A 50,659-nucleotide genomic window follows, 5' to 3' on the forward strand; every position below is an offset into this window, starting at 1 on the left:
GTCGCTCGGCGCCCCCTGGTCGGTCTACGACGAATCCTCGGTGGGCGGCTGGATCGGCGGCGAACTCGCCCTGCTGCGCGAGGCCCACCGGCTCGGCATACCCGTCCTGGGCGTCTGCTTCGGCGCCCAGGCGCTCGCCACGGCCCTCGGCGGCTCGGTGGCCGCCGCCGGCCGTCCCGAGATCGGCTGGGTGGAGGTCGACACGGACGACGCCTCCCTGGTGCCGGCCGGCCCGTGGTTCCAGTGGCACTTCGACCACTGCCTGCTGCCCGACGGCGCCGAGGAGCTGGCCCGTACCGACGTGTGCGTGCAGGCCTTCCGGGTGGGGCGCTCGCTCGGCGTGCAGTTCCACCCGGAGATCACCACGTCGATGGTGCGCGGCTGGATCGACCTCGGCGGACGGGAGCAGTGCCTGCGGGAGGGCGTCGACCCGGACGAACTGTTCACCCGCAGCCAGGCCATGCAGGAGCAGGCGCGCGTGAACGCCCGTCGGCTCGTCGACGCCTTCCTGGACCGGGTGGCGGGCGCCGAACGCTGACGACGGCGCCCCCCGGCGCATCCGGAAGCGCGTCCGGATGCGCAGGGGGGGCGCCGGGGACGGCCCGGTGGCGGGAGGGACACCACTGCCCCGGTGCGGCCGGGGTAGCCGGGCCGTACCGGGGCAGTGCGGGCGGGGGTGCCGGTCAGCTCTCCGCCACCGAGGTCTGCCGTCCGTCCCGCCGCACGCGGGCGGTGACGACGCCGGCCAGCAGGACCACCGGCACGGCCGCCTCCAGCCAGTGGGCGGTGGTCGCGTCACCGCCGATGAGCGTCGCGAAGTTGGCGATGATGAGCCAGATCGCGCCGGCGATGCCGAGCGCGCCCAGGGAGGGGGCGATCAGCGTGTTCCACGGCCGGGTGTCGGCGCCCGAGCGGCGGAAGAAGACGACCACGGAGACCGAGGTCAGGAAGTAGAGCAGCATCATCCCCAGCACGGCGACACCGCTGAACCAGGAGAAGAGGGTCAGCACCGGGTCCTTGCCCATCAGGGCGAACGGCATGACCAGGAGCAGCGCCAGCACGGTCTGGGTGATGCCGGCGGCCCAGGGCGAGTGGCGGGTGTTGAGCGCGGTCAGCCCGCGGGGCAGCAGGCCTTCGCGGCCGAGGGAGAACAGGTACCGGTTCGCGGAGTTGTGGAACGCCAGGATGCCCGCGAAGAGCGAGGTGGCCAGCAGGACCGGCAGGACGTCGGAGGTCCAGCCGCCGAACAGGGCCGTGATGGGCGCGAAGACGAACGTGGTGGCGTCCCCGGAGGCCAGCGCCTTGCCCGCCGCGTCCGTGGCCGTCGAGGCTCCGTGCGCGGAGATCAGCATCCACGAGGTGAAGGCGAAGAAGCCGGTGACCACCGCGACCGAGAGGTACGTGGCCCGGGGGACGGTACGACGCGGCTCGCGCGCCTCCTCGCCGTAGATCGCGGTGGCCTCGAAGCCGAACATCGACGCGATGGCGAACATGACCGCCACACCCGGCGCCCCCTGGAGCGCCGCCGAGGGGGAGAAGCTGTCGGTGAGGCCGAGCCCCTCGGGGCCGCCGCCCTTGAAGAAGGTCACGAGGGCGAAGGCGATCAGGATGCTGAACTCGGCGAGCACGAAGACCGCCAGGACCTTGGCGCCCATCTCGATCCCGGCGGCGCCGAGGATCTGGACGACGACCATGGTGATCAGGGTCCAGACCCACCAGGCCACCTGGACGCCGGTGTAGTGCTCGACCAGGCCGCTCACCGTCGCTCCGTACAGCCCGTACATGGCGGCCTGGATGGCGCAGTAGGCGAAGAGCGCGACCCCCGCGCTCCCGGAGCCGGTCAGGCGACCCAGCCCCTTGCCGATGTACGTGTAGAAGGCGCCTGTGTCCACGACGTGCCGCCCCATGGCGACGAAGCCGACGGAGAACAGCAGGATCACGGCGCCGGCGCCGAGGTACGCGGCGGGGGTGCCGGCCCCGTTTCCGATGCCGACGGCGATGGGCACGGCGCCGGCGATGCCGGTCAGTGGCGCCTGGGCCGAGAGAACGAAGAAAACGATGCCCAACACACCGAGGGAGTTGGGCTTGAGGCCGCCGGCCTTGGTGGGCTCCTGTGCGGTCCGCGCCTCGACCGCTGCTTGACTGTCCACGCGAAATCACCTACTGGGGAACGGGAAGGGGTGTTTCGTTTCAGGCCAAACGAGTTGCCTCATCCTGGGCTGGAACCCTCCGCTTGGCAAGAGTTCCGGCGACGTTTTTCAGGCTGACGAGGGCTCCTTGCGGATCTGTGACCTGGTGCGGACGCCGGCCGCAGGGGCACCGCCTCGCGAGGCCGGCGGCCGTGCTCATGGCGAAGGGCCCCGGACACAGGTCCGGAGCCCCTCCACGCGGTGATGACCCCGCCGGGCAGTCGGTGAGCCGGCCGGTCGGTCAGCCGGTCATGCGTCCGTCGCATTCGTGACGTCCGTGCCGTGTGCCCCCGCGAGCAGCCTCAGCAGCGCCCGCAGTTCCTCCAGGGCCGCGTCGGTGACCTCCCGCTCGCCGAGGACGAGCTGGTGCAGCACGAGGCCGTCCAGGGCGGCGAAGACCAGCCGGGACAGCGCCGGGCCGGCATCGTCGGGGAGTATCCGGTCGAGTTCGCGTCGGGTCGCGCGGAAGTACTCGTCGTACAGGGTGCGGATCTGCGGCAGCAGTTCCGGCCTGCGCCGGGCCTCCAGCAGCAGTTCGTACTGGAACGCCTGGATGCCGGGGTCCGCCTCGACCATGTCGGACAGTTCGGCGGAGAAATCGGCGATCCTGCCGGTCCCGGGCTCCAGGGCGCTGGTGTTCAGGGAGGTGCGGATGGTGTGGGCGAGCGTCTCCTCGATGAGCGCGTCGCGGGAGCCGAAGTGGTGCACCACCAGACCGTGGGTGACTCCGGCCTCCTCGGCGACCGCCCGGTAGGTGAGTTTGCGCAGTCCGCCCTCGGCCACCACGCGCACGGCGGCGTTCAGCAGCGCCGTACGCCCCTCGCCGTAGTGCAGGCGCTTGCGCGGCCTGCGGGCGGGGGAGTCAGCGGAGTCGGTCATGGTCGTGACCCTATCGGCCGGATTCGAACGGGAGCGTCGCAGATAGGAACGCCGCACCGGGGTGCTACTCCTCTCCCCGGTGCGGCGCTGTCCACGGGCAGCGGTCAGTCCCTGCGGGGCGCCCGGACGCCGCGGAACTCCCAGTCGCCGCCGAGCGCGGTCGACAGCACTTCCTCGGACTCGGTGGGCTGGGCGCCGACGTCGGTGCGGATGGCGGTCGGGCCGGTGACGATGTGGTTGGTGAGGCGGCCGAGGCCCTCCACCTCGACCTCGACGACGTCACCCGGCTGGACCGGACGGGAGTTGGCGGGCGTGCCGGACAGCAGCACGTCACCCGGGTGGAGGGTGATGGTGCGGGCGATGTCGGCGACGAGGTAGTGCATGTCCCACTGCATCTCGTCCGTGGTGCCGTCCTGGACGACCTCGCCGTTGACGTAGGTGCGCAGGCTCTTGCCGTGGAAGTCCCAGTCGGTGACCAGGCCCGGGCCGAGCGGGCAGAGGGTGTCGGAGCCCTTCACCCGGAGCATGGAGCCCGCGTCGGTGTCCCGGAAGTCGTGCAGGCCGTAGTCGTTGGCGACCGTGTAGCCCGCGATGTACTCCCCGGCCTCCTCGGGGGAGATGTTGCGCGCGGTCCTGCCGATGACGATGGCGACCTCGCCCTCGTAGTTGAGCCACTTGCAGCCCTCGGGACGCACGATGGCGCCCTTGTGGGAGTTGAGCGCCGAGGTCGGCTTGTGGAAGTAGGTGGGCGTGTCGGGGAGGGTGATCCCGAACTCGTCCACGCGGCTGCGGTGGTTGAGGTGGACGGCGATCACCTTGGACGGGACCACCGGAGGCAGGTGCTGGGCCTCCTCGATCTTGACGCGGCGGCCGTCGCCGGCGACGAGTTCGTCGCCCTCGACGGTGACCTGGACGGCGGCGCCGTCGAGGAGGATGCGGCGGTACTCGGGCATGTCGTGGCTCCTAGCGGCTGTGGGGGGTGCGCGGTGCGCGGGGGGCGGGCAGGCCGGCGCCGGTCCAGCCGTCGGCCGGGCGGTCGAACCAGAGGTGGACCTGGCCGGTGCCGATGGAGTTCTCGTACTCGCCGTACTGGCGGGCCTTGGCGGTGCAGGCCTGCTCGCCGAGGGCGCCGGCCATCATCAGGTAGTGGAAGAACCTCGCCTCGGGCTTGTACTTCCAGAACTCGTCCATGGTGTCGAGGACCTTGTCGTGGCGGCCCTCCTTGAACCAGGCGATGCGCTCCAGGTCGGCGGCGCGGGCCTCGGGGGTGAAGATGTGCGCCGGGTCGCTGGACTCGTGCTCGCGCAGCTGGCGCAGCGGCCAGAACGTGTGCGACAGGGCGCCGGAGGCGATCAGCAGGACGCGGCGGCCGGGCGTGGCGGCGATGCCGTCGGCCAGGGCGCGGCCCAGGCGCAGATGGTCCTCCATGTCGCCGGTCTGGCAGACGCCGATGGTCACCCAGCGCTTGTCCGGAAGGCCCTCGCCGAGGAACTTCCAGAGGTTGATCGTGGCGTAGTAGACCGGCAGGTAGTCGTCCTCGATCGCGGTGATCCAGGTGCCGTGCTTGTCGGCGAACCGCGCGATGTTGTGGGCGAGTTCGGGGTCGCCGGGGTAGTCATACGGCATCCGGCACATGCCGCGCGGCAGTTCCTCGGAGGTGAACAGGCCGGCCCGGCGGTGCTGTGCCGTGGCGACGAACTCGACGGTGGTGGCCCAGTGCGAGTCGAGGACGACGACGGTGTCGTAGTCGTCGCGCTCGAACACCTCCTTGCGGAGCTGGTTCAGGCCGGTGACGAGGGTGATCTCCTTGCCCTCGTTCAGCTCCAGCCGGGTCTCCTCGGGGAGCACGATGGTGGGGACATGGGCCAGCAGACCCGCCCCGACGATCTCACCCATGGTCCTGCCATCCCTTCGGCGCGGTGACGGTGTTCTTGACGTCGCAGTAGAAGTCGAAGCTCCAGGTGCCGCCCTCGCGGCCGACACCGGAGTGGCGGGAGCCGCCGAAGGGCGCCTGGAGGTCCCGTACGAAGAAGCAGTTGACCCAGACGGTGCCGGCCACCAGCCGGGCCGTGACGCGCTCGGCGCGCGCGGGGTCGCCGGTGGCGAGGGTGGCGGCGAGACCGAAGCGGGTGTCGTTGGCGAGGCGGACGGCCTCGTCCTCGTCGGCGAAGGTCTGGAGGGTCAGGACCGGGCCGAAGACCTCCTCCTGGACGATCTCCGAGTCCTGGGCCACGTCGGTGAGCAGGGTCGGCGCGTAGTACTGGCCCTCGCCCCGGTGGCCGCCGATGACGGCGCGGGCCCCGGCGGCGAGCGCCCGCTGGACGAACCCGTCGATCTTCTCCAGCTGACGCGGGTGGATGTTGGGCCCGATGTCGGTGGCCTCGTCGCGCGGGTCGCCCTGGACCAGCCGGCCCGCCTTCTCGACGAAGCGGCGGGTGAACTCCGCCGCGACCGTCTCCTCGACCAGGAAGCGGGTGGCGGCCAGGCAGACCTGTCCGGCGTTGTCGTACTGCTCGACCGCCAGGTCGACTGCGAGGTCCAGGTCGGCGTCGGCGAAGACCAGCAGCGGGGACTTGCCGCCGAGTTCGAGGCTGAGCGGGGTGAGCTGAGCGGCCGCCGACTGCGAGATCCGCTTGGCGGTCGGGACCGAGCCGGTGAAGCTGATGCGGCGCACGTCCGGGTGCGAGGTGAGGGCGTCGCCGATCTCGGAGCCGTAGCCCTGCACGACGTTGAACACACCGGCGGGCAGACCGGCCTCGGCGGCGATGTCGGCCAGCAGGGAGGCGGTCAGCGGGGTCCACTCGGCGGGCTTGAGGACGACCGTGTTGCCGGCCGCGAGCGCCGGGGCGATCTTCCAGGTGGCCAGCATCAGCGGCGCGTTCCACGGGGTGATCAGCACCGAGGGCCCGGCCGGGTCCCAGGAGACGTGGTTGGTGTGGCCGCGGGTCTCGAAGTCCGCGTGCTCCAGCTTCAGCAGCCAGTCGGCGAAGAAGCGGAAGTTGTGGGCGACGCGCGGCATCACACCGCGGCGGTGCGAACGCAGCAGGGCGCCGTTGTCATGGGTCTCGACGATCGCCAGCTCTTCGATGCGCTTCTCCACGCCGTCGGCGACGGCGTGCAGCAGCCGGGCGCGCTCGGCGCGGGGCGTGGCGGCCCAGCCGGGGAAGGCGGCCTTGGCGGCGGCCACCGCGGCTTCGGCCTCGGCGGCGGTGCCCCGGGAGATCTCGCCGAGGACGCTGCCGTCGATCGGTGAGACGTCGGTGAAGGTGGCGGGGGAGGCGACGCGTTCGCCGCCGATCCAGTGCCGGGTGTCGACGGCGACGCCGGCCACGGTGATGGTGTGCTCGGTCATGTCCGGTCTCCAGGTCGTGTGCTGATGCGTGCGGGGGTTATTCGGCGCCGGAGGTGCCGGACTCCAGCAGCCGGCCGCCGTCCCAGACCACGCCGACCTGCCGGTAGTACGCGGCGATGGGCTCGTGGATCTCCAGCCGGGCCAGTTCCTCGGTGGGCGCCTCGAAGAGCTCCAGCTCGGCGTCGCCGGTCCAGGCCTGCCCGGCCTCGAAGGAGGCGGCGCCGGTCTCGATCAGCTCGTCGAGCGCGAGACCCTTGCCCTTCTCGACGGACGGCAGCCAGCGGTGGTGGGCCATGGGGTGGGCGTTGACGAAGCCGTTGGTCTCGGACGGTTCGCGCAGCGTCACCACCGTCTGGGCCAGGCGCCGGTCCGCGGCGGCGAGCGTGGCGCCGAAGCGGGCGCCGGCCTCGATGCGCGGGGCGGGGCCGTAGGGGTGCGGGCGGGTCTGGTGGATCGAGCCGAGCTTCTTCGGGTAGCCCTGGTGCAGGCCCCGGGCGATCGCGAAGTCCTTGTCGACCCAGATGTACACGCAGCGGGAGTACGTCCTGCCCTGGTACCGGCAGCGCACGACCGCGAACGCCTCCTTGTACTGGGAGAGCACCGGGTCCAGCAGCTCGTCGCCGGACGCCGAGCAGGACTGCCAGTCGGCCCAGATCAGCGCGACCGCGCCCGGGTCCTCGTCGGCGAGCTCCAGCGGCTCGGGCAGCAGCTCCCGTACGCGCGCGGGGTCCGTGCGGTACTCGACGGTGAGCAGGTCGCCGGAGTAGCGCCACGGCGGGTTCGGGATCAGCGACGAGGCGCCGCTCGTGGTCTTGGGGTGGAAGAAACCACGGACTGGGGACATGGCGGGGATTCCTTAGGCGGTGGGGACGGGCTGCTTCAGGCGGTGGGGACGGGCTGCTTCATGAGCTGGGTGCGGTAGCGGGCGGCGCCCATGGCGGCCTTGTGACCGCCGAGCGCGACGACACCGACCAGTCGGTCGTCGGCGTGGTAGCCGGCCAGGACGTCGCCGTCCGGGTCGCCCTCCAGCACCCGTACGTCGTCCTTGCCGAGGGCGGGGGCCCCGAAGGACTGGAGCCGGAACTCGTGCTGGTCGCTCCAGAAGGTGGGCAGCGGGGAGAACGGGGCGGCCCCGGCGTCGGCGCCGGCCAGCTGGGCCACCAGGGTGCGCGCCGCGTGCTTCGCGGTGTCCGTGGGGATGGACCAGTGCTCGACGCGGCGCGGTACGCCGTCGTAGCGGGCGTTGGGGAAGCGGGCCACGTCGCCGACCGCGACCACCTCGGGCCGGCCGCCGACGCGCAGCTGCTCGTCGGTGAGGACGCCGTCGGAGAGGTCGAGGCCGTTGCCGTCCAGCCACTCGACGTTGGCGACGGAGCCGACCGACTCCACGACCACGTCCGCGGGCAGGACCGTCCCGTCGGCGAGCACGACACCGGTCACCCGCTCGTCGCCCTCGAACCCGGCGACCTGGGCGCCGAGCGCGAAGCGCACCCCGCGGGCCTCGTGCCGGGCGAGCAGGGCGCGGGCCAGCAGCTCGCCCAGCGGTCCGACCATGGGCAGCGGCAGCGGGTCGACGACGGTCACCTCGGTGACCCCGAGGCCGACCGCGGTGGCGGCCACCTCGCAGCCGATGAACCCGGCGCCGACCACGACCACCCGGGCGCCCGGCCTGGTCAGATCGGAGCGCAGCGCCTGGGCGTCGTCGATCGTACGGACGGTGTGCCGTCCGGCGAGCGGGCCGGGGCAGCGCAGCCGCCGCGGCCGCATGCCGGTGGCGACGACCAGCCCGTCGTAGGCGAGGGTGGAACCGTCGTCGAGCGTGACGGTCCGCTCGTCGAGGCGGGCGGCGACGGCCTTGGTGCCCAGTCGCCATTCCACGTCGGCCGCGGCGGCCTTCGGGGTGAAGGCCAGGGACTCGAACGGAGCCTTCCCGGCCAGGACCTCCTTGGAGAGCGGAGGCCGGTTGTAGGGCATGTGGGGCTCGTCGCCCACCACGGTGACGGTCCCGGTCCAGCCGGCGGCGCGCAGCTGTTCGGCGGCCCGCAGGCCGCTCATCGAGGCCCCCACGACGACTATGCGTCCGCTCATGTGGATCAGTCCTCGATCCGGATGGCCTGGAGCGGGCAGACGTCCGCGGCTTCCTCGACCTCGTCGCGCAGCGCGTCGTCGGGGTCGGAGACGAACAGCAGGCGGCCGTCGTCGTCCATCGAGAAGACGTCGGGGGCGGCGAAGACGCACTGGCCGTGGTCCTGGCACTTGTTCATGTCGACGACGACCTTCATGGCCGGTCCTCCAGTGGGTGGGGGCGTCGGGGGAAGAGGAGAGTGAAGGGGGTGTGAGGGGTCCGGCCGTGACCGGCCGGACCCCTCGGCCAAAGGGCCGCGGCGGAACCGCGTCCCCTACTCGTTTGGCTTCAAACAACATAGAAAGCCGACCGTCGCCGGTCAATAGCTGTCCAGGTGGATAATTTTTTGCGAACCCCCTCTTGCGGGGGCCCCGTTCTCCTCCCTACCGTTCGGACTCAAACGAGCTGTCCCGGGGCGGCCGGCGCCTCTCGCCCTCCCGCCCGGTGACCGCCCTCATCCGCCGTCCATCCGCATACGCCAGGAGATTTCGGTGAGCGCCCAAGACACTCCAGACATCCGTCGGCACCTGGACCGACTCACTGCCGAGGGCATCGACGTGGTCCGGGTCAGCTACCCCGACCTGATCGGCACCGACCGCGCCCGCGACGTGCTGGTGGACCACCTGGCCTCGGCCTGCGAGCACGGTCTCGCCTTCTGCCGCGCCGTCTACCACACCACCCCCCAGGGCGACGTGGTGCCGGTCGCCGGCGGCCTCGACGCCGGTCTGCCGGACGTGTCCGTACGCCCCGACCTGTCCACCCTGACCGCGCTGCCCTGGGAGCCCGGGGTCGCCTCCTGTCTCGGTGAGGTGCGCGACCCCGCCACCTCGGCACCCGTCCCCGAATCACCCCGCGATCTGCTCCGCACGGTCCTGGACCGGTGTGCCGAGCACGGACTGCGGCCCGTCGTCGGCCCCGAACTGGAGTACTTCCTGCTGGAGCCGGACCCCGCCGCCCCCACCGGCTGGCGCAGGTCCCCGCAGACCACCGGAGCCGTCTACACCGCCGGACTGCGCGCCGACCCCGGCAACCACCTGCTGCGCACCCTGCGCCAGCTGCGCGACCTGGGTATCGGCGTCGTCACCGGCAACCACGAGTTCGACGGCGGCCAGTACGAGATCAACCTGACCCACTCCGAAGCCCTGGACGCCGCCGACCGCGCCTTCCGCTTCAAGTCGGCCGTGAAGGAACTGGCTCGCAAGGAAGGCAACATGGCCACCTTCATGGCCAAGCCCTTCGGCGACGCCGGCGGTTCGGGCTTCCACCTCCACCTCTCCTGCGAGGACGGCGAGGGGCGCAACGCCTTCGACGACCCGGCGGGCGCCCACGGCCTCTCCGCCACCGCCCGGCACGCGATCGCCGGAATCCTCGCCCACGCCCCCGCGCTCGCCGCGCTGGCCAACCCGACGGTGAACTCGTACAAGCGCTTCGGCCCGGACACCCTCGCTCCCTGGCTGATCGACTGGGGCCTGGACAACCGCAGCGCCATGCTCCGTGTCCCGCCGGAGCGCGGCTCCGGCGCCCGGCTCGAACTCCGGCTCGGCGACGCCAGCGCCAACCCCTACCTGCTGATCGCGGGCACCGTCGCCGCCGCGTTGCTCGGCGTCCAGGCGGGCGAGGAGCCGCCGCCCCCGCTGGAGGGCTACGGCTACGACACCGCCCGCTCCGCCACCCTGCCGATGAGCCTGCCCGCCGCGCTCGACGCGCTGGAGGCGGACACCGCCCTCACCGACGTCCTCGGCAAGGACTTCACCGCGTCCTTCCTCTCCTACAAGCGCGACGAGGTCGAGCGCTTCGGCCGGCACGTCACCGACTGGGAGTTCGCCGAGTACGCCTACCACCTCTAAGCCCCCCACGCCCTCGCCCAGGAGATCCGCCATCATGACCAGCCCCGCCGTCCCCGCCGTCCCCACCACGCGCGAAGAACTGCGCGCCGCCCTCGACGAGCCCCTCCCGCTCGACCGGGTGAACCTCGCCGACCTGGACAACTTCGCCGACGGCATCACGCCCTGGCGCATGTTCCACACCCTGCGCCACGAGGAGCCGGTGCACTGGCAGCCCGAGGAGGCCCCCAACTCCGGCTTCTGGTCCGTGACCCGGCACGCGGACATCGCCCGCGTCGACCGCGACTCCGACACCTTCACCTCGACCCGGTTCGTCAACCTCGAAGAGGTCGACGACGACCAGATCAAGAAGCGCGCCTCCATCCTGGAGATGGACGGAGTCCGCCACCGCGCGCTGCGCAGCGTCATCCAGCGGCAGTTCGGCGCGAGCGTCATCAACAGCTACGCCGACTTCCTGCGCGGCCTGACCGCCACCACCCTCGACAAGGCGCTCGCCAAGGGCACCTTCGACTTCGTCGAGGACGTCTCCGCCGACTTCCCGATCAACGTCCTGGCCCGGCTGCTCGACGTGCCGTCGGAGGACAACCAGCAGCTCATCGACTGGGGCAACCGGATCATCGGCAACACCGACCCGGACTACGCCGACGTCCTGCTGCACAGCGCGGAGAGCGAGAAGTACCGCGACCTGCCCTTCCGTTCCCCCGCCTCGATCGAGGTCTTCGAGTACGGCCGCGAACTGGCCCGGCAGCGGCGCGGCGGCGACGGCACCGACCTGATCTCCAAGCTGGTCAACACCGTCCCGCGCGACGGAGTGCCGCTGTCCGCGCAGGACTTCGACAACTACTTCCTGCTCCTGGTGGTGGCCGGCAACGAGACCACCCGCCACACCATCAGCCACTCCATGCTCGCCCTGCTCCAGCACCCCGAGCAGCTCGCCCGCCTCAAGGACGACCCCTCGCTGATCCCGACGGCCGTCGAGGAGTTCCTGCGCTGGGCCTCTCCCGTCTACCACTTCCGCCGCACCGCCACCCGCGACACCGAACTCGGCGGCAAGCAGGTCAAGGAGGGCGACAAGGTCGTCATGTGGTTCGCCTCCGGCAACCGCGACGAGGATGTCTTCGGCAACCCCTACGACTTCGACGTCGCCCGGCAGAACAACGACCACGTCACCTTCGGCAAGGGCAGCCCCCACCTGTGCCTGGGCAACCTGCTCGCCCGCACCGAGATCCGCATCATGTTCGAGGAGCTGATCCCGCGCCTCGCCGACATCAAGCTGGCCGGGGACGTGCCGCGGGTGCGCTCCAACTTCGTCAACGGCATCAAGCACCTTCCGGTCCGGGTCACCCTCGCCTGACCCGGACCCGCTCCGGGCGAGCCGCCGCCCCGGACCCCGCCCCCACGGGCACCACCTGCTCTCCCTCGGACCTTCCGGGGGAGAGCGGATGCGTTCTCGGGGACGGGCCGCCGGGCCGGCAGGCTGCCGCGCCCACCCGCCTGCCCGGCGGTCAGAGCGTGCGCAGGAACTCCTCGACGACGGCGGTGAACTCCTCGGGCTTCTCCATGTTCGGATAGTGCGCAGTGCCCTCGACGAGCACGGAACGTCCGTGCCGGACGGTGTCGGCCAGCCGCTGCGCCGCGGCGAGGACATCGGGGGTGTCGAGAGCACCGTTCAGGGTGAGCACCGGGACGCCGACCTGCGGCATCCGGGCCCAGGTGTCGGTGACCGGCACATGCGGGTTCGCCTCGCCGGGGGTGTGCTTGGCGAGCGTGTGCAGGGCCATCTCGCGCAGCCGGCGCAGGACGGCCGGGTCGACATCGTCCAGGGCGCGGTGCGGTCCGGGGACGTACGCGAGGAACGCCTTCAGCCAGCTCTCGATGTCACCGGCGGCCAGCGCACGGGCGGTCTCGGCCTGGATCGCCCGGTGCCAGGGGTCGGAGTCCTCGAACTCGCCGGTCGAGGCTCCGGCCACGACGGCTGCGCGGACCAGCCCGGGGTGTTCGAGCAGCATGTCGGTGACGACGATGCCGCCCATGGACACGCCCACGAGCACCGCGGGGCCCGCGTCGAGGTGGTGCAGCAGGTCCGCCAGATCGTCCGCCCAGCGGAACGGCTTCGAGGCGTTGGCGGAGGCGCCGTGCCCGCGGATGTCCGCGGCGACGACCCGGTGGGCGGTCGCGAGGGCCGGGAGCACCGCGTCGAACACCCGGTGGTCGACGAAACCCGAGTGGAGCAGCACCACGAGATCCCCGGTGCCCGCCTCGCGGTAGGCGAGCTCCCCGTCGGCAGAGGCGAAGTGGTTCATGGCCGGGTACTTCAGTTCCGAAGCAACAGTCATGACAACCAAGGTGTCATCTTGACTCGGATTTGGCAACCAAGGTGTCATGATGGCGGGGTGAACGACACCGGCAGCCCGCTCCCGCCCGACGAACTCGGCCACCGTCTCGTCGAGGTCTTCGACCTCGTCGGCCCGCTCTACCGGCGCGCCCTGCGCAAGGTGGAACAGGGCGAGGCGATCGAGGGCGCCTCGGTCGGCGTGCGCTCCGTACTGGACCTGCTGCGCAGGCAGGGCGACATGACGGTGCCCCAGCTGAGCCGCATCCAGGCGCTGAGCCGGCAGTTCGTGCAGCGGATGGTCAACGACGCGGCGGCGCGCGGGTGGGTGCAGATCGTCCCCAACCCGGCGCACCAGCGCTCGTCGCTGATCCGCCTCACCGAGGAGGGCTGGGCGCTCATCACCGCGGTGCTCGACCGCGAGCACACCCTGAACCGCCAGGTCGGCGGCGACCTCACCGACGCCGAGGTACGGGCCTGCGTACGGGTGCTGCGCGAGATGCTGAGGACCTTCGACCACGTCGACGTGGAGGACTAGCCACGGTCGGGCGATGAATTCGGGGCCGCCCTCGGGTCTTCCTGTCGACCGGTACGAACCGATGCGTCAGGAGCCGACCATGGGCCTCATCCACATCGAGCTGTTCACCACCCTCGACCTCGTCGGGCAGGCGCCCGGCGGCCCCGACGAGGACCCGGTGGGGTTCCCGTTCGGCGGCTGGCAGGCGCCCCTGCTGGACGAGGTCACCGGGGCCCAGATCGGTGCCGCGTACGAGGGCACGGACGCCCTCCTGCTCGGCCGGCGGACGTACGACATCTTCGCCGCCTACTGGCCCCACCAGAAGGGCGGCGAGGACGGGGAGATCGCCACGCTCTTCAACAGCGTCCCGAAGTACGTGGCCTCCCGCGGCAGGCCCGACCTCTCGTGGGACGGGTCCACGCAGCTCGGCCCCGATCTGGCCGGCGCGGTGCGCGAGATCCGGGAGCGGCACGAGCACATCAAGGTCGTCGGCAGCCTCGACCTGGTGCAGACCCTCCTGCGCGAGAAGCTCTTCGACCGTCTCGACCTCTGGGTGCACCCGATCGTGCTGGGCGTCGGCAAGAAGGTGTTCGACGGCGGCGCGGTGCCCACGAACCTCACCCTCCTCCAGCCGCCGGCGGTCGGCCGGACGGGCGTGGTGTACCTGCGTTACGGGCTCGCCGACGGCACACCCGGGACCGGCGACATGAGCGCACCCGATCGCGGTATGGGCCGCGACGACTGAAGCGGCCCCGCGCCAAGGGGGTTGCGCGACGCACGCGGGTCCGGCGGAATCCCCGCCCCGGGCCTGCGCCCCGGGCGTGACTTGCATCAGGGGCATACGATGTTGCACATGACGCAAGAAGCCGGCGAGCTGGACAGCCTGGTCCGCAAACGGATTCGCGCCCTGCGGGTGGCGCAGGGCTGGTCGCTGGAGGAGCTGGCCGCCCGCGCCAGGGTCAGCCAGTCCACGCTCAGCCGTATCGAGAACGGTCAGCGCCGCCTGGCTCTGGACCAGCTGGTCACCCTGGCGCGGGCGCTGGACACCTCCCTCGACCAGCTGGTCGAGACGGCCACGGACGACGTCGTCTCCAGCCCGGTGATCGACGTGGCTCATTCGCAGATGCGCTGGCCCGTGAAGGCCGATCCGGGCATGACCGTCGTACGCCGGCGCATGACGGAGCCCCCGCCGGACAATCCCGCGCGGATGCGCGCACACCCGGGCCGGGAATGGCTCGTGGTCCTGTCCGGCACCGCAACCCTGCTGCTGGGCAACCGCCGTTTCCGGGTGGAGACCAACCAGGCCGCCGAGTTCCCCACCATGCTGCCGCACGCCATCGGCGCCGAGGGGGGACCGTGCGAGATCCTCGGCATCTTCGACCGGGACGCCCGGCGGGGCCATCAACGCGACGAGGACGGCACCGGACCCGACCGTCCTGCCCGGTGACCGGCCCTGTCGTCCGCGTCGGGGGCCGCTTCGGGGAGGGCGTTTGCGCTTTCGGCAGCGGAACGGGGAACCTTCTTGCGTTCGGCGAAACAGAAGGGGCCGCAGGCCCTTGTCCCGCCTAGCGTGAGACGTATGACCCACCCCATGCCGCACTCCGGCGCCCACTCCGCACACCCCGCCCACCCGCACGGACAGCAGACCCGGCACGAGCATCGGCACGAGCACGACGCCGACCAGTCGGAAGTCCTCGACCTGGATGCCGAAGTACTCGCCGAGCACCTCGCCTTCCTCACCCGATGGCTGCCGGTCCGGGAGGCTCCACGCCGTATCGTCGACCTCGGGGCCGGGACCGGCGCCGGCACCTTCGCCCTTCTCGAGTGCTTCCCCGAGGCCCGCGTCACCGCCGTCGACTCCTCGGCCGCACACCTGGACCGGCTGCACGCGAAGGCCCGCGCGCAGGGGGTCGGCGACCGGGTGCGGACCGTCCGGGCCGACCTCGACACCGAGTGGCCCGACCTCGGCACGCCCGAACTCGTGTGGGCCTCCGCCTCCGTGCACCATATGGCCGACCCCGCACGCACCCTGCGCCAGGTCCACGGCACACTCGCCCCCGGCGGACTGTTCGCCGTCGTCGAGCTGGCGGGCTTCCCCCGCTTCCTGCCGGTGGACGCCCCGGAGGACGCCCCCGGCCTGCTGGAGCGCTGTCATGCCGCCGCCGAGCGCCCCCACGCGGCGCATGTGCCGCACCGCGGCACCGACTGGGGCCCCGTGCTCGCCGACGCCGGATTCACCGTCGAAGCCGAACGCACGGTCACCGTGAACGTCGACAGCACCCGCTCCCCGGCGGTGGGCCGCTACGCCCTGGCGGGTCTGCGGCGCCTGCGCGCATCGGTCGGCGACGAGCTCTCGCCCGCCGACCTCGCCGCGCTCGACCGGCTGCTCGACCCGGTCGGCCCGCAGGGCATCCTGCGTCGCGACGATCTCGCGGTACGCACCGAACGCACCGTGTGGGCCGCCCGCCGGTGACGGCTCGCCCGACGCCCTGGCCTGCGTCGACGCGGCAGACCTGAACGGCTGTCAGGACCCGGCGTGGCGTGGCGGGTGGGGGAAATCCTGGTTCCGGCGGCAGTGCAACCATTCGGACCCCCCACATGTCTGTCAGTGTGAAATCGTCTGTCCCCTTCACCAGGAGCATCTGGGGGCGTCATGTACCACCACCCATCCCGTGCGGCCGTCGCCGCAGGCGTCCTTCTCACTGCCGTAGGCGCCACGGTCCCCGCTTCAGCGGCCACACGGCCGCAGGAAGCGGCCAAGAGTTCCCCGCCCGCCCGCGTCGTGAACGCCCGGTGGGCCGGGCACTGCACCTACGACCGGCTCGTCATCGACCTCGGCGGCACCACCGCCACCGTCGGTGTCAAGGCGGTCAAGCAGCTTCGCTACGACCCTTCCGGGAAGAAGGTCCCCCTCCCGGGGAAGTACTTCCTGGAGATCAGGCTCTCACCCGCGGTCGCCCACGACAGCGCCGGCCGGTCGGTCTACCGGGGACCCCGGCTGGCGAAGATCCAGTTGTCCAAGCTGAAGGGGCTCGCCCTGACCGGCGACTTCGAAGGAGTGGTCACCTTCGGAACCGCCTTCCAGACCAAACCCGCGTACAAGGCCTTCAAGCTGCACAGCCCCGAGCGTGTGGTCCTGGACTTCAACCACGCCAACCGGTGCGGTTGAGCGCGACGGCCCTGGCGGGCGGAGTACCGCCCGCCAGGGCCGCCGGGTGCCGTGCTCAGCCCTCCGTGCGGGCGGGCAGGCGCCATCCCGGGCGGGGGAAGTGGCAGGTGTAGCCGTCGGGGTAGCGCTCCAGGTAGTCCTGGTGCTCGGGCTCGGCCTCCCAGAAGGGGCCGACCGGTTCCACCTCGGTGACCACCTTGCCCGGCCACAGTCCGGAGGCGTCGACGTCGGCGATCGTGTCCTCGGCGACGCGCTTCTGCTCGTCGTCCACGTAGTAGATCGCCGAGCGATAGCTCAGACCGATGTCGTTGCCCTGGCGGTTCTTGGTGCTCGGGTCGTGGATCTGGAAGAAGAGCTCCAGGATCGCGCGGTAGTCGGTCACCTCGGGGTCGAAGAGGATCTCGATGGCCTCGGCGTGGGTCCCGTGGTTACGGTACGTCGCGTTCGGCACGTCGCCGCCGGTGTAGCCCACCCGGGTCGCCGTCACGCCCGGGAACCGGCGGATCAGGTCCTGCATCCCCCAGAAACATCCGCCCGCCAGCACGGCCCTCTGCGTCTGCGCTGCCATCTCAGCCCCTTCGATCTCTGTCGCGCCGGCCGGCCGGGCCGCTCTGCTCACGGGCCGCCGGCACACCGCACTCTCCGGATCCCTCAGCGTCCGCGGCCCGAAAACAATTCCCTGGCGCCCGGTCACCTCGCGTGCGGACGTATGGTCATACCGCGGTCTGGAAAGCTCCGCCGTATGCGCTAGACTTGATCTTGAGCTGGTCGCCGCAACCGCGGACGGCTGGTGTCGCGTTGGTGGTCCAAGGAAAGACGCCCCGCTTCCTGCGGGGAAATGCAGGTGCAAGGCCTGCCCGGCGCTCCATCACAGGGCCCGTCCCGCACTCGGTGCGGGACGGGCCCTGTGCGTTCTCGGCACTACGTCGTTCTGGCGCTCCGCCGTCGCGCCGTAGCGGACTTCTCGGTTGAAAACGGGTTAATTATTCATTCGTCGCCCAAGGTGACGATTCAGGTGAAATGGCATTAGGCTTTCTAAGTGAAAGCCGCGACGCGCGGTACGCCCGTCGAGGAGGCTTCGCTGTCACAGCGGAGCTGGCCGCAGTGTCCGTACGCGGCATCTCAGGTCCAGGCCTGAGAGTGTCGTCGGTCGGGGCGTGCCCTAGGACACGGCGTGGTGAGCCAAGAGACCGCCGCAATCCTCTGCCATGTGCGGCGGCCATCCACCTTGCGTCTTCCCTGTGGGGGCGCGAGAGACGATGAGAGGTATTTTCCCATGCGATCACAACGCGTGAGGCGCGTCCTCGTGATGTCCGTTGCCGGTCTGCTCATGGCTGGTGGCGCGGCGGTAGGCGCAGCGGGGACCGCTTCGGCGAGTCCGACGCAGGTCTCCAGCTACAGCAGCCACCACGGCCACGGGGGTGGCTGGGGCTGGGACAACGACTACGGATACGGCGGCTGGGGCGGCGGCTGGCGTGGCGGCTGGGGTCATGGCTATGGCGGTTACGGCGGCTATGGCGGTTACGGCGGCTATGGCGGCTACGGCGGTTACGGCGGCTATGGCGGCTACGGCGGTTACGGCGGCTGGGGCTGGTGACACTCGGACCTGCGGCTGATCCCCGTCAGGGGTGACACAGAAGGTGTGCGGCTCCCGGCTGTGCCGGCGAGCCGCACACCGTTGCCGGCAGGCCGGGCCTACGCGGTGTCAGGTCCGTAGAGCGCGGCGATGTCCTGCGAACCGGCCCACCGGCTGTAGGTGGGTGACTGCGGCCAGCCGTCGGGCGAGTCCTGCCACTCCTCCTGCCGTCCGTAGGGCAGCAGGTCGATGAGTGCGAAGGTGTGGCTGAGCTGCTCGGTGCCACGGCCGTCGGTGTGCCAGGTGCGGTAGACGGTGTCGCCGTCGCGCAGGAACACGTTGACGGCGAAGCCTCCGGCGGGAGGTGCGCCCACGTCGGTGCCGAACGTGCTGTTCGCGGTGGAGTACCAGGGCATCCTGTTCCCGATCCGCCGCTTGTAGGCGAGCGCCTCCTCGATCGGACCCTGGGTCACGATGACGAAGCGGGCGTCGTAGTCGTCCAGGAACTCCAGCCGGGTGAACTGTGCGGTGAACCCCGTACAGCCCGAGCACTGCCACTGCTTGTCGGCGAACCACATGTGGTTGTAGACGATCAGCTGGCTCCTGCCGTCGAACACGTCGGCCAGCCGTACCGGCCCGTCCGCGCCGTCCAGGGTGTAGTCGGGCATCCGCACCATGGGCAGCCGACGACGCTGGGCGGCGATCGCGTCCAGTTCCCGGGTCGCGGCCTTCTCCCGGGCACGCAGTGAATCGAGTTCGTGCTGCCAGGTGTCGGCGTCGACGACGGGCGGCAGTGCGTGGGTTCGTGCGCTGGTCTCCATGATTCCTCACTGGTCGTGCGCGCTGTGGGTGGTGTGCAGAGGCAGACCCCGTCGGCGCCGTGAACTCATCGGTCCGTGCGCTCGGGCCGGGCCGGCGGCGGTCGGGGGTACGTCGTGGGTGGCCCGGACGCGTGCACGGTCGCGGCGGGAGGTGCCGGGCGGCCGGGGGTGCGTGATCCTGTAGGGGTGTGTGGTGCCCGTGCCGGGCGGCGCCCGGCGGCCTATGCCGCCTCGGGCCGCCGGGCGATACGCCTGACCCTCGTCGCCGCGGCCGGCTTCTACCTCTTCCGCTACGGCCTCGACCGTCCCGTCGCGGCCACCTACGCCCTGTTCTCCGCCGTGGCGCTGGGCGGGCTGGCCAGGATCCCCGGTACCGGGCGGCAGCGGGCCGCGGTGGTCGTGGCCCTGCTGCCCGTGTGCTGGCTGCTGGTAGTCATCGGCACCTGCCTCTCGGTACGGACCTGGAGTGCCGTCGTCGGCATGCTGGTGGTCGGCTTCGCACTGGCGTTCGCCGCCGTGGGAGGACCGCGCCCGGCCGGTGCGGCGCCGGGCCTGCAACTGCTCTACATCCTGCCGTCCTTCCCCCCGTACGACCCCGGCTCACTCGGCGATCGGCTGATCGGGACGACGACGGGGCTGGTCCTGTTCGCCGTCGCCGAGTCGCTGATCCTGCCCGGCCCCGCCCCGCCGCCGTACCGGGAGCGGGCCGCCCGGGCGGCCGACACCGCCGCGCGCTGCGCGGCACTTCTCGCGGCTGCGCCGTACACCCTGACCGCTGCGGATGTCCGGGCGGCCGGTGAGGCCGGCCAGACCCTGCGGGCCGTGACGGTGCCGGAGGCGGAACGCCCGGCCGGGCCGGGCCTGCACGACCGGGCCCTCGCCCACACCGGTCTGGCGACCCGCGCGCTGCTCAACCGGCTGGCGCAGTTGCCCGCCGCGCCGGGCGGCGTCCCGGGACCCGAGGACTCGGCCGTGCTGAGCGCGGCGGGGCGGCTGGCCACACAGAGCGCGGGCTGCCTGCGCGCGGGACCGTCGCCCGTGACGGCGTACGAGGAACTGGCCGCGGCCCGCGCCCGGCTGTCGGCCTCGTCCGCGGGCCCCGCCGGTGACGCTGCTGGTGCTGGTGCTGGTGCTGGTGCTGGTGGTGCGGCCTGCGGTGCGGGCGCCGCTGGTGCGGGCGGCTGCGGGCCTGCCGGCGGGGCCGGTCCAGGGCCGGCCTTCCCGCCCGCCGTACTGCGCCGGCATGCGGCCGTGCTGGAGGTCGCCGACGCCGCGCTGGCCATGAGCACGGCGGCCGATCTCGCGGCCCACGGGCGCCGGGCCTCGGTGAAGGTGGCGCCGGGGCGCTTCTGGTACGCCGGGACCTGGCTCCCGCTGCTGTGGTGGCACCGGCTCCGCGGCCACGCCGGACGCCGGTCGGTGCTCTTCCAGAACTCCTGGCGCATCGCCCTGGCGCTGACCGCGGCCCGGTTCGTGGCCGGCGTCGACACCCTGCCCCACGGCTTCTGGGCCATGCTGGCGACGCTCACCCTCACCCGGACCACCCTGGACGAGACCTGGCACACCATCCGCCGGGCTCTCGCCGGCACCCTCGCCGGGGCGCTGGTGGCCGCGGCCCTGCTCACCCTGGCCGGAGCCGACACGGCGGTGTACGTCGCGGTGCTGCCGGTGTGGATGCTGTTCGGCTTCACCGTGGGGCCGGTCAAAGGGGTCGGCTGGGCCCAGGGCCTGTTCACCGTGCTCGTGGCCCTGATCTTCGCCCAGCTGGCACCGGCGACGTGGCAGCTGGCGGAGGTCCGGGTGCTGGACGTCCTGGTGGGCAGCGCGATCGGCGTCGTCTTCGGTCTGCTCGCCTGGCCCCGCGGGGCCCACGACGAGCTGCGGTTCGCGGCGGCGAGTCTCCTGCGCAGGGCGGCGGAGATCGTGGTGGCGACCAGTGCCTCGGTGGCGCAGGGCGGGGCCGCCGGGGCCCCGCCGGGGGCGCCCGGCCACGGCTCGCTGCGGCATGCCCTCGTCCTCGCGGAGTCCGCCTACGCGCAGTTCCAGAGCGAGCCGACACCGTTCGGCGGCGGGCGGCGCGCGGTGGCGATGCCCGAGGTCGACTGGCAGGCGACGCTGATGGCCGGGCACCACACGCTGTGGGGGTCCGAGCGGCTGTCACGGGTGTCGCACCCCCGGCTCGGCGCGGCGGCGGCCGGGTCGCTCGACGGCCTGGGCGACCGGGTGGCCGGGCGGATGCTCCAGGTCTCGGCGGCACTGGATCCCGGCGGTGACACCCCGACGGCCCCCCTGCCGTTCATCGACCCGGCTTCCCCCGCGTTCGCCGCGGAGCCGCCCGGCGCGCCGAGGCTCTACTACGCCACCGTGTCGTGGCTGGAGTCGCTGACCCGCGATCTGGCCCGGATCGCGCACAGCGACCCCGAGGCGGCCCACGACAGGCCGGACGCGGGGAAGCAGGACTAGGTCCGCAGCACCAGGTCAGGGGCGGTTCAGACCCCACGTCTGGAGGACGAAGGGCCGCCCCTTCTCCTCCCCCTTGATCAACGGCACGTCGAGCAGTCCGAAGCCCGTTCTCGTGGCCACGGCGACGCTGGCGGTGTTCTCCGCCTCCACCTCCAGGATCACCTGCTGCGCGCCCAGCTGTTCGAAGGCGTACGCGGCCATCACCCGTACCGCTCGCGCGGCCAGCCCCTGGCCCCGGTGGGCCGGGCCGACCGCGTAGCCGATCTCCATGCCCTCCGGGGCGCGCCGCAGCATCACCTCGCCGAGCGGCGCGCCGCCGTCGAGCGTGATGGCGAGCAGTATGACCGAGCCCTCCGCCCGCATCTGCCGGTCCCGGTCCAGCCGTGCGCGAGCCGCCGCCTCGTCGAAGGGGGAGACGAGCGGCGTCCAGTACGCGATGTCCGGGTGGTCGAACAGAGCGGGCATCGCGGCCACGTCCGCCTCCGTCCAGTCGCGCAGGACGAGACCCTCTCCGGTGAGTTCCATCCGGGTGGGAAAGGGTGACGTGGAGCTGCTCATGGCGGGGGGACCTTTCTGGCCTGGTGAGGACGAGGCAGGATATCCGGCGACGGTCATCGGACGATCCGATTTTCGTGCGGGCCCTGTCCTGCGAGGTCACGACGACGACCTCGCGGGGGCCGTCACCGAGAAGGCCTCCGATGACGGGTGAGGACGGCGGCGCCGATCTGCTCCGCGGCCAGGCACCGCAGTTCCGTGTGCGGGGTCCCGTCCGGGAACAGGCGGTGGCCGGTTCCCAGGACGGTCGGGAAGGTCAGCAGCCGGTACTCGTCGACGAGGTCCTCGGCCATCAGCTGCCGTACGACGCCCAGGCTGCCGGTGACGACCACGTCGCGCCGCTCGCGCTTGACGGCGTCCAGGAGGTCGCCGGTGAGGACGTGCGAGCCGGCCCAGGCCGACACGTCGGTCAGGGTGCGGGTGGCGACCAGCTTCGGTACGGCGTTCATGCGCCGGGAGAACGGGTCGTCGCGGTTCGGCCACAGCCGGGAGAACAGCTGCCAGGTCCTGCGTCCGAGCAGCAGGACCCCGTCGTCCAGGGTGCTCCCGAGCCGGAACTTGTCCCCGGCGACCGCTTCCGGACCGTGCCGGAAGGCCCAGCCGCCCAGCGGTGTGCCGGCCGACCCGTCCGGGTCGGAGACGATCCCGTCCAGGGTGATGAACTCGATGACGACGACGCTCATGACGAGGTTCCCTTCGGTTGAGTGCTCACCGGTACATACCGGCGGCACCGCCCCGACTCATCGCTCCCGGCGGGACGTGTCGACGGAGATCCCGGACGGCAGGCCGAAGGCGGCGAGGACGCGCGGATCGGCGAACACGACGTTGTGCGCGACGCGCCCGCCGGTGACGGTGAAGACCTGGATCGTGTGCAGCAGGTGGCCGCCGCCGGGCCGCGGCGCGTACGCGGCGAGCGCGGGCTGTCCGTTGGCGGTGAGTTCCCGCGTGCGCCAGCCCGGTCCGCGCATCCGGAACACGCGGTCCATGAACAGGCCGTACGCCTGGCTGCCGCGGTACCACAGCGAGACCGGCGGCATCTCCAGGACGACGTCGTCGGCCAGCAGCCGCACCAGCGCGGGCACGTCGGCCGCCTCGAAGGCCTGCATGTACTTCCGGACCGCCGCGCGTGCCGCGCCGTCGCCGGGCTCGGGCAGCCCGCCGGGATCGACCGCGTCGGCGAGGGTGGCGCGGGCACGCTGCAGCGCGCTGTTGACCGCCGCGACCGTGGTCCCCAGCTGTCCGGCGACCTCGGCGGCCGAGAACTCCAGCACCTCGCGCAGCACGAGCACGGCGCGCTGCCGCGCGGGCAGGCACTGCACGGCCGCCACCCAGGCGAGCCGCAGGTCGGCCCGTACGTCCACGTCGAACCGCGGGTCGGGGAACGGCTCCAGCCAGGGCACCTCGGGCGCCGGCGCCAGCGGTGCCCCCGGATCGTCGCTCGGCGCCCCCAGCCCGGACGGCAGCGGGCGCCGCCCGCGTCCCTTCAGTGCGGTCAGGCACACGTTGGTCGCGATCCGGTACAGCCAGGTCCGGGCCGAGGCACGTGCCGGGTCGTACCGGTCGCGGGCCTTCCAGGCGCGCAGCAGGGTCTCCTGCACCAGGTCCTCGGCCTCGTGGAACGAACCGAGCATGCGGTAGCAGAACGTCAGCAACTCGCCCCGGTACGGCTCGTAGTCCATCCGGGCATCATGCCGCACAGGGGCGGCGGGGGAGAGGGACCGGGCGCCCGGTCGCGACGGACGCGTCCGTCACGCTTTTCCCGGGCACCCGGTCCCCGGACGCCGTACTACTTGCCGGACAGCATGAAGTCGGCCGGGGCGAGGGCGCGGTCGACGATGCGGGTGTCCCCGATCCAGCCGTAGAAGCCCTGGCCGAACGCCTCGGCGAACTGGGTGCCGCCGATGACGAAGGGCTTGCCCAGCGTCTCGATGCCCGTGGCCGGCTGGGACGGGTTACGGGCGATCCTGGAGCCGTCCACGTACATGACGGTGCGGCGGCCGTCGTTCACCACGGCGATATGGGTCCACCGCCCGACGGGGATGGCGTGGCTCCACGTGGTCGGGTCGGCGTCCTGGACGTCCGGGTAGAGCACGAACTGGAGGAACCTCTCCGGTGTGACGTTGAGGCTGCACGTCGGTTCCTCGGTGGACCAGCCGGTGGTCTTGCCCGCGTCCCCGTTGCGGCCCTCCCAGCTGAGGATGCCCATCCAGGCGTGGTCGCCCTCGTACGGGTCGGGGAGCTTGACGAAGGTCTCGATCGTGAATCCCGCGTGGAACTTCAGGCTGTTGAGCGGTGCGCCGGCTCTTGTGCTGAGGATCGCGCCGCGGTCGGGGTTCTTCCCTCCGCCGAAGCGCAGGCTGGCGTGGGCGGGCTGCTGGGTGTGATGGTCGGCGGACCAGGTCAGCACGTCGGCCGCGCTGTCGTGCAGCAGGCTCACCGCCAGGTCGTTGCCGTTGCCGGTGAGGTCACGGGCCGCGGTCCCCGCGGGCAGCGTCGCACCGGGACGGCCGGCGGCGGGCAGGCCGTCGGGGTCGAAGCGCCAGTAGGCGACCGTCCCGCGGGGCATGACGCGCTGCGCGGGACGGGGCTTCGGCGGGGTGACCGGAGCGAATCCCGCGAAGCGGCTCGCGAAGTCGATGTCGAGGGTGAACCGGTCCACCGGGCCGGTCAGTTCGATGGTCTCCTGCTCCAGCGGTGTCCGGTCCTGCGGTGCCTTGCCGAGGAACCAGGGAGAGAACGTCTGCACGTCGACGACGTTGCGCACCGTGTCGAAGCCGTAGAGCCGGATCATGCCGCCGCCACCGTAGTAGCGGTCCTGGTAGTTGGTGATGTGGACGTGCACGTCCCGGCCGGCGTCGTTGGTGAGCACCGTGCGCCCCGGAGGCCAGTAGTGGCCGCCCAGCGCGAGGAAGATCTGGTCGTTGCCGCGGATGATCCTGTCCCACAGCCGCTGTCCGTTGTCGGACAGGTGCGCCCGGCCGTCGTCCTCGGCCCAGGCGATGTCGTGCGTGGTCAGGACGGCGGGCAGGGTGGGGTGCTTGTCCAGGACACCCTGCGCCCACGCCAGCCCCTTGTCCGAGGCGCGCCAGTCGAGGGCCAGGACCAGCCAGTCGCGGCCCGCCGCCCGAAGGACGTGGTAGCTGTTGTAGCCGTCGGGGGAGGCGCCGCCGAAGGTCGGCATGCCCGCGAATCTGCGGGGACCGAAGGCCTGCAGATAGGCCGTGTCACCGCGCTGGTCGTCCGTGCCCGACGAGATGTCGTGGTTGCCCGCCAGCACGCTGTAGGGCACCTTCCCGTGGATGGTCCGGAAGGTGTCGGCGGCGAGGTCGATCTCCTCCTTGGTGCCGTGTTCGGTGACGTCCCCGAGGTGGGTCATGAACGCTATGTTCGCCTCGGCGCGCTCGGACGCCAGGTAGTGGAACGTCGCCCTCAGGGGCTGCGGGTCGGCGCTGTCGGCGTCGAAGAGGTACTGGGTGTCGGGCAGCACCGCCAGGGCGAAGCGGGGACTCTCCTCGTCGAAGCGGTGCTTGCGGGACGCGGGTGCCGATGCCGTCGCGCCGGCCGCCTCGGTGCCGAGCAGCGACGTGGCGGCCCCGACCGCGGGTACGGCGACCGCCGCCCGCAGCATCGTACGGCGCCCTGGTCCTGAGTCGGTGGGCTTGCTCACTGCGATCTCCTTGCGCTCGATACGCTCCTGCGTCGGCGTTGATCGTGCGCGGTGGCGGCAAGCATTCGGCGACGTCGGTCTGAATGCGCGACACATGGAACAGGTCTGAACCACTACCCGGGGTCGTGGACCGCCGGTGTGCGGCTCTGCCGGCCGTACGCCGGCGCGTGGCGAGGTGTCGGACGGCGTCGTCGGAGACCGGGACCGGTCGGCTCGTGCGTCGCGCGCATACGGCCGGCCGCGTCCGGGCGGTCCGCAGCGGTCAACGGGTCACAGACTCGCGAGGAGGTCGTCGAGCGGGGCCGGTACCTGTCCGGGGGCGAGGGCCTCGACCAGCAGACGGCCGTAGCGGATCTTGCGCCCCTTCTTCGTGCCGAGGAAACGCCGCAACTGCCCGTGCGGGGGCCGCCCGTGGTGCGCGGGCTGGTGCCGGAAGGTCTGCCAGGCCCGCAGGTCGCCCTCGGCGCGGACGATCTCCTCGACCCGCGCGGTGCCCAGCGCGCGGATCAGCTCGTCCTCCAGGTCGCTCACGCACACGAAGAAGGCCGCGTGCGGTGCCCCCGCCCGCTCCAGGCCGCGCTGGTAGAAGCGCTGCTCGCCCTCGTCGCACAGCCCGGTCAGCCGCAGGCCGAGGCCGGGCGGTCCGAGGAGAGCCGCATAGCGGCCGACGTTCATCGCCCCGCCCATCGGCACGGCGCACACCCCCTCGGCGGGCAGGTCGCGACCGCGCCGGGCGGCCAGTGCCTCCACGGCCGCGAGGTCGCTCGCCCCCTCCAGCAGCACCGCCGTCCGTATCCCCAGGCGCACCGCCAGATCGGTCGCCGGACCGCCGGGGCCGCCGGTCGCCCAGCCGCCGACCGCGTTCCGGAACGCCACCATCTCCGCCATGGTGGGAGTCTGCACCTCCGGCGGCCGTACGGCACAGGATTATCCGGCGGCCCGCCGTGCGGCCCGGGCGGCTCAGCCCGGCTGTTTCGCCCCGGTGAGCGTCGCGTAGACCACGACGTTGCGCTGGTACCCGGCGCCCCTGACGTATCCGGCGCAGGTGATCAGGCGCAGCTCGGGGCGCCCGGAGCGGCCGTAGACCTTCTTGCGGGGGAATCTGTCCTTGTCGTAGACCTCGACGGCGTCGACGGTGAAGACGGCCGTGCGGTGGTCACTGCGGCTGACCTCGATCGTCTCGCCCTTGGTGAGGGCGCCGAGCTCGTAGAAGACGCCGAGGGCGCCGCCGGGCATGTCCACATGACCCACGGTCAGGGCGGTGCCCCGGGACCCCGGTGCCGTGCCCTCGCTGTACCAGCCGACGAGGTCGGCGTTGTCGGCGGGCGGCGGCCGCAGCGTCCCGGCCTTGTCGAGGTGCAGCTTGGTCATGGGGGCGTCCACATGGATGGCGGGGACGCGGATCCGGACGGGCTGCGCGCGGGGCAGCGGCGGCACGGCGGGGGCTGCCGGCGAGGCGGTACCGCCTGCCTCGGGCGGGGCGAAGGCCTGCGCGGGGGAAGGCTCCGGCTGCTGCTGCCTGTGGTTCAGGGCGCCGAAGACCAGCACACTGCCTGTGACCAATGCCAGGGCCAGATACTTGGCCGGGGGGACGAACGGGCGCGGGCGAGCGCAGGTCCTGCGCCGGGGTGCCGCCCCCGTTCGGTGTTCCGACTGCGGCCGGATGGGGTTCATTCCCGTGGTCCTCGGGGATGCGGTGCCGGGGCGATGCGGCGGGAGCGGGGCGGTCAGGCGCTGGCGCCGTGCGTACGGCGGCGCATCCTGACCACGTACCCGGCGCCGGCCGCGGCGATCAGCGCACCGCCCATGGCCAGCTGCGCACGGGTGTCCTGGACGTCTCCGAAGCCGGCCGCGACGGCGCCGTTCGGCTCCTCGCCGCCGATCTCGTACGTATCCGTGATCATGGTCCGTGGCGGGCACTTCACGGTGACGGTGTCGGCGCCGAGGTCCTGTCCGTCGGGGATCGTGAACTCGCCGGTGAGTTCGCCCGCGTGGTCGCCCTCGAAGAGCTGGAACGGTCCGGCCGCTGACGACTCGCCCTTGGCGAAGGTCTCGCCCGGCGCGCAGCCCGTGGCGGTGACGGTGACGGTGGAACCCGGGGAGGCGTCGCCCGGGTCGATGCGGAGATGGGAGTTGCCCGTGTCGGCGAAGGCCGGGCTCGTCAGCGCCAGGACACCGAAGAGCAGACCGATACCGATGCCAACGGGGTTGTTTCGCATGAGAATCCTCCAGAAATGCAAGGGTCGGCCTGTTCGTGCGGCGCCCCTGTGGGGCTCTACGGACGAGGAAATCGACACCCCGTCAGCCCCGCAACAGCAGTCGTCGGCGGGCGCGTCGCCCGGACAGGCGAAGCAGCGGCGCTCGTTGATCCGTTTACGCAGGTCGCCGGAGCGCGGTCGGGCGCGGCACGGGTTCGCCCGCAGTGTGGCGGATGGGCTAACGGCCTGCGTCGCCGTCCGGACCCCGGCGCACGGCTGCGGGTGTGCGTCCTCGTCCCGCGCCCCACGACGCTTGCCGCCGTACCGGGCACGCTGCCGGGGTCGGCGTTGACGCGTCGGAGATTTCCGACGTAACGTTGTGGCATGCCGACCGACGTGTTCGCCGTCCTGGCCAATCCGGTGCGCCGCAGGCTGCTCGAAAGGCTGCGTGAAGGGCCGTGCTCCGCGAGTGAGCTGGCCGGGATGTTCGAGCTCGGAAGGCCCGCGGTCTCCGAGCACCTCGCGGTGCTGCGTGGCGCCGGACTGGTGCGCGAGGAGCCGCGCGGCCGGCACCGCTTCTACCACCTCCAGGCGGACCGGCTGGCCGAGGTGGGCGAGTGGCTGCACCCGTTTGAACAGTATTGGCGGCAGCGCCTGGAGGCGCTTGCCGATCTTCTGGACGAGGAAGACGACACATGACCGAGAACGACACGATCACCTGCGAGAAGTTCCTGCCCCACCCCCCGGCGAAGGTGTGGAGAGCCCTGACCGATCCCGAGCTGCACGCCCGCTGGTGGGCGGCCGGCGACGTCAAGCCCGTCGTCGGGCATCGCTTCACCCTCGACATGGGCAACTTCGGTCTCCAGCCCTGCGAGGTGACCGAGGTCGACGAGCAGCGGCTGCTGGCCTACCGGTTCGCCGAAGGCGTGCTCGACACCACCGTCACCTGGGAGCTGCGGCCGGAAGGCGAGGGCACCCGGCTGGTCCTCACCCATGCGGGCTTCGACCTCGACTCCCCGATGGGCCGGCAGGCGTACGAGGGCATGGGCAAGGGCTGGCCTCACGTCCTGACCCGCCTCGACGCCGTTCTGGGCGAGACCGTCTGACGCGGGGTCCCGCCGGGCGCCGCCGGGTGCGTGACGTCCATCGGCCGACGGCCGTCCGGGCGTGTCCGGGGCGATGGCGGGCCCGGCACCGCTAGCTTGGTGGTCCGGGCCCTGCCGAACCGTGTACCTGACCAGCGCGGTGCGGGAGGGCCTGCTTCTGTCTGCCTGCTGCCCACTGCCTGCCGTTCCCCGTTCGTTCGCCGGGGTGGTGCCCCTTCTGTGGTGATGTGGGTCACAGGGGCCTGGCCGCCCTTGCCCGCGGACTGTGATGGGCATTTACTTGGAAGTCCTAGTAGTTATACGTACGGTGATTCTTGGCCTACTCGTGTGTCCGTGTGCCCGCGCGGTCCCGGGACGCCGCACCCAGGCGTTGCAGTTTCCTCAGGAGGGCATATGTCCATAGCCGAGCCGGTCCGGCCCGAGCTGTACCGGGCCAAGCACCCCGTCCGCTTCGTCACCGCGTCGGCGCTGTTCGACGGCCATGACGCGGCCATCAACATCATGCGGCGGATCCTCCAGGCCCAGGGTGCCGAGGTGATCCACCTGGGGCACAACCGGTCCGTGCAGGAAGTGGTGGACGCGGCTCTGGAGGAGGACGCCCACGGCGTGGCCGTCTCCTCCTATCAGGGCGGCCACATCGAGTACTTCGAGTATCTGGTGAAGCTGCTGGGCGAGGCGGGCGCGGGCCATGTGCGCGTGTTCGGCGGCGGCGGAGGCGTCATCGTCCCCGAGGAGATCGCCCGGCTGGCCCGGTCCGGGGTCCGGATCTTCTCCCCGGAGGACGGGCAGCGCCTCGGACTCGCCGGGATGATCAACTCGATCATCGAGGAATGCGACACCGCGCTGTGGCGCCAGGCGCCGAGCGAGCTGTCCGCCGTGCTCGCCGGTGACCGCCACGCGCTGGCCCGCCTGATCAGCGGCCTGGAGGCCGGATACGTCCCGGAGGCGGACCTGGCGGTGCTGCGCGAGACCGCGGCGGCGCGCAGCGTTCCGGTCCTGGGCATCACCGGTACCGGCGGCTCGGGCAAGTCGTCGCTGACCGACGAACTGGTCCGCAGGCTGCGCACCGACCAGCACGACCGGCTCCGGGTGGCGGTGCTGGCGGTGGACCCGACCCGCCGGCGCGGCGGCGGAGCCCTGCTGGGCGACCGGATCCGGATGAACAGCCTGGACGGCGACCGGATCTACTTCCGGTCCCTGGCCACCCGCGGTGTCCGCGAGGTCCCGGAGGCGCTGTCGGACGTCATCGGCGCGTGCAAGGCGGCCGGGTACGACCTGGTGATCGTGGAGACGCCGGGCATCGGACAGGGCGACGCGGCGATCGTTCCGTACGTCGACGTCCCGCTGTACGTCATGACGCCCGAGTTCGGTGCCGCCTCCCAGCTCGAGAAGATCGACATGCTGGACTTCGCCGACGTGGTCGCGATCAACAAGTTCGAGCGGCGCGGCGCGGCCGACGCCCTGCGTGACGTCGGCCGTCAACTGGTGCGCAACCGTGAGGCGTTCGGGTCCCGCCCCGAGGACATGCCGGTCTTCGGCACCAGCGCCGCCACGTTCAACGACGACGGTGTGACCGCTCTCTACCAGCGGCTCCGGGACCTGCTGGCCGACCGCGGCCTGGCGACGGTCGAAGGCGCGCTGCCCGCGGTGACGGTACGTCACTCCAGCGGGGCGGCGCAGATCGTACCGGCGAGCCGCGTGCGCTACCTGGCCGAGACGGCCGAGACCGTGCGCCGCTATCACGCCGAGACGCAGAGCTGGGCAGAGCAGGCGCGTCGCATCCAGCAACTCGACTCGGTGTGCGCGCAGTTGAGCGAGGCCGGGCTGCCGGTGGCGGACGTGCAGGGGCTGCTGGAGCAGGCCCGGCACCGGCTGGCGCCTGAGGCGCGGACGCTGCTGGAGCAGTGGCCGGCGACCAAGGAGGCGTACTCCGGCGACGAACTGGTGGTCAGCGTGCGCGGCCGCGAGCTGCGCACCGAGCTGACCCGCGAGTCGCTGTCCGGGAGCCGGGTCCGCCGGGTGGCGCTGCCGCGCTACTCCGACGACGGGGACCTGCTGGGCTTCCTGCGCCGGGAGAACCTGCCCGGGTACTTCCCGTTCACCGCCGGTGTCTTCCCGTTCAAGCGCGAGGGCGAGGACCCGGCCCGGATGTTCGCGGGCGAGGGCGACCCGCAGCGCACCAACCGGCGCTTCCACTACCTCTCCAAGGACAGCCGGGCGACCCGGCTGTCCACCGCCTTCGACTCGGTGACGCTGTACGGCCGGGACCCCGGCGAGCGGCCCGACGTCTACGGCAAGGTCGGCACCTCCGGGGTGTCGGTGGCCACGCTGGAGGACATGAAGGCGCTCTACGCGGGCTTCGACCTGGTCGCGCCCACCACCTCGGTGTCCATGACCATCAACGGTCCGGCCCCGACCATCCTGGCCTTCTTCCTCAACACCGCGATCGACCAGCAATTGGACGCGTTCCGCGCCGAACAGGGCCGCGAGCCGTCCGAGCAGGAGGCGTCCGAGGTCAGGGCGCGCACCCTGGCGACCGTGCGCGGGACGGTCCAGGCGGACATCCTCAAGGAGGACCAGGGCCAGAACACCTGTCTGTTCTCCACCGAGTTCAGCCTGCGGATGATGGCCGACATCCAGGAGTGGTTCATCCAGAACCAGGTCCGCAACTTCTACTCGGTGTCCATCTCCGGCTATCACATCGCCGAGGCCGGGGCGAACCCCATCAGCCAGCTGGCCTTCACCCTGGCCAACGGCTTCACCTACGTCGAGTCCTACCTGGCCCGGGGCATGGACATCGACGACTTCGCCCCCAACCTGTCCTTCTTCTTCTCCAACGGCATGGACCCGGAGTACTCGGTCCTGGGCCGGGTGGCACGCCGGATCTGGGCGGTCGCGATGCGCGAGCGCTACGGCGCGAACGAGCGCAGCCAGAAGCTCAAGTACCACGTCCAGACCTCGGGCCGCTCGCTGCACGCCCAGGAGATGGACTTCAACGACATCCGCACCACGCTCCAGGCGCTCATCGCCATCTACGACAACTGCAACAGCCTGCACACCAACGCCTACGACGAGGCGGTGACCACCCCGTCCGAGGACTCCGTCCGGCGCGCGCTGGCCATCCAGCTCATCATCAACCGGGAGTGGGGGCTCGCCATGAACGAGAACCCGCTCCAGGGCTCGTTCGTCATCGACGAGCTCACCGACCTGGTCGAGGCGGCGGTCCTCGCCGAGTTCGAGCGGATCAGCGAACGCGGCGGCGTGCTCGGCGCGATGGAGACCGGCTACCAGCGCGGCCGCATCCAGGACGAGTCCATGCTCTACGAGCAGCGCAAGCACGACGGCACGCTGCCCGTCATCGGCGTCAACACCTTCCGCAACCCGCGCGCCGCCGACGAGAGCGCCACCACGGTCGAACTCGCCAGGGCCACGGAGGCTGAGAAGCAGTCCCAGCTCGAGCGCGTCGTCGACTTCCAGGACCGGCACCGCGACCCGGCGCAGGCCGCCATCGCCGCGCTCAAGGAGGCGGCCACCAGCGGGCGCAACGTGTTCGAGGTCCTCATGGACGCCGCCCGCGTGTGCTCGCTCCAGCAGGTCACCGAGGCCTTCTTCGAGGTCGGCGGCCAGTACCGGCGCAACGTCTGACCCACTGCCGCCGACGGCCGCCCCGCACCGTGCGGGGCGGCCGTCGGCGCTGTGCTGTCGTGCGGGGCGCGCGTGGGTGTCGTGCCCGGGACCGGCCGTCAGCCCGCCGCGGCGGTGAGCGCCGTGAGAGCGCCGGCCTGGGTGCGCCAGTCGGTCTGGTTGGGGGGAGCACCGGCCCAGCGTTCACCGAGTGCGTTGAGGGCACTGCGGTCCTGGGCCCACAGCGTGTCCGCCTGCTTCTGGACGTAACTCCGGTAGGCGGCGGAGCCGGTGGCCCGCGCGAGGTCGGCGAGGTTGCGCATGAAGACGCCCTTGAACTGCTTCTGGTTGTCGTCGCAGGACGCCGTGCCGAGGTCGCAGGACTCGGTCAGCACCCCGTCGCGGGTCAGCGCCGGGCTGCTCAGGGCGGCGTCGGCCAGGGTTCGCGCGGTGGTCAGCAGCGAATCGTCCCCGGTCGTCCGCCACAGCTCGGTGAACGCGCCGATGGCCAGTCCCTGGTTGTAACTCCACACGGTGCCACCGTTGTTGGCGCAGGACGCGGTCAGTCCGTCGTTCACCAGCCCCGAGGAACCGATCAGCCCGCTGGACCGGTACCAGGCGGCGGCGGTCCTGGCCCGCTGGAGCCATACCGTGTCGCCGGGGAGGCGCTGGTGCAGCGCGGTGGTCAGCCAGAGGTACTGGCCGTTCGTCACCGCGTTCTTGTAGGTGCGTTCCCGGTCCCACCACACACCGCCGCCGCACGTGCCGGGGTCCCAGTACTGCTGGACGTAGCCGGCGATGGTGACGGCCTCGTCGAGGTAGCGGGAGTCGCCGGTGTAGTCGTACGCGTCGATCCAGGCGATGGCCCACCAGGCCGAGTCGTCGACGGAACGGCTGATGAAGTGGCCCTCGATCGCGTCCGAACTGCGCACTCCGGCGGCGAAGACGCCCTTGTTCTGCGCGTAGGTGCGCGCCACGACCCAGTCGTAGTCGTGGGTGCCGGTGGTCCTGGCGAAGTCGACGAGGGCGGTGAGGGTGGCGGCGGAGTTCCACCAACTGCTCGGCCACCAGCCGTTGTAGGGGTCGTACGCGGACATCAGCGCGTCGGCGGCGGCGCGGGGCCTGGTCGGCGCGGGCCTGGCCCACGTGGTGCAGCTGCCCTCCTGGTGACCGGCCGCACGGCCGCAGGCGCGTACCGCGCCGCCGTACAGCAGGCCGCGCGGGTCGCGGGTGGCGTACATGACCGTACGGGTGCCGGTGGCACCGCCCGGGACGGCGGTGCGGCCGAGGGAGGAGCCGTCCGGCCAGGTCGAACCGCCGTCCCAGGAACGGTCCAGCCAGATCTCGTCGCCGCCGGCCCCTGATTCGAGGCTCGCCCAGGCCATGGCGTTCTTCTGGTCGAAGTGCAGCCGGATGGTGCGGCCGTAGAGCGTGGTGGACGGCACCGGCTGGTCGTCGCCCGCCGCCCGGGCGGCGTCGGTACGGTCGCAGAGCACGTCGCAGACCGTGGGGTAGACCCAGTCGGTGCAGCCGACGGCGGCGGCGTCGCCGCAGGCCCGGACCAGCCCGCGGCGGTGGCCGCGCGGGTCGGTGAGGTTGTACATCAGGGTTCTGGTGCCGGACCAGGTCCCCGGTATCGAGGCCTTGCCGAGCAGCCCTTCCCAGGTGGCGCCGCCGTCCCAGGAGCGGTCCAGCCACACCGAGTCGCCGGTCACCCCGTCGTCGATGCTGGCCCACGCCATGTCGTCCGCGTCGGAGACGTGCAGTTCCAGGCGGCGGCCGTTGAGGTTCTTGTCCGGCACCGGAAAGCTCTCCTGCCGGGCCTGCGAGGGGTCCAGCGTGTCGCAGGCCAGGACGCACACCTGGGTGGCGGCTTCCGCGGGCGCCGCCGCCGGGACGAGCGCCGCGCACGCTAGGACGGCCGCCACCAGGAAGTCGAGGAACCGTGAGCCGACAACGATGTCGGCGCTGCGCAAGGACACCGGGACTCGCCTCGATTCGACGCTGGGGGATGCCGGTCGGCGGGCGCGACCGACGGCCCGCGACGAGCCGGGCGGGGGCCGAACCTGGTCCGTACCTGCCTTCCTGGCAGTGAACCGACGTGGCGGGTCCCTGTCAATCATCTCAACAGGTCTCTGCGGCACGGCAGTTCAGGGTGGCAGTCGCGGCAGTCCGGGGGTGCCGGCCCGGCGGCCGCCGTCGGTGTCGGTGGCCCCCCGTACGGTGTGCGCATGGCTGATCGAGACATTCCGGTGGACTCGCCGAACGACTTCGCCATCTGGGCGCCCGTGCTGCGGTTGCTGCGCGACAACCACGCCGACGGGCAGGCCGCCGGCACCGGCCGCGTGGCGGGAAGCATCGGCAGGGACGGCTGGAGTCTGCCGCTGCGGCGCCGGACGCCGGAGCCCGTCCGCGCCGCGGCGGAGCGGGTGCGGTCGGTGATCGCGGACGCCGGTGTCGAGGAGATCGCGTTCACGGCGGACATATCGCCGAGCGGCAGGACCGAGCTGCGGCTGCTCGCGCCGAGCGCCGCCGTGGATCCCGGGATCGGCACCCCGTACCCGGGGGCGCTCCGCCTGGTCGAGGGCGCGCTCCCGCAGCCGTGGCGCGCTCTGCCCGATCCGGCGCCCGGGGCGGTGCCGGCCCCTTCGGCGGACCCGGAACTGCTGGGGCGGACGCTCCGTGAGCGGCTGCCCGACGCCATCGGCGCCACGGAGGCGGAGATCGCCGCCGCGGAGGTGCGCCTCGGCGTGACGCTGCCCGAGGAGCTCAAGGCGATCTACCGGGTGACACGGTCCCGTTGGGAGGACTGGGACGACGACTACGAGACCGCGACACGTCACTGGACGGCGGTCGGCTGCGAACTCTTCGGGCTGGACGACCTCTACGTCGCCGACGCGGAGTCCCGCCCCTGCCGATGGGAGTTCGCGGCGAAGGAAGCGGTCGACACCCCGCCCGACGCCGCGGTGCAGGGCGTGGTCGGATCACCCGGCTGGATCGCCTTCGGGGACAACGGCGGTGGCGACCGACTGGCCGTCGACCTCACCCCCGGCCCGACCGGACACCTGGGACAGGTCGTCATCCTCAGCCACGAGGAGAACATCGGCGCTTCCCTCGTCGCGGACTCGCTGACCGGCCTGGTGACGAACCGGCGCGGCGAACGCAGCAGGAGCTCGGACGCAGACCGGCCGTCGCCGGTGGCGCACGTCAACATCCGCAGCCTGCCGAGCATCGAGGCCGCCGTCCATTCCGGCCTGGAGGTCCTGTGCATCGGCGTATGGGACGCTCCGCCGATCAGTCTCGCCCCGGTCCTCGGACTGCCCCGGCTGCGGACCCTCACCGCCTACCCCGGCACGCTCGCCGACCCTCTGGAGATCGCCGGGCTCACCGGACTGGAGTTCCTGGAGATCGGCCCGGACGAATGGCGTGTCCTGCTCGACGCGGGAGCCGTCCCGCCCAGTCTGTCGGCCGCCGCGGTCCTCGTGCGCGGCCCCCAGGACGTGCTGAAGATCGTGGCCCTCGCCAACGAGATCCTGGCCCTCTGGAACCGGCCCCTGATCATCCAGACGGTCCTCGAAGGCGAACTGTGAACACCGCGAGGACCGAGGGAGGCCCGACCGCCTGAAGCGACCGACGTGCACGCGGCGACGGGCACGATAGGCGCATGACGAGTCTCCATCACCCACAACTGTCCGGCCTGGGACGGAATCCGGCAGCCCCGGAGGAAGTCCTGGTCCGCCTGGCCGCGCACAAGGCCGGCCGGCACGGGCTGTCACAGCGTCGCGGCCGACTGGCGGACGCCGTCGCCGAGGCCTTGCTGGCGCACGGCGACGACAGCATCGCCATACGCCTGAACAGGGACCGGATCTCCCCGGCGATACGTCGAAGGATCGCCGAGCATCCCGTTCCGGCGATCCGTGACGCGTTCGTGAACTTCGTCCGCGACATGGTGGACTGCGGGGCGGGGATCGGCATCACCGCCCTGGAGGAGGCGTACGGCCGGCCACGGACAGCCCTCGTCGGCGCGCCGAGCGCGAAGCTGCGCGCCGCGGTCGCCCAGGTCTGGCACGACCGGCCTCTCGCCGTGCAGGTGGGACTGCTCGCCGACCCGGATCCCGCGGTTCGTGCGGCCGCCACCTTTCACCGGCGGCCGGGTGTGCCGCCGGAGTGGCGGGACCGGTGCCTCGCCGACCCGGCCGTGCGCGCCAACGTGGCGAGCTATGTCCCGCTCACCCCGGACCAGTTCGCACGACTCATGCGGAGCGAGGACGAGCGGGTCCATCGGGCCGTCGCCGGAAATCCGCATCTGTCGGCGGAGATGGTCGCCCGGCTGGGAGACGTCGAGGACCCACAGGTGCGGGTCGCTGTGGCGCAGAGCCGTCACGTCGACGACGAGACGCGGCACCGGCTGTACGCGCTCGTGGAAACCCAGCGCGCGGCGGGCAGCATAGAGGCCGAAGTCGCTCTGAACTGGAGCTCCACCGAACCGGAGTGGTTGCGCGAAGAGCCCCTCGACGAGCGGATCGCCTATCTGGACTCGCCGTTCACGACATTTCGGCATGTGCTGGCCACCTGTCCTGATCTGCCGGAAGAGGCCTGGCGACGGCTGGACGCCGACCCGGAACTCAAGGTCCGTCGGGCCGCCGCCCGGCGGCCGGACACCCCGCCCGAGGTACTGGAACGACTGGTCCGCGCCGACGGCGACGTGTTCCACGTCCGGCCGCTGCTAGTCGACCACCCCAACTTCCCCCGTCAGGCGCTGCGTACGTTCGTCGACGAGCCGAGCCCGGACGTACGGTACGTCGCCCTCCAGGACCCGGATCTGCCCGTGGCGGCCCTTCAGCGACTCGCCGAGGCTGCCGAGTCCTCTCTGCGCCGGGGGGTGGCCCGCCACCCCAATGTGACGGACGCGCTGCTGGAGCGGCTGCTGTCGGACCCGGACCCCAAGGTCGTCGACGCTGCCGCCGCCAACTCCGTCCTGCCCTCGGCCCGGATGCACCGCATCCTCACCGTCGCCGGCCTGTGAGGCGTGAGGCGGCCGGCCATGGTCGCGCTGTGCCACGGCCGATGCCGACCGGGTCAGGACTCCTGGGCGTGCTTCGCGGTCGCGGTCGCGTGCGCGGGCGTCGCGGGCAGGCTCAGTTCGAAGAGCGCGCCGCCGGAAGGTGACTCGGTCGCGGTGAGCGTGCCGCCGTGGCGGCGTGCCACGTCGCGGGCGATGGCCAGGCCCAGGCCCGCGCCGCCGTCGTCGCGGGCGCGCGCGTCGTCCAGTCGTACGAACCGCTCGAAGATCCGCTCGCGTTCGGCGGCCGGTACGCCGCTGCCGTCGTCCGCGACCGTGAGGACGATCCGGTCGCCCCGGTCCGTCACGCGGACGACGACCTCGGCGCGCGTGTGCCGCTGGGCGTTGTCCAGGAGGTTGCCGATCACCCGGGTCAACTGACCGCGCGAACCCGTCACCTGGTGTTCCTCGTCGACGTGGAGGGAGACCGGGATGCGGTCGGCGGGGCGGCGCCCCAGCTCCTCGCGGACCAGCTCGCCCAGGTCGACCCGCCCCTGCCCCGACCGCTCACCGGCGTCGAGCCGGGCGAGCAGCAGGAGGTCGGCCGCGAGGTGCTGCAACCGCTCGGTGTCCTTGACCGCGCCCGGCACGTCCAGCAACTGCGGGTGCGCCGAGCCGACTTCGAGTTGGGTGCGCAGCGAGGCGATGGGGCTGCGCAGTTCGTGGGAGGCGTCGGCGACGAAGCGGCGCTGCCGGTCGACGGCGGCCTCCAGCGCGGTGAGCGTCTCGTTGGTGGTGCGGGCCAGCCGGGCCACCTCGTCGTGCGAGGCGGGTTCCGGTACCCGCCGGGAGAGGTCCTCGGAGGCGGTGATCGCCGCCATCTCCCGCCGGATGCCCTCCACGGGGGCCAGCGCGCGCCGGGTCACCAGCCAGGTCACGCCGCCGACGACGAGCAGCACCAGCGGCAGTCCCGCCAGCATCGCCACCGCGGCGCTGCGCACGGCGCTCTCGCGGGCCGCCAGTGAGGCGCCCGCGTGGACGAGTACCGTCCGGCCGCCGAGATCCGTGGCCTTGACGGTGGCGAACCGGTACGGGGCGCTGCGCCCGTCGACCACCGCGCGCCCGGAGCCCTCCTGGACGGTGTCGCCGATGGTTCCGATGGCCGGGTCGTCCGCCTGGAGTGTCGGGCTGCCGACGGAGCCGTGGTCGTCGGCGCCATGGTCGTCCGTACCGTGGTCGTCCGAGCCGTGGCTGCCCGAACTGCTGTCGTCGGAGCCGTCGTCGCTGCCGCGATCCTTGTCGCGGCCGCGGCGGCCGCCGTGGTCGTCGGCCGCCCCGGCGCCCGGCAGGGTGGCTGCGGCCGGCGTCGGCGTCGGCGTTGGGGAAGCGTCGGGGGACGGCGTCGGGGAGGAAACAGTGGGGGAGGGGACGGCCGGTGGCACGCGTACGGCCGTCACGCCGGTGCCACTGATGCTCTCCAGCCCGCCGCCGACGGCCAGCAGACGGCCGCCCTCGTCCGTCACCTGCACCGGGATTCCCTCCCGCGCGCCCTCCGGCAGCGTCAGCCGGGCGTCACCCCCGCGCCAGGTGGCGACCCCGAGGGCGATCCTGCGGGCGGTGTCGTTGGCCTCGCTCTGCGCCTGCTCGGTGAGGTTCGTGCGCAGCGACATCAGCACCGCGATCCCGGCGGCCACCAGCGCGACCGTCACCACGGCGGTGGCCCACAGCACCATCGTGGCCTTCACGGAACCGAACAGCCGCCGCTTCACGAGGCCGCCATCCGGTAGCCGGCGCCGCGCACGGTCTGGATGGTGTCCGTGCCGAGCTTGCGGCGCAGCGTGCTGACGTACACCTCGACTATGTTCGGGTCGCCGTCGTAGGCGAAGTCCCAGACGTGCTCCAGGATCTCGGGCTTGCCGACCACCTGTCCGGCCCGGGTCGCGAGCTGTTCCAGCACGGCGAACTCCTTCGCGGTGAGCGTCACTTCCGTCTCGTCCCGGCACACCCGGCGGGCCGCCGTGTCGACGACGAGACTGCCGACGCGCAGGACCGGCGACGCGCTAGCGGAGCCGCGGCGGCGCAGCAGCGCCTTCACCCGTGCCACCAGCACGACATAGGAGAACGGTTTCGTCAGGTAGTCGTCGGCGCCGGTGTCCAGGCCTTCCGCCTCGTCGTACTCGCCGTCCTTGGCCGTGAGCATCAGGATCGGCACGTCGTGGCCCGCCGCGCGCAGGGCCGCGCAGACGCGGTAGCCGTTGAGACCGGGCAGCATGATGTCGAGCACCACCAGGTCGTGGACGCCCTCGGCGGCCAGCCGCAGGCCCTCGTTCCCGTCGTGGACGACGTCCACGGCGAAGCCCTCGGCCTGCAGGCCCTTCGCCAGCGAGAGCGCGAGCCGCTTCTCGTCCTCCACGATCAACAGGCGCATGTCCCCAGCCTCCCAGACGGAACCTGAAGGGATCTTCAGGTGGCTTCAGGTGCCCTTCAGCTTCCCCCAGGCACATTGACGTCATCAAACAGCAGGACACGGACAACACACAGGCCGGGCAGCCGTCCGGCCGGGGAGGCTCGACATGAAGCGCACCGCGACCATCGCCACCGTCCTCGTGACCGCCGTACTCATCGGCGGCGGTGGGTACTCGGCGCTCGCCACGGGCGGCACCGACCGGCACGGGGCCGGTCCCGAGGACCGGCCGTCCGCCGCCGCCTCGCCGACCCCCTCGATGTCCCCGTCGTCGGCCTCCCTGACGGCAGCCCAGGCGGCGGCCGCCGCGCGCAAGGCGTACCCGGGCACCGTCGTGCGGGTCGAACTCGACGCCGACCACCCGGGTTTCTGGGAGGTGCACCTCGTCGGCGCCGACCAGGTCCGCCGCGAAGTACGCGTCGACGTCCGTACGGGCGCCGTAGTCCTGGACCGGCGCGGCGGCGACGACCGCGCGAGCGACGACCACGGCACGCACTCCGGAGCCGACGACCACGGGGTGCGCGGCGGGGGAGACGACCGCGGCGGGCGTGCCACGGCCGGCGACGACCGCGGGCGCGGAAGCCACGGACGGGACGACGCTCCGGGCGACGACCGCGGTGGCTCCACGGCCGTCGGCGACGATCTCCCGAGTGACGACCACGGGGTCCACGTCGGCGCGGACGACCACGCGAGCGCGGGTGACGACCACGGCGGTGACGACAGTGGCCGCGACCGGGGCCACGGTGGCCACGGCGGCGACGACCACTGACGGAAGGTGCCGAAGCGTCAGGGCCGTCGTCGGGCCGTCGGGCTGAGACTGCCGACGGTCCGACGGCGGTCAGTCCGAGGCCGGCAACGTCCGTGCCACGGCGCGGAGTTCCGCGTCCGGATGGACCTCCCCGCGCAGCCGCGTGTCGCCGAGCAGGCGGCGCGCGGAGTCCGCGAAGGTATGCAGGGTCGGGCGGAGTTCCGCCGGGACCCGGCCGGTGGCGGCTAGGGCCTTGAGGGCGCCGAGGCCGACCGGCGTGGCGCCGACCAGCCCGACGAGGACGGGGACGGCGCGGTCCGGGGACCCGGTGATCCGGTGATGGGCCTGTGCGGCCGCCATCCGGGTCCAGTCCCGCTCGTCGTCCAGCAGCGGCTCGATCGACGGCAGCAGCGGCGCGGCCGCGCTGCCCAGCGGCTCCAGACGGCTCAGGTACCAGTGGGACTGGCCCCGGCCCGAGAGCCCTATCGACCGCCACTGACAGGCCCGCGACGTGGACCGTCGCCAAGTTCACCCTCGCCGAACTGGAGGAGGAGGAAAAGAGCCTGGAACGGCTGCGCCGCTGGCACCGCGACCTGACGGCGCGTGACGTCTTCGGCGCGCCCGAGGCTCCGCAGGCGGCCGAACGTCTCAAGGGGTGCGTCGCGGTGTGCGAGGACTATGCCGAACGCGTCTTCGCCGCCCTGCACCACGGCCCGGGGAGCCGGCCGTGACGACTTCGCCCCGTACCACCCGCGTCGACGTGTCCCGACGGTCCGTGTGGCCGCTGTACGCGGCCGGGTTCACCACCGCCTTCGGCGCGCACGCCGTCGCCGCCAGCCTCGGCGGCCTGTCGGACGACGCGGTGACCTCGCTGCTCGTCCTCGGCGGCCTGCTCGCCCTGTACGACGGCGCCGAGGTCGTACTCAAGCCGGTCTTCGGATCGCTGGCCGACCGGATCGGTGCCAGGCCCGTGCTCCTCGGCGGCCTGGTCTCCTTCGCCGCTGCCTCCGCCGTGTACGCGGTCGCCGACAGCCCCGGCTGGCTGTGGGCCGCCCGTCTGGGGCAGGGCGCCGCCGCGTCCGCGTTCTCCCCGGCCGCCTCCGCGCTGGTCGCCCGTCTCCATCCGGCCGCCAAACGGGGTCGCGCGTTCGGCAGTTACGGCTTCTGCAAGTCCCTCGGTTACACCCTCGGCCCCCTGCTGGGCGGTGTGCTGGTCTGGGCCGGCGGACTGCGACTGCTGTTCACCGTGACAGCCGTCCTCGCCGTCGCCGTCGCGCTGTGGGCCGTGCTGTTCGTCCCCGTCGTGCCACCGCTGCCCAGGCGCCGCCAGACCCTCGCCGACCTGGCCCGCAGGCTCGGCGACGGCAGGTTCCTCGCCCCCACCGCGGCCCTGGCCGCCGCCACGGCCGCGCTGTCGGTCGGCGTCGGGTTCCTGCCCGCCTCGGGAGCCGCGGCCGGCCTCGGCACCGTGGTGACCGGCGCGTCCGTCTCGGTCCTGGCCGCCTGCGCCGCCGTCGTCCAGCCCTGGGCCGGCCGCGCCGTGGACGCCGGGCGCCTGACCACTCGTACGGGTCTCACCGCCGGACTCGCGATCACCGCGGCGGGACTGCTCTGCGCGACGCTGCCGGGCCTGACCGGCGTCCTGGCCGCGGCCGTGGTCATCGGAGCCGGCACCGGGCTGATCACCCCGATCGGCTTCGCCGCCCTGGCCGCCGGCACCCCCGAGGAGCGCATGGGCCAGACCATGGGAGCGGCCGAACTCGGCCGGGAACTCGGCGACGCGGGCGGCCCGCTGCTGGTGGCCTCCGTCGCCACCGTCACCACCCTCACCGGCGGCTTCGCCGCCCTGGCGGTCCTGCTGGCCCTCGGTCCGCTGGCCGCCGTGGCCGGACGATCCCGCACCGCCCCACCACCGAGCTGAACAGCCGACGGTCAGGGCAGCCCGACCGGGGCGGCCGCCAGCGGGCGGCCGTTCAGCTCCGTGCAGCCCTCCTCGTCCCACCACACCCGGCCCTGCTCGGTGAGATAGGGGCGCAGCCCGCGGACCTCCGTGCCCTCGTGGAGCGCCTGCGCGACCGCGTGCAGCAGGCTGGCCAGATCGGGCCAGGAGTCGGTGAAGTCGCCGCCACCGCTGTGGCCCGCCCACCCCAGGCGCCCCGCGGCCGGGCCCGGACGCTGGTCGATCACCTGCGCCGCGCCGTCGGCGCTCTCGGCCCAGGGCACCCAGAGCGGATGCCACCAGGGCTCGTCCTCCCAGGGCTGTGGCGTCAGACCGTCGTTCTCCCTCGCGACGCCCATGCAGGTCTGCCAGTGGTCCACGATGCCGTGCACCGCCAGCGGGGACTGTTCCGGCAGGATGGTCGTCCAGCCGGTCACGCCGTTGTGGCACCGCAGGGAGTCGGCGAGATCCCCGGGCAACGGGGTGCCGAGTGCTTCCTCCGCCCGCCGGAGTTCGTCCGCTGTCGCCGGCGGCTCCAGGCGTACGAAGTCGGAGGCCGCGTGTGCCGCCAGCCAGCCGTCGATGCGGCGCCAGGACTCGGACGGGGGCAGGATCTGCTGTGCCATGAGGCCATCCTGCCCCTCCGGGTCCGGAAACGCGCAGGTGGGCGGCCCGGACCCGGACCCCGTCGGCGCCGCGCCCGGCGTACGTCCCGCCCGCACCCGGCTCCGGGAGGGCGGCCGTCAGCGTGCGTCGCGCAGGGTGAGGATGTACGTGGCGGTGAGGGCGACGGCGCGGTCCTCGTCCTCGGTGAGGCCGGTCAGGGCCCGGGACGCCGTACTCCCCGGGATGTCCGCGAGTGCCTGGGTCAGCCGACGGCGTGCGGCGGGTCCGGGGCGGCCGTGCGCGAGGCGGTCCACGAGCGCGGTCGCGATCCGGTCGGCCAACGCGGGACGGGCGGCCAGCACGCCCAGCGCGTCCGCCGCGTCGACGTCGTTCACCCCCTCGACGGCCATGTCGACCAGCGTCGGAACGGCCTCGGCCACTCCGCGTGTCCCGAGCGCCAGAGCCGCATGTCGGCGGACCACGAGGTCGGAGCCGTCGAGGGCGTCCCGCAGCAGGGCCGTCGACCCGGCGTCCGGGATCTCCGCGAGGGCCTGGACGGCACGTTCGCGTACCGCTGCCTCCGGTGCGTCGAGGCCCTGTGCCAGCAGCGCGGACGCGTCGGCGTCCGATCGCGCCAGGGCCCAGCGCAGGGCTCCGGCGACATTCGGGTCCGTCTCGCTCAACACCGCCTCGACCAGGGCCTCCACCGGCACCGCGACCTCCGCGGCCGAGGACAGGGCCGCGCGCTGGCGGTGCCCGGCGCTCTCCGACGCCAGTGCCTGGAGGAGCGCGACGATCTGCAGGGCCTCCTCCCAGCCGGCGGGCTCCGCCGCATCGAGTCGTCGCAGCCGGGTGAGCAGCGCCGTCTCGGCCGCGATGCGCTCGCGGGTCTGGCGGATGAGATCGTCCACGAGCTCCGCGGGCCTGAAACCGGGATCGTCCAGCGCCCGCCCGACCTCGCGCAGCGACAGCCCCAGTGACCGCAGGCTCTCGATGTGGAAGATGCGCCGGATGTCCTCACCGGAGTACTCGCGATAGCCGGCCCGGGTACGCCCCGTGGGGCGCACCAGACCGAGCGAGTCGTAGTGCCGGAGCATCCGGGCGCTGACCCCGGACCGTCGTGCCACGTCACCGATCAACACGGCCTACCCGCCTTCCTGGCCGCTCGTGCCGAGGACCGCAACGCGCTTCGCCTCCTCGATCGCGAACTCGAATCCGGCGTCCGGGTCGAGCCACAGCCGCTCCGTGGCACGCGCGTGCCGGCGCACGCGGGGGTCGGGATCCGCGTATGCGGAGCGCAGGGCCGGGAGCATCGTCCCGCCGAGCGCGATCAGCGCCCGGCTGAGGCTCAGCCGTGTCTCCCGTCCGCCGCGGCCGAGCTGCGTGGCCAGCACCCCGGCCAACTCCGCTTCCCCGCCCTCGGGTACGAGCGCGACCGCTGCCCGCCATGCGCTGCGTGCCACTTCGTCGTCGGCGTCGGACATCAGCGCCCGGGTGATCGCCGGCCACGCCTGCCGGTCTCCGATCTTGGACAGGGTGTGCAGCGCCTGGCTGCGCGCCTGTGCCCCTTGCGAGCGGAGTTCCCCGAGCAGCGCCGGGACCGTACTCGACGCCGGGTGCCGGGTGAGCGCCCAGGTCAGCATCTCGCGCACCTGGAACTCGGGCTCGACCGCGCAGCGTTCGACGAGCCCGGCGACGAACCGGGGGTCCGGGTCCGTGCCGATCGCCAGCGCCGCCCGCAGCCGCACCGACGAGCGGCCGTCCGCCAGCCCCCGGAGTACTCGCGGCTCGTCCGTCTCCTGCTTTGCCATGGTCATCGGGACCACCTCCCTGGCCACAGTGAAGACCTTGTCACCATGTCAAGGTCAAGGACGGCCCCGCCACAGGACGGAGTCGCAGGCCGACGGCCCGCCACAGGACGGCGTCGCAAGCCGACGGCCCGCCACGGGACGGCGTCGCCGGCCGCCCGTCGCCCACCGTCCGTCGAGCGCCGCCCGTGGCCCGCCCCCCATCGAGCGCCGTCCGCCGCCTGCCGCCCGCCCCCCATCGAGCGCCGCCCGCTGCCCGTCACCTCTCGGCCGCGGACCGTCATCCGTCGCCGGTCGATCGTGACCCGTCGGGTGCGGTCCGTCACCCGCCGTCCCGTCCGGCGGGCCGGTGCTGCGACGGCCCCTCCAGATTGGGGAGTGGGGGGGTGCCCAAGACAAGGCTGCCGGGGCGGCGCGGAGTTGGACACGCTGGGGGTCCGCTCATCGGTGCCGACCGCCCGGTGCAGCCGGGTCCGGGTACGGCCGAAGAGGGGAAGTCGTCATGAGTAAGTTCGCGCGGGGCGGGGGAAGGCGGAAGGCCACCGCCGCCGGTCTCGTCATCTCCGGCATGGTGATCAGTGCCTCGGTCGCGCCGGTCACCGCCCACGCAGCCGTTCCGGCCTTCCCGGACAACATCACCATCTTCCCGGACCGGGACTTCGTCTCGATCGACGGCTTCTCCGAGCACGCGGGAGAGCAGGTGACCATCGAGGTGCAGCGCCCGCACGTGGGGCTCATCGGTTCGGCCACCGGCACGATGGCGTCGGCGGACTCGATCGCGGCGGGCAATCCGGCCATCGAGGTCAACCACCCCGGCGGTCTGTGCTGGGGGGCCGGCGGCGGCCTCCAGGTCACCCCCGACATCCGAGCCGGCGACATCGTATCGGTGAAGTTCGGGGGCACCGTGGCCGCCGACGCCACGACCCTCGACGTCGGCGTCACCGGCGGGGCACTGACCACGCCGACCACCCTGGTGATCCAGGGCCGGCTCGGCCCCGAGGTCGACCCGACGTTCCTCGAGCACCGGATCATCGAACCGGCCCTGCGGGACACCGACGTGGCCCGGCGCGACGTGCGGGCCGTGCCGGGACCCCTGGCGAACGCGCCGAAGGGCGGCTACTCCTCCGGCGTGCAGGTGGCCGCCGACGGCAGCTTCATCGCCACGTACGAGTTCCTGAACGACAGGACGGCGGCGGTCGCGGCCGAGGGCCTGTACACCGTGACGAGCTGGCAGGACCAGGACTCCGACGGCAACACCCAGGGCGTGACGATCTCCGAGTTCGGCGAGGTGGGCGGGCCCGGGATGGGCGGCTGCCCGGCCGGCGCGGTGCAGCAGGGACCGGCCTCGCCCACCGGTGTCGTGGTGCGCGCCGAGGGCGACTCGACCCTGGTGAGCTGGACCCCGCCCAAGCAGACCCCGGGTACGGCCCCGATCCTCGGGTACACCGTGCGCGCCGTCGACCGGCTCAGCAGGAACGGTGTCCAGGGCGAGATCGGCGTCCGCGTCAACGACCCGGACGCGACCTCGGTGACCCTGCCGGGCTCCGTCGAGGGCAAGCGGATCGAGGTCAGGTCGTTCGGCGAGACCGGCGAGTCCTGGCCGCCCGCGTTGCCGGGCGACACCCTGTCGGGGGACTTCACCCCGCCGACCGTCACGGCGAAGCCCGCCGGCGGCGTCTACACGGCCGACACCCTGGTCACCCTGACCGCCGACGAGCCGGGCTCGGAGATCTACTACACGCTCGACGGCTCCGACCCGCTGGAGGCGGGCACCACCGGACCCGCGGCGACGCTCTACACCGGACCGTTCGAGCTGAAGGCGGCCGACGGGCCCAGGACCGTGCGGTTCGTGGCCTTCGATCCGGCCGGCAACGCCTCGCAGGCCCGGCTGGAGAAGTACACGTTCGGCACGACCAGGGCGCCCGGCGCTCCGCAGTCGGTGACCGTGCAGGGCTCCAACGCCAGTGCCACCGTGCGGTGGACGGCGCCCGAGGACCCGGGCAGCTCGCCGGTCACGGGCTACGAGATCACCGCGACGCCCGCCTCCGGCGCGCCCGTCACGGCCACGGCCGGGGCCAGCGGCTCCAGCCTGCTGCTGACCGGGCTGAAGAACGACACGAAGTACAGCGTGACGGTCGTCGCCGTGAACGCGGTCGGCAAGGGCGCCTCCTCCGCACCGGTCGAGGTCACCCCCGCGGTGCCCGCGGTCGACAAGCTCGCGATCACGCTCGCCAAGTGGAAGTCCGGCGACCTGCGGCTCGAAGGCACCGGGTCCATTCCCGGGGCGTCGCTGACGCTGCGCGTCGGCGGGCCGGGCGGCCAGGTCTTCGCCTCCAACGTGATCGTGCAGCCGGGCGCGGTCAACGGCACCTGGAGCCTGCGCCTGCGCACCGGCCTCGGCACCGTCACGAACCCGAGCCCGGTCTACATCTCCTCCGACAAGGGCGGAGTGCTGGACAAGGTGACCCTGCCGAACGGGTAGCCGACCGACCTGCGCCCCGGCGGGGAGCGTCCGCCGTACCCGCGGACGCCGACCGACGGGGCGCCGACCGGGACCGGAGCGGTTGGAGGAAGCCCCTACTCCACAGCCGCCCCGGCCCCGGCCGGGCGGCCGGTGGACCCCCTCCGCCGGCCGCCCGGCCCTTTCGACCGTCCGGTCGTCTCTCCTCAGCGGTGCATTCAGGAACACCGCGAGCCGTCCCACGGCCGAGGAGCACGGCCGGCGCACAGCCGTTCGCGCGTACGGAACCACGCGTGCGCAACCCCGCTCACGGCGGGGCACCGGCCGACGGCACGAGCCCCGCCACGCACCACCGGCACAACCGGCAGTACCGAGAAACCCAGAAGACCGGGGCATCCGCGACTCCATGGGGGAGAGCAGGGTGCCCGAGCCGCCGTCGCGGCGGCCCACCATGGGGGTGAACCCACACATGCACGACAACGCCCTGTCCAGGCGTGACCTGATGAAGTACGGCGTGCTCGCGTCGGCGGCCCTGGCCCTGCCGCTCGAACACGTGGTACGCGCCAAGACGGCTTCGGACCGGATCGCGATCAGCAAGTTCCCGAAGCCGTACACCGTGCCGTTCGCGGTGCCGCCCGAGGCCGTACCGGTCAAACGGTCGAGCACCACCGACTACTACACCGTCACCATGCGCAGTGCCATGACCGAGATCCTGCCCGGCATGAAGACCGAGACCTGGTCGTACGACGGGTCGTTCGGCGGCCCGACGATCCGGGCCACCCGGGGCCGGCCGGCCGTCGTACGGCACATCAACGCGCTGCCCCAGGTGCATCCGCGCCTGGGCTACGAGTCGTGGACCTCGGTCCACCTGCACGGATCGGCTTCGCTGCCGGAGTACGACGGCTACGCCAGCGACGTGACGCGCACCGGTGAGTTCAAGGACTACCACTACCCGAACACCCAGGACGCGCGCACCCTCTGGTACCACGACCACGGCGTGCACCACACGGCCGAGAACGCGTACATGGGCCTCGCCGCGATGTACACGATGACCGACGCGCTGGAGCAGTCGCTGCCGATCCCGCACGGCCGCTACGACGTGCCGTTGATCATCCGCGACGCCATGTTCGACCGCGACGGACAGCTGCTGTACGACGACGGCGGCCACTCCGGCATCTTCGGCGACGTGATCCTGGTCAACGGGCGGCCCTGGCCGGTGATGAAGGTCGAGCGGCGCAAGTACCGCTTCCGGATCCTGAACGGCTCGATCTCGCGGGGCTACAAGTTCGCGCTGAGCACCGGCGACCCGTTCGTCTTCATCGGCACCGACGCGGGCCTGATGCCGCAGCCCCGCTCGGTGACCAGCTACCGGCACGGCATCGCCGAACGCTACGAGGTGGTCATCGACTTCGCCAAGTACAAGGTCGGCCAGCGGGTGGTGCTGAAGAACCTCGGCGTGCCGAACTCGGAGGACTTCGACACCACCGGCGACGTGATGGCCTTCGACGTCGCCGGCGATGCCACCGACCTGTCCGGCAACTCCATTCCGGACGTGCTGAACCCGAACGCGCCGGCGATGGACCTGACCGCCGCGATGGCGAAGAAGACCCGCAAGTTCGAGTTCATCCGCAAGGACGGCATCTGGACCGTCAACGGCAAGACCTGGGCGGACGTGATCGCCTCGAACTACGAGTACGTCTGGGCCGATCCGGGGCTCGGGGACATCGAGATCTGGGAGTTCGAGAACAAGTCCGGAGGCTGGTGGCACCCGGTCCATGTGCACCTGGTCGACTTCAAGATCCTGGACCGCAACGGCAAGGCGCCGTCGCCGTGGGAACTCGGCGGCAAGGACACCGTGTACGTCGGCGAGAACGAGACCGTGCGGATGGTGGTCAAGTTCGGTCCGAACACCGGGCGTTACATGATCCACTGCCACAACCTGGTGCACGAGGACCACGACATGATGGCCCAGTTCCGGGTCGGGCCGCCCGCCGCCGTACACCACCCGGTCTACGCGGCGCCCGCCGCTGCCTGCCCCGCCCCGATGGAGCTGGGATACGACGATGACTCCATCGGCTGAGGCGCTCCCCGCCGAGGCGGGCGCGGCGGCGCCGGGTCCGCGATCCGGCCGGCATCTCACGGACCGGCGCCTCGGGGCGCTGCTCTGCGTGGCCGCGTCCGTCGGGGACCTGGTGGTCTTCCAGCAGAACCTGGCGAACGGCCTGGCCGTGTCACTGCCTTTCCTGGCGGCGGCCGTCGTCCAACTCGTCCTCGCCTGGCGGGTGTGGGCCTCGCCGCGCACGGCCGAGGCCCTGTCCGCGGTCCTCGTGCTGGGCCTGCTGATCGGACTGCAGGCCGTCGCCGTACGCAGCGGTGCGACGACCGTGGGGCCGCGCGAGGAGCCGCTGCGGGCCGATGTGCCGGCGACGGCGGCGCTGTTCGTGCGGCTCGCCGCGCTGCCGTGCCTGGTGCGTGCCCTGTCCGGCCGCGGACGGTCCTGGGCCGTCAACGGACTCCTCGTCATCGGGGCGGTGGTGTGGACGCTCAGGCTGACCGGCCTGCTGGGATGACAGGGCCGGGGCGGCGCGCGGTACGACGGTCCGTCGTACCGCGCGCCGCCCTGCTCGTGGTGCCGGCCGCGGTGCTGGTGGCCGGCACCTTCCTGGCGGAGCCGGTGCGGGTCGAGTCGACCAGCATGGAGCCGACGCTGCTGGCGGGGGACCATCTCCTCGTCGACGACCGCGCCTACCGTGATGCCCCGCCCCGGCGCGGCGACCTCGTGGTGTTCGACGGGTCCGGCGCGACGCTGGTCAAGCGGGTCGTGGCGGTGGCCGGGGACACCGTCGCGATCGAGGACGGCGTGCTGGAGGTCGACGGCCGTGCCGTCGAGGAGCCGGCGGTGGATCCGAAGACGGTCGACGGGATGTACTTCGGGCCCGCGCGGGTACCGGAGGGCACCGTCTTCGTGCTGGGCGACAACCGTCGGCACTCGGTGGACTCCCGGCAGTTCGGACCGGTGCCCGTCACGAAGGTGACCGGGCGGGTGGTCCTGCGCTGGTGGCCGCGGCCGGGCAGACCCTGACGGGTGCGGGGGGGCGGGGGGAAGGGGGCCGCCCACCCGGGGGGGGGTGGCCGGCCGCGGGCACACACGGAAGGCCACCCGCCCGGTCCCCCTCTTGACGGGGACCGGGTCAAAACGCCGTGGATTCACCCA

General features: G+C 72.4%; 47 protein-coding genes (1 of these 47 running past the window's edge). 22 read left to right on the top strand and 25 right to left on the bottom strand.

The window, feature by feature from the left end; genetic code table 11:
- A protein-coding gene (locus ACZ7OY_RS36625) for a type 1 glutamine amidotransferase (protein WP_472249891.1) crosses the window boundary here: on the top strand, positions 1-538 show its 3' portion. The gene continues 173 nt to the left of window position 1, outside the view; the window shows 538 of its 711 coding nt (coding positions 174-711); the start codon falls outside the window, past its left edge; it ends in the stop codon at positions 536-538.
- A 145-nt stretch (positions 539-683) separates the two neighbouring features.
- Here ACZ7OY_RS36625 and ACZ7OY_RS36630 read toward each other — a convergent pair whose 3' ends face one another.
- The 8 genes from ACZ7OY_RS36630 to ACZ7OY_RS36665 form a co-directional block, all read right to left on the bottom strand.
- Positions 684-2,150, bottom strand: coding sequence for an APC family permease (locus tag ACZ7OY_RS36630; protein WP_472249892.1), 1,467 nt, complete (start codon positions 2,148-2,150; stop codon positions 684-686).
- 288 nt (positions 2,151-2,438) lie between these two features.
- On the bottom strand, positions 2,439-3,068 hold the full coding sequence (locus ACZ7OY_RS36635; protein WP_472249893.1) for a TetR/AcrR family transcriptional regulator: 630 nt from the start codon (positions 3,066-3,068) through the stop codon (positions 2,439-2,441).
- 104 nt (positions 3,069-3,172) lie between these two features.
- The gene (locus ACZ7OY_RS36640; protein ID WP_472249894.1) at positions 3,173-4,021 is read right to left on the bottom strand and encodes a fumarylacetoacetate hydrolase family protein; all 849 of its coding nucleotides are present in this window, start codon (positions 4,019-4,021) and stop codon (positions 3,173-3,175) included.
- Between the two features lie 10 nt (positions 4,022-4,031).
- A complete protein-coding gene (locus ACZ7OY_RS36645) occupies positions 4,032-4,964 on the bottom strand; it encodes a 3,4-dihydroxyphenylacetate 2,3-dioxygenase (RefSeq protein WP_472249895.1) in 933 nt (310 codons plus the stop codon).
- The gene (locus tag ACZ7OY_RS36650) at positions 4,957-6,420 is read right to left on the bottom strand and encodes an aldehyde dehydrogenase (RefSeq protein WP_472249896.1); all 1,464 of its coding nucleotides are present in this window, start codon (positions 6,418-6,420) and stop codon (positions 4,957-4,959) included. Before ACZ7OY_RS36650 ends, ACZ7OY_RS36645 begins: the two co-directional genes overlap by 8 nt.
- 37 nt (positions 6,421-6,457) lie before the next feature.
- On the bottom strand, positions 6,458-7,264 hold the full coding sequence (locus ACZ7OY_RS36655; protein WP_472249897.1) for an acetoacetate decarboxylase family protein: 807 nt from the start codon (positions 7,262-7,264) through the stop codon (positions 6,458-6,460).
- A gap of 35 nt (positions 7,265-7,299) precedes the next feature.
- Positions 7,300-8,508, bottom strand: coding sequence for an NAD(P)/FAD-dependent oxidoreductase (locus ACZ7OY_RS36660; RefSeq protein WP_472249898.1), 1,209 nt, complete (start codon positions 8,506-8,508; stop codon positions 7,300-7,302).
- Between the two features lie 5 nt (positions 8,509-8,513).
- Positions 8,514-8,702 (bottom strand): ferredoxin, encoded by a 189-nt coding sequence (locus tag ACZ7OY_RS36665; RefSeq protein WP_351620280.1) that lies wholly within the window; start codon positions 8,700-8,702, stop codon positions 8,514-8,516.
- 334 nt (positions 8,703-9,036) lie between these two features.
- Between ACZ7OY_RS36665 and ACZ7OY_RS36670 the strand changes: the two genes are divergently transcribed.
- Together ACZ7OY_RS36670 and ACZ7OY_RS36675 are read left to right on the top strand one after the other, a co-directional pair.
- On the top strand, positions 9,037-10,392 hold the full coding sequence (locus tag ACZ7OY_RS36670) for a glutamine synthetase family protein (RefSeq protein WP_472249899.1): 1,356 nt from the start codon (positions 9,037-9,039) through the stop codon (positions 10,390-10,392).
- Positions 10,393-10,426: 34 nt separating this feature from the next.
- A complete protein-coding gene (locus tag ACZ7OY_RS36675; protein ID WP_472249900.1) occupies positions 10,427-11,743 on the top strand; it encodes a cytochrome P450 in 1,317 nt (438 codons plus the stop codon).
- Positions 11,744-11,894: 151 nt separating this feature from the next.
- Here ACZ7OY_RS36675 and ACZ7OY_RS36680 read toward each other — a convergent pair whose 3' ends face one another.
- Positions 11,895-12,725, bottom strand: a complete 831-nt coding sequence (locus ACZ7OY_RS36680) for an alpha/beta fold hydrolase (RefSeq protein WP_472249901.1) — start codon at positions 12,723-12,725, stop codon at positions 11,895-11,897.
- Positions 12,726-12,782: 57 nt separating this feature from the next.
- Between ACZ7OY_RS36680 and ACZ7OY_RS36685 the strand changes: the two genes are divergently transcribed.
- The 5 genes from ACZ7OY_RS36685 to ACZ7OY_RS36705 all read left to right on the top strand — a co-directional run bounded on the left by ACZ7OY_RS36685 (position 12,783) and on the right by ACZ7OY_RS36705 (position 16,407).
- Positions 12,783-13,259 carry a MarR family winged helix-turn-helix transcriptional regulator gene (locus tag ACZ7OY_RS36685; RefSeq protein ID WP_472249902.1) on the top strand — a complete coding sequence of 159 codons (477 nt, stop codon included), beginning with the start codon at positions 12,783-12,785 and terminating at the stop codon, positions 13,257-13,259.
- Between the two features lie 79 nt (positions 13,260-13,338).
- The gene (locus ACZ7OY_RS36690) at positions 13,339-13,983 is read left to right on the top strand and encodes a dihydrofolate reductase family protein (protein ID WP_472249903.1); all 645 of its coding nucleotides are present in this window, start codon (positions 13,339-13,341) and stop codon (positions 13,981-13,983) included.
- Between the two features lie 108 nt (positions 13,984-14,091).
- Entirely contained in the window at positions 14,092-14,685 is a 594-nt protein-coding gene (locus ACZ7OY_RS36695) for a helix-turn-helix domain-containing protein (RefSeq protein WP_472249904.1), read from the top strand.
- Between the two features lie 132 nt (positions 14,686-14,817).
- Positions 14,818-15,711 (top strand): class I SAM-dependent methyltransferase, encoded by an 894-nt coding sequence (locus ACZ7OY_RS36700; RefSeq protein ID WP_472249905.1) that lies wholly within the window; start codon positions 14,818-14,820, stop codon positions 15,709-15,711.
- Positions 15,712-15,891: 180 nt separating this feature from the next.
- A complete protein-coding gene (locus tag ACZ7OY_RS36705) occupies positions 15,892-16,407 on the top strand; it encodes an AMIN-like domain-containing (lipo)protein (protein WP_472249906.1) in 516 nt (171 codons plus the stop codon).
- Positions 16,408-16,462: 55 nt separating this feature from the next.
- Here ACZ7OY_RS36705 and msrA read toward each other — a convergent pair whose 3' ends face one another.
- Complete coding sequence (gene msrA / locus ACZ7OY_RS36710) at positions 16,463-16,975, bottom strand: peptide-methionine (S)-S-oxide reductase MsrA (protein ID WP_351620042.1); 513 nt, start codon at positions 16,973-16,975, stop codon at positions 16,463-16,465.
- 708 nt (positions 16,976-17,683) lie between these two features.
- On the opposite strand from msrA, the gene ACZ7OY_RS36715 reads away from it, so the two are divergent.
- Complete coding sequence (locus tag ACZ7OY_RS36715; protein ID WP_472249907.1) at positions 17,684-18,004, top strand: hypothetical protein; 321 nt, start codon at positions 17,684-17,686, stop codon at positions 18,002-18,004.
- 98 nt (positions 18,005-18,102) lie between these two features.
- On the opposite strand, the gene ACZ7OY_RS36720 is transcribed toward ACZ7OY_RS36715, so the two are convergent.
- Positions 18,103-18,804: a DUF899 domain-containing protein gene (locus tag ACZ7OY_RS36720; RefSeq protein WP_472249908.1), complete on the bottom strand. Its 702-nt coding sequence runs from the start codon at positions 18,802-18,804 to the stop codon at positions 18,103-18,105.
- A 186-nt stretch (positions 18,805-18,990) separates the two neighbouring features.
- Here ACZ7OY_RS36720 and ACZ7OY_RS36725 point away from each other — a divergent pair, with 186 nt between their 5' ends.
- Positions 18,991-21,267: an FUSC family protein gene (locus ACZ7OY_RS36725; protein WP_472249909.1), complete on the top strand. Its 2,277-nt coding sequence runs from the start codon at positions 18,991-18,993 to the stop codon at positions 21,265-21,267.
- A 15-nt stretch (positions 21,268-21,282) separates the two neighbouring features.
- Here ACZ7OY_RS36725 and ACZ7OY_RS36730 read toward each other — a convergent pair whose 3' ends face one another.
- The 7 genes from ACZ7OY_RS36730 to ACZ7OY_RS36760 form a co-directional block, all read right to left on the bottom strand.
- Complete coding sequence (locus ACZ7OY_RS36730; protein WP_472249910.1) at positions 21,283-21,825, bottom strand: GNAT family N-acetyltransferase; 543 nt, start codon at positions 21,823-21,825, stop codon at positions 21,283-21,285.
- 122 nt (positions 21,826-21,947) lie between these two features.
- Complete coding sequence (locus tag ACZ7OY_RS36735) at positions 21,948-22,505, bottom strand: dihydrofolate reductase family protein (protein ID WP_472249911.1); 558 nt, start codon at positions 22,503-22,505, stop codon at positions 21,948-21,950.
- Between the two features lie 57 nt (positions 22,506-22,562).
- Positions 22,563-23,519, bottom strand: a complete 957-nt coding sequence (locus ACZ7OY_RS36740) for a sigma-70 family RNA polymerase sigma factor (RefSeq protein ID WP_472249912.1) — start codon at positions 23,517-23,519, stop codon at positions 22,563-22,565.
- Between the two features lie 89 nt (positions 23,520-23,608).
- On the bottom strand, positions 23,609-25,450 hold the full coding sequence (locus ACZ7OY_RS36745) for a laminin G domain-containing metallophosphoesterase family protein (protein WP_472249978.1): 1,842 nt from the start codon (positions 25,448-25,450) through the stop codon (positions 23,609-23,611).
- 309 nt (positions 25,451-25,759) lie between these two features.
- A complete protein-coding gene (locus ACZ7OY_RS36750) occupies positions 25,760-26,377 on the bottom strand; it encodes a TOPRIM nucleotidyl transferase/hydrolase domain-containing protein (RefSeq protein WP_472249913.1) in 618 nt (205 codons plus the stop codon).
- 72 nt (positions 26,378-26,449) lie between these two features.
- Complete coding sequence (locus ACZ7OY_RS36755) at positions 26,450-27,052, bottom strand: class F sortase (RefSeq protein ID WP_472249914.1); 603 nt, start codon at positions 27,050-27,052, stop codon at positions 26,450-26,452.
- 164 nt (positions 27,053-27,216) lie between these two features.
- Positions 27,217-27,708: a sortase gene (locus ACZ7OY_RS36760; protein ID WP_472249915.1), complete on the bottom strand. Its 492-nt coding sequence runs from the start codon at positions 27,706-27,708 to the stop codon at positions 27,217-27,219.
- A 363-nt stretch (positions 27,709-28,071) separates the two neighbouring features.
- On the opposite strand from ACZ7OY_RS36760, the gene ACZ7OY_RS36765 reads away from it, so the two are divergent.
- The 3 genes from ACZ7OY_RS36765 (at position 28,072) to icmF (ending at position 32,438) form a co-directional block, all read left to right on the top strand.
- Complete coding sequence (locus tag ACZ7OY_RS36765) at positions 28,072-28,386, top strand: ArsR/SmtB family transcription factor (RefSeq protein WP_472249916.1); 315 nt, start codon at positions 28,072-28,074, stop codon at positions 28,384-28,386.
- A complete protein-coding gene (locus tag ACZ7OY_RS36770; RefSeq protein ID WP_472249917.1) occupies positions 28,383-28,793 on the top strand; it encodes an SRPBCC family protein in 411 nt (136 codons plus the stop codon). Before ACZ7OY_RS36765 ends, ACZ7OY_RS36770 begins: the two co-directional genes overlap by 4 nt.
- A 393-nt stretch (positions 28,794-29,186) precedes the next feature.
- Complete coding sequence (gene icmF / locus ACZ7OY_RS36775; protein WP_472249918.1) at positions 29,187-32,438, top strand: fused isobutyryl-CoA mutase/GTPase IcmF; 3,252 nt, start codon at positions 29,187-29,189, stop codon at positions 32,436-32,438.
- A 98-nt stretch (positions 32,439-32,536) separates the two neighbouring features.
- Here icmF and ACZ7OY_RS36780 read toward each other — a convergent pair whose 3' ends face one another.
- Positions 32,537-34,399 carry a glycoside hydrolase family 76 protein gene (locus tag ACZ7OY_RS36780; protein WP_472249919.1) on the bottom strand — a complete coding sequence of 621 codons (1,863 nt, stop codon included), beginning with the start codon at positions 34,397-34,399 and terminating at the stop codon, positions 32,537-32,539.
- 249 nt (positions 34,400-34,648) lie between these two features.
- Here ACZ7OY_RS36780 and ACZ7OY_RS36785 point away from each other — a divergent pair, with 249 nt between their 5' ends.
- Entirely contained in the window at positions 34,649-36,007 is a 1,359-nt protein-coding gene (locus ACZ7OY_RS36785) for an SMI1/KNR4 family protein (protein WP_472249920.1), read from the top strand.
- Between the two features lie 74 nt (positions 36,008-36,081).
- The gene (locus ACZ7OY_RS36790) at positions 36,082-37,443 is read left to right on the top strand and encodes a variant leucine-rich repeat-containing protein (RefSeq protein ID WP_472249921.1); all 1,362 of its coding nucleotides are present in this window, start codon (positions 36,082-36,084) and stop codon (positions 37,441-37,443) included.
- 53 nt (positions 37,444-37,496) lie between these two features.
- Here ACZ7OY_RS36790 and ACZ7OY_RS36795 read toward each other — a convergent pair whose 3' ends face one another.
- Positions 37,497-39,188, bottom strand: coding sequence for a sensor histidine kinase (locus ACZ7OY_RS36795; RefSeq protein ID WP_472249922.1), 1,692 nt, complete (start codon positions 39,186-39,188; stop codon positions 37,497-37,499).
- Positions 39,185-39,847 (bottom strand): response regulator transcription factor, encoded by a 663-nt coding sequence (locus ACZ7OY_RS36800; protein ID WP_472249923.1) that lies wholly within the window; start codon positions 39,845-39,847, stop codon positions 39,185-39,187. Before ACZ7OY_RS36800 ends, ACZ7OY_RS36795 begins: the two co-directional genes overlap by 4 nt.
- Positions 39,848-39,992: 145 nt before the next feature.
- Here ACZ7OY_RS36800 and ACZ7OY_RS36805 point away from each other — a divergent pair, with 145 nt between their 5' ends.
- Entirely contained in the window at positions 39,993-40,652 is a 660-nt protein-coding gene (locus tag ACZ7OY_RS36805; RefSeq protein ID WP_472249924.1) for a PepSY domain-containing protein, read from the top strand.
- Between the two features lie 69 nt (positions 40,653-40,721).
- Here ACZ7OY_RS36805 and ACZ7OY_RS36810 read toward each other — a convergent pair whose 3' ends face one another.
- Positions 40,722-40,991 (bottom strand): hypothetical protein, encoded by a 270-nt coding sequence (locus ACZ7OY_RS36810; RefSeq protein ID WP_472249925.1) that lies wholly within the window; start codon positions 40,989-40,991, stop codon positions 40,722-40,724.
- On the opposite strand from ACZ7OY_RS36810, the gene ACZ7OY_RS36815 reads away from it, so the two are divergent.
- Positions 40,979-41,362 carry a Chromate resistance protein ChrB gene (locus tag ACZ7OY_RS36815; protein ID WP_472249926.1) on the top strand — a complete coding sequence of 128 codons (384 nt, stop codon included), beginning with the start codon at positions 40,979-40,981 and terminating at the stop codon, positions 41,360-41,362. The genes ACZ7OY_RS36810 and ACZ7OY_RS36815 overlap by 13 nt on opposite strands.
- Positions 41,363-41,406: 44 nt before the next feature.
- Positions 41,407-42,552: an MFS transporter gene (locus ACZ7OY_RS36820; protein ID WP_472249979.1), complete on the top strand. Its 1,146-nt coding sequence runs from the start codon at positions 41,407-41,409 to the stop codon at positions 42,550-42,552.
- 11 nt (positions 42,553-42,563) lie between these two features.
- Here the strand turns inward: ACZ7OY_RS36820 and ACZ7OY_RS36825 are convergent, their stop codons facing one another.
- The 3 genes from ACZ7OY_RS36825 to ACZ7OY_RS36835 form a co-directional block, all read right to left on the bottom strand.
- Positions 42,564-43,196 carry an SMI1/KNR4 family protein gene (locus tag ACZ7OY_RS36825; protein ID WP_472249927.1) on the bottom strand — a complete coding sequence of 211 codons (633 nt, stop codon included), beginning with the start codon at positions 43,194-43,196 and terminating at the stop codon, positions 42,564-42,566.
- A gap of 117 nt (positions 43,197-43,313) precedes the next feature.
- On the bottom strand, positions 43,314-44,318 hold the full coding sequence (locus ACZ7OY_RS36830; protein ID WP_472249928.1) for a HEAT repeat domain-containing protein: 1,005 nt from the start codon (positions 44,316-44,318) through the stop codon (positions 43,314-43,316).
- Between the two features lie 3 nt (positions 44,319-44,321).
- Positions 44,322-44,993 (bottom strand): HEAT repeat domain-containing protein, encoded by a 672-nt coding sequence (locus ACZ7OY_RS36835; RefSeq protein ID WP_472249929.1) that lies wholly within the window; start codon positions 44,991-44,993, stop codon positions 44,322-44,324.
- A gap of 493 nt (positions 44,994-45,486) precedes the next feature.
- Here ACZ7OY_RS36835 and ACZ7OY_RS36840 point away from each other — a divergent pair, with 493 nt between their 5' ends.
- The 4 genes from ACZ7OY_RS36840 (at position 45,487) to lepB (ending at position 50,527) form a co-directional block, all read left to right on the top strand.
- The gene (locus tag ACZ7OY_RS36840) at positions 45,487-47,466 is read left to right on the top strand and encodes a fibronectin type III domain-containing protein (RefSeq protein ID WP_472249930.1); all 1,980 of its coding nucleotides are present in this window, start codon (positions 45,487-45,489) and stop codon (positions 47,464-47,466) included.
- A gap of 448 nt (positions 47,467-47,914) precedes the next feature.
- Positions 47,915-49,525 (top strand): multicopper oxidase family protein, encoded by a 1,611-nt coding sequence (locus tag ACZ7OY_RS36845; protein WP_472249931.1) that lies wholly within the window; start codon positions 47,915-47,917, stop codon positions 49,523-49,525.
- The gene (locus tag ACZ7OY_RS36850; RefSeq protein WP_472249932.1) at positions 49,509-50,015 is read left to right on the top strand and encodes a hypothetical protein; all 507 of its coding nucleotides are present in this window, start codon (positions 49,509-49,511) and stop codon (positions 50,013-50,015) included. Before ACZ7OY_RS36845 ends, ACZ7OY_RS36850 begins: the two co-directional genes overlap by 17 nt.
- Entirely contained in the window at positions 50,012-50,527 is a 516-nt protein-coding gene (gene lepB / locus ACZ7OY_RS36855; protein WP_472249933.1) for a signal peptidase I, read from the top strand. Before ACZ7OY_RS36850 ends, lepB begins: the two co-directional genes overlap by 4 nt.
- Positions 50,528-50,659 lie beyond the last annotated feature (132 nt).

Source organism: Streptomyces sp. NPDC107559, assembly GCF_055657365.1.

Bases quoted from the DNA above. Each gene is read 5' to 3' on its own strand.
- ACZ7OY_RS36635 (WP_472249893.1), bottom strand. From the start codon at position 3,068: ATGACCGACTCCGCTGACTCCCCCGCCCGCAGGCCGCGCAAGCGCCTG.
- ACZ7OY_RS36640 (WP_472249894.1), bottom strand. From the start codon at position 4,021: ATGCCCGAGTACCGCCGCATCCTCCTCGACGGCGCCGCCGTCCAGGTC.
- ACZ7OY_RS36645 (WP_472249895.1), bottom strand. From the start codon at position 4,964: ATGGGTGAGATCGTCGGGGCGGGTCTGCTGGCCCATGTCCCCACCATC.
- ACZ7OY_RS36650 (WP_472249896.1), bottom strand. From the start codon at position 6,420: ATGACCGAGCACACCATCACCGTGGCCGGCGTCGCCGTCGACACCCGG.
- ACZ7OY_RS36655 (WP_472249897.1), bottom strand. From the start codon at position 7,264: ATGTCCCCAGTCCGTGGTTTCTTCCACCCCAAGACCACGAGCGGCGCC.
- ACZ7OY_RS36660 (WP_472249898.1), bottom strand. From the start codon at position 8,508: ATGAGCGGACGCATAGTCGTCGTGGGGGCCTCGATGAGCGGCCTGCGG.
- ACZ7OY_RS36665 (WP_351620280.1), bottom strand. From the start codon at position 8,702: ATGAAGGTCGTCGTCGACATGAACAAGTGCCAGGACCACGGCCAGTGC.
- ACZ7OY_RS36675 (WP_472249900.1), top strand. From the start codon at position 10,427: ATGACCAGCCCCGCCGTCCCCGCCGTCCCCACCACGCGCGAAGAACTG.
- ACZ7OY_RS36680 (WP_472249901.1), bottom strand. From the start codon at position 12,725: ATGACTGTTGCTTCGGAACTGAAGTACCCGGCCATGAACCACTTCGCC.
- ACZ7OY_RS36690 (WP_472249903.1), top strand. From the start codon at position 13,339: ATGGGCCTCATCCACATCGAGCTGTTCACCACCCTCGACCTCGTCGGG.
- ACZ7OY_RS36695 (WP_472249904.1), top strand. From the start codon at position 14,092: ATGACGCAAGAAGCCGGCGAGCTGGACAGCCTGGTCCGCAAACGGATT.
- ACZ7OY_RS36700 (WP_472249905.1), top strand. From the start codon at position 14,818: ATGACCCACCCCATGCCGCACTCCGGCGCCCACTCCGCACACCCCGCC.
- ACZ7OY_RS36705 (WP_472249906.1), top strand. From the start codon at position 15,892: ATGTACCACCACCCATCCCGTGCGGCCGTCGCCGCAGGCGTCCTTCTC.
- msrA (WP_351620042.1), bottom strand. From the start codon at position 16,975: ATGGCAGCGCAGACGCAGAGGGCCGTGCTGGCGGGCGGATGTTTCTGG.
- ACZ7OY_RS36715 (WP_472249907.1), top strand. From the start codon at position 17,684: ATGCGATCACAACGCGTGAGGCGCGTCCTCGTGATGTCCGTTGCCGGT.
- ACZ7OY_RS36720 (WP_472249908.1), bottom strand. From the start codon at position 18,804: ATGGAGACCAGCGCACGAACCCACGCACTGCCGCCCGTCGTCGACGCC.
- ACZ7OY_RS36730 (WP_472249910.1), bottom strand. From the start codon at position 21,825: ATGAGCAGCTCCACGTCACCCTTTCCCACCCGGATGGAACTCACCGGA.
- ACZ7OY_RS36735 (WP_472249911.1), bottom strand. From the start codon at position 22,505: ATGAGCGTCGTCGTCATCGAGTTCATCACCCTGGACGGGATCGTCTCC.
- ACZ7OY_RS36745 (WP_472249978.1), bottom strand. From the start codon at position 25,450: ATGCTGCGGGCGGCGGTCGCCGTACCCGCGGTCGGGGCCGCCACGTCG.
- ACZ7OY_RS36750 (WP_472249913.1), bottom strand. From the start codon at position 26,377: ATGGCGGAGATGGTGGCGTTCCGGAACGCGGTCGGCGGCTGGGCGACC.
- ACZ7OY_RS36760 (WP_472249915.1), bottom strand. From the start codon at position 27,708: ATGCGAAACAACCCCGTTGGCATCGGTATCGGTCTGCTCTTCGGTGTC.
- ACZ7OY_RS36765 (WP_472249916.1), top strand. From the start codon at position 28,072: ATGCCGACCGACGTGTTCGCCGTCCTGGCCAATCCGGTGCGCCGCAGG.
- ACZ7OY_RS36770 (WP_472249917.1), top strand. From the start codon at position 28,383: ATGACCGAGAACGACACGATCACCTGCGAGAAGTTCCTGCCCCACCCC.
- icmF (WP_472249918.1), top strand. From the start codon at position 29,187: ATGTCCATAGCCGAGCCGGTCCGGCCCGAGCTGTACCGGGCCAAGCAC.
- ACZ7OY_RS36785 (WP_472249920.1), top strand. From the start codon at position 34,649: ATGGCTGATCGAGACATTCCGGTGGACTCGCCGAACGACTTCGCCATC.
- ACZ7OY_RS36790 (WP_472249921.1), top strand. From the start codon at position 36,082: ATGACGAGTCTCCATCACCCACAACTGTCCGGCCTGGGACGGAATCCG.
- ACZ7OY_RS36800 (WP_472249923.1), bottom strand. From the start codon at position 39,847: ATGCGCCTGTTGATCGTGGAGGACGAGAAGCGGCTCGCGCTCTCGCTG.
- ACZ7OY_RS36805 (WP_472249924.1), top strand. From the start codon at position 39,993: ATGAAGCGCACCGCGACCATCGCCACCGTCCTCGTGACCGCCGTACTC.
- ACZ7OY_RS36810 (WP_472249925.1), bottom strand. From the start codon at position 40,991: ATGGCGGCCGCACAGGCCCATCACCGGATCACCGGGTCCCCGGACCGC.
- ACZ7OY_RS36825 (WP_472249927.1), bottom strand. From the start codon at position 43,196: ATGGCACAGCAGATCCTGCCCCCGTCCGAGTCCTGGCGCCGCATCGAC.
- ACZ7OY_RS36835 (WP_472249929.1), bottom strand. From the start codon at position 44,993: ATGACCATGGCAAAGCAGGAGACGGACGAGCCGCGAGTACTCCGGGGG.
- ACZ7OY_RS36840 (WP_472249930.1), top strand. From the start codon at position 45,487: ATGAGTAAGTTCGCGCGGGGCGGGGGAAGGCGGAAGGCCACCGCCGCC.
- ACZ7OY_RS36845 (WP_472249931.1), top strand. From the start codon at position 47,915: ATGCACGACAACGCCCTGTCCAGGCGTGACCTGATGAAGTACGGCGTG.
- ACZ7OY_RS36850 (WP_472249932.1), top strand. From the start codon at position 49,509: ATGACTCCATCGGCTGAGGCGCTCCCCGCCGAGGCGGGCGCGGCGGCG.
- lepB (WP_472249933.1), top strand. From the start codon at position 50,012: ATGACAGGGCCGGGGCGGCGCGCGGTACGACGGTCCGTCGTACCGCGC.